The sequence below is a fragment of the Amycolatopsis minnesotensis genome, assembly GCF_039529815.1.
Classification (GTDB): Bacteria; Actinomycetota; Actinomycetes; order Mycobacteriales; family Pseudonocardiaceae; genus Amycolatopsis; species Amycolatopsis minnesotensis.
Genome location: NZ_BAAANN010000010.1, coordinates 171,007 through 226,207, shown reverse-complemented (window position 1 = coordinate 226,207; position 55,201 = coordinate 171,007). Strand labels below are relative to the sequence as shown.

52 protein-coding genes (2 of these 52 running past the window's edge) are annotated in these 55,201 nt (G+C 70.5%); 27 read left to right on the top strand and 25 right to left on the bottom strand.

Annotation, left to right across the window (positions count from 1 at the left end):
* The 4 genes from ABD256_RS15095 to ABD256_RS15080 form a co-directional block, all read left to right on the top strand.
* Positions 1-2,906, top strand: the 3' portion of a protein-coding gene (locus ABD256_RS15095; protein WP_344418078.1) for an AfsR/SARP family transcriptional regulator. The gene continues 52 nt to the left of window position 1, outside the view; 2,906 of the gene's 2,958 nt are visible here — the last part of the coding sequence; its start codon lies off the left edge, out of view; it ends in the stop codon at positions 2,904-2,906.
* A 267-nt stretch (positions 2,907-3,173) separates the two neighbouring features.
* Positions 3,174-3,563 carry a GntR family transcriptional regulator gene (locus ABD256_RS15090; protein WP_344418076.1) on the top strand — a complete coding sequence of 130 codons (390 nt, stop codon included), beginning with the start codon at positions 3,174-3,176 and terminating at the stop codon, positions 3,561-3,563.
* Positions 3,560-4,459 (top strand): ATP-binding cassette domain-containing protein, encoded by a 900-nt coding sequence (locus tag ABD256_RS15085; protein ID WP_344418074.1) that lies wholly within the window; start codon positions 3,560-3,562, stop codon positions 4,457-4,459. The genes ABD256_RS15090 and ABD256_RS15085 overlap by 4 nt, the downstream gene beginning before the upstream one ends.
* Positions 4,456-5,454, top strand: a complete 999-nt coding sequence (locus ABD256_RS15080; protein WP_344418072.1) for a hypothetical protein — start codon at positions 4,456-4,458, stop codon at positions 5,452-5,454. Before ABD256_RS15085 ends, ABD256_RS15080 begins: the two co-directional genes overlap by 4 nt.
* Positions 5,455-6,075: 621 nt before the next feature.
* On the opposite strand, the gene ABD256_RS15075 is transcribed toward ABD256_RS15080, so the two are convergent.
* The 3 genes from ABD256_RS15075 to ABD256_RS15065 form a co-directional block, all read right to left on the bottom strand.
* Entirely contained in the window at positions 6,076-6,513 is a 438-nt protein-coding gene (locus ABD256_RS15075; protein WP_344418070.1) for a response regulator, read from the bottom strand.
* On the bottom strand, positions 6,510-8,054 hold the full coding sequence (locus ABD256_RS15070) for a sensor histidine kinase (protein ID WP_344418068.1): 1,545 nt from the start codon (positions 8,052-8,054) through the stop codon (positions 6,510-6,512). The genes ABD256_RS15075 and ABD256_RS15070 overlap by 4 nt, the downstream gene beginning before the upstream one ends.
* A gap of 64 nt (positions 8,055-8,118) precedes the next feature.
* The gene (locus tag ABD256_RS15065; protein WP_344418066.1) at positions 8,119-9,282 is read right to left on the bottom strand and encodes a PP2C family protein-serine/threonine phosphatase; all 1,164 of its coding nucleotides are present in this window, start codon (positions 9,280-9,282) and stop codon (positions 8,119-8,121) included.
* Between the two features lie 288 nt (positions 9,283-9,570).
* Between ABD256_RS15065 and ABD256_RS15060 the strand changes: the two genes are divergently transcribed.
* From ABD256_RS15060 to ABD256_RS15045, 4 genes are all read left to right on the top strand, one after another.
* Complete coding sequence (locus ABD256_RS15060) at positions 9,571-10,407, top strand: aldo/keto reductase (protein ID WP_344418064.1); 837 nt, start codon at positions 9,571-9,573, stop codon at positions 10,405-10,407.
* Positions 10,408-10,416: 9 nt separating this feature from the next.
* Complete coding sequence (locus tag ABD256_RS15055; protein ID WP_344418062.1) at positions 10,417-10,977, top strand: hemerythrin domain-containing protein; 561 nt, start codon at positions 10,417-10,419, stop codon at positions 10,975-10,977.
* Between the two features lie 13 nt (positions 10,978-10,990).
* Entirely contained in the window at positions 10,991-11,794 is an 804-nt protein-coding gene (locus tag ABD256_RS15050; RefSeq protein WP_344418060.1) for a family 1 encapsulin nanocompartment shell protein, read from the top strand.
* Between the two features lie 61 nt (positions 11,795-11,855).
* Complete coding sequence (locus ABD256_RS15045) at positions 11,856-12,644, top strand: alpha/beta fold hydrolase (RefSeq protein WP_344418058.1); 789 nt, start codon at positions 11,856-11,858, stop codon at positions 12,642-12,644.
* Positions 12,645-12,951: 307 nt separating this feature from the next.
* Here the strand turns inward: ABD256_RS15045 and ABD256_RS15040 are convergent, their stop codons facing one another.
* Positions 12,952-13,788: a S41 family peptidase gene (locus ABD256_RS15040; protein ID WP_344418056.1), complete on the bottom strand. Its 837-nt coding sequence runs from the start codon at positions 13,786-13,788 to the stop codon at positions 12,952-12,954.
* A gap of 89 nt (positions 13,789-13,877) precedes the next feature.
* Here ABD256_RS15040 and ABD256_RS15035 point away from each other — a divergent pair, with 89 nt between their 5' ends.
* Positions 13,878-14,750 (top strand): winged helix-turn-helix transcriptional regulator, encoded by an 873-nt coding sequence (locus ABD256_RS15035; RefSeq protein WP_344418054.1) that lies wholly within the window; start codon positions 13,878-13,880, stop codon positions 14,748-14,750.
* Positions 14,751-14,945: 195 nt separating this feature from the next.
* Positions 14,946-15,830 carry a hypothetical protein gene (locus ABD256_RS15030; protein WP_344418052.1) on the top strand — a complete coding sequence of 295 codons (885 nt, stop codon included), beginning with the start codon at positions 14,946-14,948 and terminating at the stop codon, positions 15,828-15,830.
* A 10-nt stretch (positions 15,831-15,840) separates the two neighbouring features.
* On the opposite strand, the gene ABD256_RS15025 is transcribed toward ABD256_RS15030, so the two are convergent.
* Complete coding sequence (locus ABD256_RS15025; protein WP_344418050.1) at positions 15,841-16,395, bottom strand: TetR/AcrR family transcriptional regulator; 555 nt, start codon at positions 16,393-16,395, stop codon at positions 15,841-15,843.
* A gap of 92 nt (positions 16,396-16,487) precedes the next feature.
* Here ABD256_RS15025 and ABD256_RS15020 point away from each other — a divergent pair, with 92 nt between their 5' ends.
* From ABD256_RS15020 to ABD256_RS15010, 3 genes are all read left to right on the top strand, one after another.
* The gene (locus ABD256_RS15020; RefSeq protein ID WP_344418048.1) at positions 16,488-16,985 is read left to right on the top strand and encodes a DoxX family protein; all 498 of its coding nucleotides are present in this window, start codon (positions 16,488-16,490) and stop codon (positions 16,983-16,985) included.
* Positions 16,982-17,608: a 5,6-dimethylbenzimidazole synthase gene (gene bluB, locus ABD256_RS15015; RefSeq protein WP_344418046.1), complete on the top strand. Its 627-nt coding sequence runs from the start codon at positions 16,982-16,984 to the stop codon at positions 17,606-17,608. Before ABD256_RS15020 ends, bluB begins: the two co-directional genes overlap by 4 nt.
* Positions 17,609-17,791: 183 nt before the next feature.
* Positions 17,792-19,273, top strand: a complete 1,482-nt coding sequence (locus tag ABD256_RS15010) for a pyridoxal phosphate-dependent decarboxylase family protein (protein WP_344418044.1) — start codon at positions 17,792-17,794, stop codon at positions 19,271-19,273.
* Positions 19,274-19,572: 299 nt separating this feature from the next.
* Here ABD256_RS15010 and ABD256_RS15005 read toward each other — a convergent pair whose 3' ends face one another.
* Both ABD256_RS15005 and msrA read right to left on the bottom strand, forming a co-directional pair.
* On the bottom strand, positions 19,573-21,609 hold the full coding sequence (locus ABD256_RS15005) for a DHA2 family efflux MFS transporter permease subunit (protein ID WP_344418042.1): 2,037 nt from the start codon (positions 21,607-21,609) through the stop codon (positions 19,573-19,575).
* 186 nt (positions 21,610-21,795) lie between these two features.
* The gene (gene msrA / locus ABD256_RS15000) at positions 21,796-22,314 is read right to left on the bottom strand and encodes a peptide-methionine (S)-S-oxide reductase MsrA (RefSeq protein WP_344418040.1); all 519 of its coding nucleotides are present in this window, start codon (positions 22,312-22,314) and stop codon (positions 21,796-21,798) included.
* A 214-nt stretch (positions 22,315-22,528) separates the two neighbouring features.
* Here msrA and ABD256_RS14995 point away from each other — a divergent pair, with 214 nt between their 5' ends.
* Complete coding sequence (locus tag ABD256_RS14995) at positions 22,529-22,834, top strand: helix-turn-helix domain-containing protein (RefSeq protein WP_425546453.1); 306 nt, start codon at positions 22,529-22,531, stop codon at positions 22,832-22,834.
* Between the two features lie 37 nt (positions 22,835-22,871).
* Here ABD256_RS14995 and ABD256_RS14990 read toward each other — a convergent pair whose 3' ends face one another.
* The 3 genes from ABD256_RS14990 to ABD256_RS14980 all read right to left on the bottom strand — a co-directional run bounded on the left by ABD256_RS14990 (position 22,872) and on the right by ABD256_RS14980 (position 25,396).
* Complete coding sequence (locus tag ABD256_RS14990) at positions 22,872-23,933, bottom strand: 3-oxoacyl-[acyl-carrier-protein] synthase III C-terminal domain-containing protein (protein ID WP_344418038.1); 1,062 nt, start codon at positions 23,931-23,933, stop codon at positions 22,872-22,874.
* Positions 23,920-24,273 (bottom strand): hypothetical protein, encoded by a 354-nt coding sequence (locus ABD256_RS14985; protein ID WP_344418036.1) that lies wholly within the window; start codon positions 24,271-24,273, stop codon positions 23,920-23,922. Before ABD256_RS14985 ends, ABD256_RS14990 begins: the two co-directional genes overlap by 14 nt.
* Before the next feature lie 331 nt (positions 24,274-24,604).
* Complete coding sequence (locus ABD256_RS14980) at positions 24,605-25,396, bottom strand: HAMP domain-containing sensor histidine kinase (protein WP_344418034.1); 792 nt, start codon at positions 25,394-25,396, stop codon at positions 24,605-24,607.
* A 6-nt stretch (positions 25,397-25,402) separates the two neighbouring features.
* Here ABD256_RS14980 and ABD256_RS44620 point away from each other — a divergent pair, with 6 nt between their 5' ends.
* The 3 genes from ABD256_RS44620 to ABD256_RS14970 all read left to right on the top strand — a co-directional run bounded on the left by ABD256_RS44620 (position 25,403) and on the right by ABD256_RS14970 (position 27,758).
* The gene (locus ABD256_RS44620; protein WP_486303466.1) at positions 25,403-26,083 is read left to right on the top strand and encodes a mannosyltransferase YkcB-related protein; all 681 of its coding nucleotides are present in this window, start codon (positions 25,403-25,405) and stop codon (positions 26,081-26,083) included.
* 104 nt (positions 26,084-26,187) lie between these two features.
* Positions 26,188-27,393 carry an acyl-CoA dehydrogenase family protein gene (locus tag ABD256_RS14975; RefSeq protein ID WP_344418032.1) on the top strand — a complete coding sequence of 402 codons (1,206 nt, stop codon included), beginning with the start codon at positions 26,188-26,190 and terminating at the stop codon, positions 27,391-27,393.
* Positions 27,394-27,467: 74 nt separating this feature from the next.
* A complete protein-coding gene (locus tag ABD256_RS14970) occupies positions 27,468-27,758 on the top strand; it encodes a hypothetical protein (RefSeq protein WP_344418030.1) in 291 nt (96 codons plus the stop codon).
* 54 nt (positions 27,759-27,812) lie between these two features.
* On the opposite strand, the gene ABD256_RS14965 is transcribed toward ABD256_RS14970, so the two are convergent.
* From ABD256_RS14965 to ABD256_RS14955, 3 genes are all read right to left on the bottom strand, one after another.
* Entirely contained in the window at positions 27,813-28,826 is a 1,014-nt protein-coding gene (locus ABD256_RS14965) for a S1 family peptidase (RefSeq protein WP_344418028.1), read from the bottom strand.
* A 266-nt stretch (positions 28,827-29,092) separates the two neighbouring features.
* Positions 29,093-29,272, bottom strand: coding sequence for a DUF397 domain-containing protein (locus ABD256_RS14960; protein WP_344418026.1), 180 nt, complete (start codon positions 29,270-29,272; stop codon positions 29,093-29,095).
* Positions 29,269-30,135 (bottom strand): helix-turn-helix domain-containing protein, encoded by an 867-nt coding sequence (locus ABD256_RS14955; protein ID WP_344418024.1) that lies wholly within the window; start codon positions 30,133-30,135, stop codon positions 29,269-29,271. The genes ABD256_RS14960 and ABD256_RS14955 overlap by 4 nt, the downstream gene beginning before the upstream one ends.
* Before the next feature lie 214 nt (positions 30,136-30,349).
* On the opposite strand from ABD256_RS14955, the gene ABD256_RS14950 reads away from it, so the two are divergent.
* Positions 30,350-30,622 carry a hypothetical protein gene (locus ABD256_RS14950; protein WP_344418022.1) on the top strand — a complete coding sequence of 91 codons (273 nt, stop codon included), beginning with the start codon at positions 30,350-30,352 and terminating at the stop codon, positions 30,620-30,622.
* Between the two features lie 353 nt (positions 30,623-30,975).
* Here ABD256_RS14950 and ABD256_RS14945 read toward each other — a convergent pair whose 3' ends face one another.
* From ABD256_RS14945 to ABD256_RS14935, 3 genes are all read right to left on the bottom strand, one after another.
* On the bottom strand, positions 30,976-32,472 hold the full coding sequence (locus ABD256_RS14945) for a type 1 periplasmic-binding domain-containing protein (protein WP_344418020.1): 1,497 nt from the start codon (positions 32,470-32,472) through the stop codon (positions 30,976-30,978).
* On the bottom strand, positions 32,469-34,472 hold the full coding sequence (locus ABD256_RS14940; RefSeq protein WP_344418018.1) for a hypothetical protein: 2,004 nt from the start codon (positions 34,470-34,472) through the stop codon (positions 32,469-32,471). The genes ABD256_RS14945 and ABD256_RS14940 overlap by 4 nt, the downstream gene beginning before the upstream one ends.
* A gap of 1,028 nt (positions 34,473-35,500) precedes the next feature.
* On the bottom strand, positions 35,501-37,588 hold the full coding sequence (locus ABD256_RS14935) for a M28 family peptidase (RefSeq protein WP_344418016.1): 2,088 nt from the start codon (positions 37,586-37,588) through the stop codon (positions 35,501-35,503).
* Between the two features lie 274 nt (positions 37,589-37,862).
* Between ABD256_RS14935 and ABD256_RS14930 the strand changes: the two genes are divergently transcribed.
* From ABD256_RS14930 to ABD256_RS14910, 5 genes are all read left to right on the top strand, one after another.
* Complete coding sequence (locus ABD256_RS14930) at positions 37,863-39,620, top strand: glycosyl hydrolase family 18 protein (RefSeq protein ID WP_344418014.1); 1,758 nt, start codon at positions 37,863-37,865, stop codon at positions 39,618-39,620.
* Positions 39,621-39,717: 97 nt separating this feature from the next.
* Entirely contained in the window at positions 39,718-43,005 is a 3,288-nt protein-coding gene (locus tag ABD256_RS14925; protein WP_344418012.1) for a molybdopterin-dependent oxidoreductase, read from the top strand.
* Positions 43,006-43,680: 675 nt separating this feature from the next.
* On the top strand, positions 43,681-44,118 hold the full coding sequence (locus tag ABD256_RS14920; protein WP_344418010.1) for a DoxX family protein: 438 nt from the start codon (positions 43,681-43,683) through the stop codon (positions 44,116-44,118).
* A gap of 187 nt (positions 44,119-44,305) precedes the next feature.
* Positions 44,306-45,448, top strand: a complete 1,143-nt coding sequence (locus tag ABD256_RS14915) for a VanZ family protein (RefSeq protein WP_344418007.1) — start codon at positions 44,306-44,308, stop codon at positions 45,446-45,448.
* A gap of 135 nt (positions 45,449-45,583) precedes the next feature.
* Positions 45,584-46,234: a DUF998 domain-containing protein gene (locus tag ABD256_RS14910; protein ID WP_344418005.1), complete on the top strand. Its 651-nt coding sequence runs from the start codon at positions 45,584-45,586 to the stop codon at positions 46,232-46,234.
* A gap of 40 nt (positions 46,235-46,274) precedes the next feature.
* Here ABD256_RS14910 and ABD256_RS14905 read toward each other — a convergent pair whose 3' ends face one another.
* A complete protein-coding gene (locus ABD256_RS14905; RefSeq protein ID WP_344418003.1) occupies positions 46,275-47,117 on the bottom strand; it encodes an alpha/beta fold hydrolase in 843 nt (280 codons plus the stop codon).
* Positions 47,118-47,192: 75 nt separating this feature from the next.
* Here ABD256_RS14905 and ABD256_RS14900 point away from each other — a divergent pair, with 75 nt between their 5' ends.
* Positions 47,193-47,789 (top strand): TetR/AcrR family transcriptional regulator, encoded by a 597-nt coding sequence (locus tag ABD256_RS14900; RefSeq protein WP_344418002.1) that lies wholly within the window; start codon positions 47,193-47,195, stop codon positions 47,787-47,789.
* A gap of 60 nt (positions 47,790-47,849) precedes the next feature.
* On the opposite strand, the gene ABD256_RS14895 is transcribed toward ABD256_RS14900, so the two are convergent.
* Entirely contained in the window at positions 47,850-48,629 is a 780-nt protein-coding gene (locus ABD256_RS14895) for a BPL-N domain-containing protein (RefSeq protein WP_344418000.1), read from the bottom strand.
* A 214-nt stretch (positions 48,630-48,843) separates the two neighbouring features.
* Between ABD256_RS14895 and ABD256_RS14890 the strand changes: the two genes are divergently transcribed.
* The gene (locus ABD256_RS14890) at positions 48,844-49,167 is read left to right on the top strand and encodes a twin-arginine translocase TatA/TatE family subunit (protein ID WP_344417998.1); all 324 of its coding nucleotides are present in this window, start codon (positions 48,844-48,846) and stop codon (positions 49,165-49,167) included.
* Positions 49,168-49,194: 27 nt separating this feature from the next.
* Here ABD256_RS14890 and ABD256_RS14885 read toward each other — a convergent pair whose 3' ends face one another.
* The 6 genes from ABD256_RS14885 to ABD256_RS14860 form a co-directional block, all read right to left on the bottom strand.
* Positions 49,195-50,688, bottom strand: a complete 1,494-nt coding sequence (locus ABD256_RS14885) for an LCP family protein (RefSeq protein WP_344417996.1) — start codon at positions 50,686-50,688, stop codon at positions 49,195-49,197.
* Between the two features lie 121 nt (positions 50,689-50,809).
* Complete coding sequence (locus tag ABD256_RS44400) at positions 50,810-51,064, bottom strand: hypothetical protein (protein WP_425546452.1); 255 nt, start codon at positions 51,062-51,064, stop codon at positions 50,810-50,812.
* 156 nt (positions 51,065-51,220) lie between these two features.
* Positions 51,221-51,589: a fluoride efflux transporter CrcB gene (gene crcB / locus ABD256_RS14875; RefSeq protein WP_344417994.1), complete on the bottom strand. Its 369-nt coding sequence runs from the start codon at positions 51,587-51,589 to the stop codon at positions 51,221-51,223.
* The gene (gene crcB, locus ABD256_RS14870; RefSeq protein ID WP_344417992.1) at positions 51,586-52,008 is read right to left on the bottom strand and encodes a fluoride efflux transporter CrcB; all 423 of its coding nucleotides are present in this window, start codon (positions 52,006-52,008) and stop codon (positions 51,586-51,588) included. The genes crcB (ABD256_RS14875) and crcB (ABD256_RS14870) overlap by 4 nt, the downstream gene beginning before the upstream one ends.
* A gap of 128 nt (positions 52,009-52,136) precedes the next feature.
* Complete coding sequence (locus tag ABD256_RS14865) at positions 52,137-52,277, bottom strand: hypothetical protein (protein WP_344417991.1); 141 nt, start codon at positions 52,275-52,277, stop codon at positions 52,137-52,139.
* A gap of 87 nt (positions 52,278-52,364) precedes the next feature.
* A complete protein-coding gene (locus ABD256_RS14860) occupies positions 52,365-53,411 on the bottom strand; it encodes a fatty acid desaturase family protein (protein WP_344417989.1) in 1,047 nt (348 codons plus the stop codon).
* A gap of 414 nt (positions 53,412-53,825) precedes the next feature.
* Between ABD256_RS14860 and ABD256_RS14855 the strand changes: the two genes are divergently transcribed.
* Together ABD256_RS14855 and ABD256_RS14850 are read left to right on the top strand one after the other, a co-directional pair.
* Positions 53,826-54,506 carry a GNAT family N-acetyltransferase gene (locus ABD256_RS14855; RefSeq protein WP_344417987.1) on the top strand — a complete coding sequence of 227 codons (681 nt, stop codon included), beginning with the start codon at positions 53,826-53,828 and terminating at the stop codon, positions 54,504-54,506.
* A gap of 54 nt (positions 54,507-54,560) precedes the next feature.
* On the top strand, positions 54,561-54,971 hold the full coding sequence (locus tag ABD256_RS14850; protein WP_344417985.1) for a RidA family protein: 411 nt from the start codon (positions 54,561-54,563) through the stop codon (positions 54,969-54,971).
* A gap of 55 nt (positions 54,972-55,026) precedes the next feature.
* Here the strand turns inward: ABD256_RS14850 and ABD256_RS14845 are convergent, their stop codons facing one another.
* Positions 55,027-55,201 carry the end of a TetR/AcrR family transcriptional regulator gene (locus ABD256_RS14845; protein WP_344417983.1) on the bottom strand. It continues 569 nt past the right edge of the window, so only the last 175 of its 744 coding nucleotides appear in the window; its start codon lies off the right edge, out of view; the stop codon is at positions 55,027-55,029.

The window sequence follows — 55,201 nt, the reverse complement described above, 5'->3', positions numbered from 1 at the left end:
TGGTGGTGCCCGCGGGCCATCTGCGGGTGCTGCTGGCCGCGTTCCTGGTGTCGGGCGGCAGGCCGATGCGCATCGACGCGCTCGCCGAACGGCTGTGGACCGAGCAGCTGCCCGCCGACGCGAGGGGCACGCTGGCCACCTACGTGTCCCGCCTGCGGCGGCTGCTGGGCAACGACCGGATCCTGACGTGTTCGGGCATCGGCTACCGCATCGACCTGCCCACCGCCGCCGTCGACCTGTTCCGGTTCCGCGACGCACTCGACCGCGCGCGGAAGGCCGCGTCCGTCGACGAAGAGCTCGCGCTGCTGCGCGAAGCGCTCGGGCTCTGGCGCGGGCAGCCGTTCACCGGGGTGGACTCCACCTGGATCGATCGCGACGTCGTCCCGAAGCTGACCGAAGAGTGGTTCACCGCGACCGAACGCCGCGTCGACCTCGAACTGGCGCAGGGCCGCTCGGGCGCGCTGGTCGCCGAGCTGTGGGACCTGACGAACACCTACCCGCTGCGCGAATCGCTGTGGTTCCGGCTGATCACCGCGCTGCACCGGTCGGGCCGGCGCGCCGACGCGCTGGCCGCCTACCAGCGGGTGCGCACGCTGCTCGGGGACGAGCTCGGTATCGACCCCGGTGACGAGCTGCAGCGCCTCCACCACGCGGTACTGGTCGACGGCACGGTCTCGCAGCCTTCCCCGCCGAAGCGGGAGGCCAGGACGGGGCCGCACCAGCTACCGCACGACAACGCCAGGTTCACCGGCAGGGAAAGCGATCTCGAGGCACTGGACGCCCTGCTGCCCGGCAGGTCCACAGCGGACTCGCCGGACTCCGCGCAAGGGAGCGCGCCGACCGTGATCGTCGCGATCGACGGGGCGGCGGGCACCGGGAAGACCACGCTCGCACTGCACTGGGCGCACCGGGTGCGGGACCGCTTCCCCGACGTGCAGCTGTACCTGAACCTGCGCGGGTTCTCCTCCGGCGAGCCGGTCAAAGCCGCGGCGGCGCTGGAAAGCGTGCTGCGCGCGCTGGGCGTGTCGAACGAGCACATGCCTGCCGAGATCGACGAGCGCGCCGCCATGCTGCGGAGCAGCCTCGCGGGCAGGCGGGCGCTGATCGTGCTCGACAACGCCCGCGACGCGCAGCAGGTGCGCCCGCTGCTGCCCGGCTCCGGCAGCCTGGTCGTGGTCACCAGCAGGAACCAGCTCCGCCCACTGTCCATCCGGGACGGTGCGCACCGGGTGACGCTGCACCGGCTCGGGCACGACGAGGCACTGTCGCTGCTCGGCGTGGGGGTCGGTGCGGACCGGGTGCGCGCGGAGCCGGAGGCCTCGGCCCGGCTGGTGGACCTGTGCGACCGGCTGCCGCTGGCGCTGGCGATCGTCGCCGAGCGCGCGCAGCGCGCGGACAGCCTCGCCGAGGTCGTGCACGCGCTGGCCGACGAGGTGGCGAGGCTCGACAACTTCGGGGCAGGCGCGGACGATCCCTACACCGACCTGCGGGCCGCGCTGTCGTGGTCGTACCACACGCTCGACCCCGGTGCGGCCGCCGTGTTCCGCAAGCTGGGCCTGTACCCGGCGAACGACATCACGGTGGAGGCCGTCGCGGCGCTCGCCGACCTGCCGGTGGCGCGCGCGAAGCTGGCGCTCGACCAGCTCGTGGCCGCGCACATGGTCGAGCAGCGCCGCCCGGAGCGCTACGAGCTGCACGACCTGATCCGGTTGTACGCCACCGACGAGGCACGGCGGAACGAGAGCCTCGCGGAGAGCGAACCCGCGCTCAACCGCGTCTTCGACTGGTACCTGCACGCCGTGGTCAGCGCCGACACGGTGCTCATGCCGCACCGCCGCCGCGCTTTCGTCGAGCCGTACCAGGCGATGCGGCCGGTGCCCGAGTTCGCCGACCACGACGCCGCGATGCGGTGGTTCGAGCAGGAGTACGAGTGCCTGCGGTCCGTGGTCACCTGGGGCGCGACGCACGGCTGGGGCGCGTACGCATGGCGGATCGCGATCGCGATGACCAGCTTCCTCGAACGCCGCATCCCGTGGCCGGAGGGCCTGGAATTCCTGGAGATCGCCTGCCGCGCGGCGCGCTCCGCGAGCGACCGCGCCGGCGAGGCCTACACCCTCAACTCGCTGGGCTGCTTCCACCTCGACCAGGCCGAATGGGCCACCGCCCAGCACTACTTCCGCCTCGCGCACGCGTGCTTCCGCGATGTCGGCGACCGCAGGGGCCAGGGCATGGCGCTGGGCAACCTCGGGATGGCGCACACCTCGATGGGCGATCCCGAGAACGGGATCCGGTACGGCACCGAGGCGCTGGAGCGCTGCCGCGAGGTCGGCTACAAGCGCGGTATCGCGCTGAACCTCGACAGCGTCGGCATGGCGCACTGCGTCGCGGGTGATCTCGAACGCGCGATGGAGTGCCACCAGCAGGCGAGCGTGCTGTTCACCGAGCTCGGCGACCCCGACGAGGGCCCGCGGAACGACCACAACCTCGGCCGGGCCTACGCCGCGTCCGGGCGGTACGCGAGCGCGATCAGGGTGCTCGGGAAGGCGTTGCACGCGTTCCGGCGGATCGGCAACCGGCGCTGGGAGGCGATCGTCTACGTCGACCTGGCCAAGACGCTCAACGCCGCGGGGCACCCCGGCCTCGCCCGCGGCTGCTGGGAGTCCGCCGTGGTGGTGATGAAGCAGCTGGGCGATCCGCGGGCGCAGGACATCGAGGAGATCATCGAAACCGCGCCGCCCGAGGTGGCCGCCGCCGCCCTCGACGTGTTTTCCGGCCAGCCCTTCCCGGTGGGGCCGGCGGCGGGCAGGACGGGCACCGCGGGCAAGCCGTCCCGTCCCCGTAAGCCGAGGCTGGCCGCGGTACCCGCGACCGAGGACGACTACCAGGTGCGCGCCTTCCCCGCGTGAGGGCCCGCGCCCCGCTCGGCATCCTCCGCCGCCCTGGAGTGTCCGAAGTGGACATCGCGGCCGCACGGAATGATTTCTCTTGTGCACTGGGGTTTCGGCTGTCCTGATCCGTCCGATGTGGACGGGGTGAACCGGGTGGGGTGGCCCCCGATCGCCACCCCACCCGTCATGTCCGCTGCCCCGAACCGGCGAACGATCACACCTTGACACGACAGGTCCGATCCAGTCAACTAGTGTATTAGTTCAGTAGAACAATTTGGAGGTGCTGTGGTGGAGTTCCGAGTGGACCGTGCCGGCGGCCTCCCCGCGTACCTGCAGCTCGTGCGGCAGGTCAAGGAGGCTTTGCGGCTCGGCTGGCTGAGACCGGGGGACCGGCTGCCGACGGTGCGCGACGTCGTCGGCACCAGCGGCGTCAACGCCAACACCGTGTTGAAGGCCTACCGCGAACTCGAGTTCGCCGGGCTGGTCGAAGCCCGCCAGGGGGCTGGCACGTTCGTCAAGGCGGGGCTGGGCACGGTGGATCCCGAGGTGATGGCCGAGCTGCGCGCCGGCCTCGCCGACTGGGTCGCCAAGGCCAGGACCGCCGGGCTGGAAAACGAGGACGTGGACGCCCTGCTCCGGGTCGTCCTCGCCGAAGAAGGGGTGGAAATCGCATGACGACCGCTGTGGCCGATCAGGTCGACAGCGCGGCCGAGGTCGCGTTGCGGGCGGGTGGCCTGACGAAGCGATATCGCAGGCTGCTGCCGAAGCGGACCGAACACGAGGCACTGCGCGATTGTTCGTTCCAGCTGCCGAAGGGCAAGGTGGCCGCGCTCATCGGGGCGAACGGCGCCGGGAAGACCACGCTGCTGAGCGTGCTCGCCGGGCTGCTCACACCGGACGAAGGCTCGGTGGCCACCGAGGGCAGGGTCGCGTTCGTGGCGCAGGAGAAGCCGGTGTACCGCCATCTCAAGGCACCGGACCTGCTGCGGCTCGTGGCGAAGCTGAACACCGTGTGGGACGCCGAACGGGCGCACGACTGGCTGACCCGGTTCGAAGTCCCGCTCGACCGGCCGTGCGGCAAGCTCTCCGGTGGCCAGCAGGCCCAGGTCGCGTTCGCGGTCGCCGTCGGCTCCCGCCCGGACGTGCTGCTGCTCGACGAACCGCTGGCGAACCTCGACCCGCTCGTGCGCCGCGAGGTGATGGCCGAGCTGCTGACCGAGGTCGAAGCCAGCGGCATGACCGTCGTGCTCTCCACGCACGTGGTGGCGGAGCTCGGCGGCGTCGCCGATCACCTGCTGCTGCTCGCGCACGGCGGGCTCGTCGTCGACGGTGACATGGACGAGTTGCTCCAGTCGCACGTGCACTACGTGGGACCGGCCGCCGACGCGCCGCCGGGACCGGGCGAGGTGGTGGAAGCCCGGCACCGGGGCAAGCAGTCGACGTTCCTCGTCCGGCTGCCCGAAGACCAGGCCGCGCCCGTGGTCGCCGCACCGTGGACCGTGCGCCCGGTGACGCTGGAGGACTTCGTACTGGCGCAGCTCGCCAGGACCAGGAAGGGAGGACGGGCATGACGGCGACCGCTGTCGTGGCCGAACGGCCACCGCGCGCCACGGTCGGCTGGCGCGATCTGATCGGGGTCACCTGGCGCCAGCACCGCTTGATGCTGGTGGGCACCGGGGTGCTCGTGCTCGCCGCCATCGCGGCGATGCTGTGGGTTTCGGCCAATGTGGAAAAGGACGCGGACCTCATCGGATTGCCGGGGCTCCGGCAGATCTCCGATCTCGGGGAGCTCCTGCTGGCCGGGGTCCTCGGCTTCAGCGGGCTCATCGCGGTGTTCTGGGCCGCTCCGCTGCTGTCGAAGGAGTACGAGCAGCGGACGCATTTGCTGGTGTGGAGCCAGGACGTGTCCCCGCTGCGCTGGCTGGCGGTCAAGACGACCGTGCTCGCGGTCGTCGCGGTGGCCTTCAGCGTGGCGCTCGGGGTGACCGCGAGCTTCATGATGCACCGCATCCTCGAAGCGCCCGCGCAGTACCCGCCGGTGTTCAGCCTCTTCCGGTCGCCGTACTTCGACGACGTAGCGCTCACCCAGGCCGCCTACGCGCTGTTCGGGTTCGCGCTCGGGCTGGCGGTGAGCGCGATCTGCCGCCGGACCGTGACGTCGATGGGGGTCACGCTGGCGCTGTTCGTCGGGGTGCGCGCCGTCGTCGAGCGGTTCGTGCGCCCGTACTTCCAGACCCCGGTGCGGGAGACGAACCCGATCGGCGTGGACGGCCCCGCGACGAGCGTCATGCAGCCCAACTCGCTGTCCGTCGCCTCCGGGAACCTGGACGCCGCCGGTAACCCGATCGACTTCCCGCGCGTCTGCAACACGGGCAGCTCCGTGCACACCGCGCAGGACTACCACGCCTGCCTGCGGCAGAACGGGGTGGTCTCGAACTACCGCGACTTCCAGCCGGCGGACCGGCTCGGGTTCTTCCAGTTCGCCGAGTTCGGTGTCTTCGTGGTGCTGGCCGCGGTGCTGCTCCTGGTGGGGCTGCGGGTCGTGCGGCGGATGTCGCGGGTCTGAGTGCCCCGATGCCGATGGTCACCATGACGGCACTGGATGCCGTCATGGTGACCATCACGGGACATCCATCCGTGAACACGCCGTACAGCAAGGAAATGACGGCTTCCGCGTGCTCTGAAGGATGCTCCTGCAGAGGCTGGGGCGAGGCCCTCTGCCCTGAAGGTGCCCTTGAGGGAATCTGAGCCGCGAAGGGCACCTTCAGGGCTTCAGCATCACCATGCCGCGCGTCGCGAGGGTCGAGATCGCGGCGTCAGATTCCCCGAAGGCGACCTTCAGGGACCAAGCCCCGGGCGGCTCCACGCTTCCGCCACCCATCGCACCCGAATCGACGCGCACACATCATCACTGTGACCTTCGGGAACCCAGATGCCGTGAAGGGCACCTTCAGTCATCTGTGTCCCGGGCGGAGACGTCCTGCCAGGGGTGAAAATAGGGGCGCGCGCCTCCGGTGGAGGGGTGATCTTGCTGTGCCCGGCGAATCTGCTTATTTACGAGCCAGGGCATAAGCAGGCTCCGGCCGCATACCCGCGAAGGTGGGAAAAGTGGCGTCAGAGTCCCTGAAGGTCACCTTCGGGGCAGGCACGCGACCCAACCCGCTTCAGGGGAAACACCCCGCGCCGGTCAGCGGGGGAGCTTCACCACGGTGACGAAGAAGTCGTCGATCTGGCGGACCACCTCGACGAACCGGTCGAAGTCCACCGGCTTGGTGACGTAGGCGTTCGCGTGCAGGTCGTAGCTGCGCAGGATGTCCTCCTCCGCCTCGGAGGTGGTCAGCACCACGACCGGGATGGAGCGCAGTTCCGGCGACGCCTTGATCTCGCTCAGCACCTCGCGCCCGTCCATGCGGGGCAGGTTGAGGTCGAGCAGGACGAGCCCCGGCCTCGGGGCTTCTTCGTACGGCGCCTCCCGGCGGAGGAACTGCAACGCTTCCACGCCGTCCGCGACCACCGACAGGGTGTTCTTGATCTTGTGGTGCTCGAATGCCTCCTTCGTCATCAGGACGTCACCGGGGTCGTCCTCGACGAGCAGGATGTCGATCGGGTCCAGCGATTCGGTCATTCTTCCTCACTTTTCACGGGGTCCGCGTGCGCTGCGTTCTCGGTAGCCTCCGGCTCCTCGAGCGCGGGCAGGGTGAAGCGGAAGCGGGTGCCTTCGGTAGTGGTGGTGTCGAGCCAGATCCGCCCGCCGTGGTACTCGACGATCTTGCGGCACATCGCGAGCCCGATCCCGGTGCCCGGGTAGGCGCTCTTGGCGTGCAGCCGCTGGAAGATCACGAAGATCCGTTCGGCGTACTCCTCGTTGATGCCGATCCCGTTGTCGGTCACCGAGAACACCCAATCGCCGCCGTCGCGCTCCGCGTCGACGCGCACCTCCGGCGGCGCCTCGTCCCGGAACTTCAGCGCGTTGTTGACGAGGTTCTGCAGCACCGCGGTCAGCAGGGTCGCCTCACCGCGCACCTCGGGCAGCGCGCCTCGGGTGATGACGGCGCCGGTCTCCTCGACCACCGGGTCCAGGTTGGCCAGCGCCTGGTCGAGCAGCTCACCGGTGTCGACGACGACGTGGTCGCCCGCGCGCCTGCCCACCCTGGAGAACGACAGCAGGTCGTTGATCAGGCTCTGCATCCGCTTCGCGCCGTCGACGGCGAACTCGATGTACTGCTCGCCCCGCTCGTCGAGCTGGCCGGAATAGCGGCGCTGCAGGAGCTGGCAGAAGCTCGCCACCTTGCGCAGCGGCTCCTGCAGGTCGTGCGAGGCGACGTAGGCGAACTGCTCCAGGTCGGAGTTGGACCGCTCCAGCTCGTGCGTGCGCGTGTCGAGCAGTTCGTGCGCGTGCTTCAGCTCGGCGACCTCGTCGAGGATGCGCCGCCGCATGGCGTCCACGTCCTCGCCGAGCTGCACCACCTCGCGCGGCCCTTCGCCGCGCACCTCCCGGCGCAGGTCCTCCGCGTACACCGCCCTGACCTGCTCGGCCAGCCGGATGACCGGCCGGGTGATCGAGCGCCGGAATCCGAGGTAGACGAACACGAACAGGATCAGCACCAGTGCCGCGATGACGGCGAGCATGGTGGTGAGGAAGGTGGTCGCGGCGGCGAGGCTCTCGCGGGCGGCGTCCCTGGCCGCGGTGAGGTGGCGCTGCTGGGCGTCCAGCGCGGTGCGCACCGCGTCGAAGAGGTCCTTGCCGCGGTCGACCTGCGGCGGTGGCGTGTCGGGACGCGCTTCGGCCTGCCAGGCCGCGGCGGCTCGCTGGACCGCGTCCAGGTCGGCACCGGCTTCGGTGCCCGGCGTCGCGCCGAGGCGCCGCAGCTCGGCGACCGCGGCCGCCTCCTGCCGCTTGCCCTGTTCGTACGGGGTCAGGAAGTCGGTCTGCTTGGTGAGCAGGTAACCGCGCAGGCCGGTCTCCTGGTTCAGCAGGCCGGTCGAGAGCGCGGTGGCCTGCAACAGCTCAGGGCCGCTCTGATCGACGAGGCGGGTGCGCGCGTCGCTGAAGGTGTTGAGCGCGATCCCGCCGCCCACCAGCGCGGCGAGCAGGAGCACCGCCTCGGCGAACCCGAGCAGCGCCGCCCACCGCCGCAGCGACCAGCGCCGGATGTGATCGCTCATGCGATCGCCCCGCTTCGCGAGACGGCGTCCGATCCCTTTTGGCGCATCCGCCCGCGAGCGCCGCTCATCGGCCGCCCCGGTGCGTCAGCATCGCCAGCGCGACGTCGTCGTCGAGGGGGCCGCGGTTGAGGCCTTCCACGGTGGCGATCAGCTCGTCGAGCACCTTGCCGTGGTCTGGCTCCCGCCCGGCTATCCCGAGCACCAGCTTCGCCATCTCCTCGTGACCGAGCCGCTCGACCGCCTCCTCGACGCGGCCTTCGAACACGCCGTCGGTGTAGAGCAGCAGCGACCACTCCGGCGGCAGCGGAACCTCGAGCGGCTCCCACCGCGCGTCGTCGACCACCCCGAGCGGCACGCCGAGCCGGTCGTTCGGCAGCAGCTCGCCGTCGTCCCCGGTGATCAGCAACGGCGGCGGGTGCCCGGCGAGGCTCATCCGCAGCGACGCGCGGTCCGCCGCCACCGTCACCATGCACACGGTGGCGAACACCGAGCGGATCCGCTCGTGCCGCAGCACCCGTTCCACCATGGTCAGCACCTCGCCGGAGGGGAGCCCGGCCAGCACCAGCGCCCGCCACGCGATCCGCAGCGCCACGCCGAGCGCGGCCTCGTCCGGCCCGTGCCCGCAGACGTCCCCGATGATCACGTTGACCGTGCCGTCGGCGAGTTCGACGGCGTCGTAGAAGTCGCCGCCGAGCAGCGACCCGTCGCGGCCGGGGCGGTACCGGGTGGTCAGGTCCAGGTGCGGGTCCGCGAGCAGCGGCGTCGGCAGCAGCCCGCGCTCGAGCCGCGAATTCTCGCTCGCCAGCAGCTGCTGCTCGAGTAGCTGCTGTTCGACCTGCTCGGCCCGTCTGCGCTCGTGCGCGTACCGCAGCGCCTTGATCAGCAGCAGCCCGTCGACCTGGTCCTTGATCAGGTAGTCCTGGGCACCGGCGGCGACCGCGGCGATCCCGGTCTCCTCGTCGTTGTGCCCGGTGAGCACGACCACCGCGGTGCCGGGGGCGTGCCTGCGCACCTTCGTCACACCGGTGATGCCGACCGCGTCCGGCAGGTTCAGGTCGAGCAGCACGCAGTCCGCCGTCACCGGGGCGCCGAGGGCGTCGGCCATGGTGGTGACCCGGTCCAGGGTGATCGGCGCAGCGCTGTCGGCGAGGAACTCCTCGACGAGCAGGGCGTCACCGTCGTCGTCTTCGACCAGGAGGACGTGCAGGGGCGCGGCTTCGTCCGGCATCACCGGAACCCCCGCTCGCAGTGCGTTCGACAGGACATCCAGCCTTTCCCCTGAGGAGTCCGTTGCCCGGGCGTGCCGGGCCGGATGAAGAAAGCCCGCGCGTTGCCCCGCGCGGACTGGATGGCTGTTGGCGTCAACCGGCTTTCACCTTAGCGCCGCGCCCGTCGCGGGCCTACGCCCGGATCTCCGACATGCCGGGCGGGGTGCGGCGGCGGACGGGCCTCACCGGTTCGAGGGGTCCCGGTGCCCTGCCGGTTTCGCTCGCGGCGAGGTGGGTAGGCGGAGGGCATGACTTCCACCACGACGGTGCCCACGGTCCGGTTGACCGGTGGCGTGACCATCCCGCAGTTCGGTTTCGGCGTGTTCCAGATCGAGCCGGACCGGACGGCCGACGCGGTCGCGCTCGCGCTCGACGCGGGCTACCGGCACATCGACACCGCGCAGATGTACCGCAACGAACAGGGCGTCGGGGCGGGCGTCAAGAAGTCGGGCGTGCCCCGCGAGGACGTGTTCGTCACGACCAAGCTCGCCAACGACGCGCAGGGCCACGACGACGCCATCACCGCGCTCGAAGGCAGCTTGCGGCGGCTGGGGATGGACTACGTCGACCTGTACCTGATCCACTGGCCGCTGCCGATGAAGGACCGCTACGTCAAGACGTGGCAGGCGTTCGACGAGATCCTCAAGGCCGGCAAGGCGCGCGCGATCGGCGTCTCGAACTTCCAGCCCGCGCACCTCGACCGGCTCGCCGAGGAGACCGGCACGGTGCCCGCGGTCAACCAGATCGAGCTGCACCCGTACCTGCAGCAGGCGGAACTGCGCCGATACCACGACGAGCACGGGATCGCGACCGAGGCGTGGAGCCCGATCGCGCAGGGTGCGGTGCTCGGCGACGAGGTGGTCACCGGCCTCGCCGCCAAGCACGGTAAGACGGCGGCGCAGATCGTGCTCCGCTGGCACCTCGCCCTCGGCAACATCGTCTTCCCGAAGTCCGCCTCACCGGAGCGGATCCGCGAGAACATCGACGTGTTCGGGTTCGAACTGTCCGATGAGGACCTCCGCGCGCTCGGCGAACTGGACCGCGGGCAGCGCACCGGGCCCGATCCCGACACCTTCGCGGGCTGAGCGGCGCCGATGACCGACATCACGAGCCTCATCCTCGACGACCACGACTGGTTCCGGCGGCAGTTCGCGCGCCTGGACGACCTCACCGATCCCGCCGGGCTGGCGAAGGTGTGGCAGCCGCTGGCGGATCTCCTCGACGTGCACGCGGCCGCGGAGGAGGAGATCTTCTACCCGGAGCTGATCCAGCGCGGCGACGACGCCGAGGAGGAGACGCTCGACGCCGTCGGCGACCACAACGACATCCGCGACGCCGTGCGCGACGCGGCGACGCATCCACCCGGCAGCACCGCGTGGCTCGAAGCCGTCCGGCGCGCACGCGTGGCGAACAGCGAGCACATGGCCGAAGAGGAGGACGACGGCCTCGCCGACTTCCGGCGGCACGCCGACCCCGGCCTCCGCGAGGAACTGGGGCGGCGGTTCGTCGAGTTCAAGGCGGCGCACGAGGGCACGAAGGGCCTCGACACCAGTGACGTCGACCCGGAGCGCTACGTCCGCGAACTCGAGGAAGAACAGGGGAGCGGTCCGGCGGACCATTCACTCGGTATCGGCAGCCTGAAGGGACAGGACTGAGATGCACCACCTGATGCGCGAGCTCGCGCCGATTTCCGGCGCGGGCTGGAAGCAGGTCGACGACGAGGCGCGGGAGCGGTTGTCCACGCACCTCGCCGCCCGTCGGCTCGTCGACGTCGTCGGCCCGCACGGGTGGGACCACTCGGCGACCGATCTCGGCCGCGTGCGCGGGCTTGGGGCGCCGCCGGGGGTCAAGGACGGCGAAGTGCTGGTGCGCCAGCGGAAAGTGCTCCCGCTCGTCGAGTTCCGCGTGCCGTTCACGGTGTCCAGGGCCGAACTCGACGATGCGGAGCGCGGAGCCGACGACCTCGACTTCGACGATCTCGACCGGGCCGCGCACCAGGCGGCGCTGCTGGAGAACCGCGCGGTCTTCCACGGCTGGGACGAGGCGGGCATGACCGGGATCGCCGGAAGCAGCCCGTACCCGGCCGCTGCGCTGGGGCAGGCCCCGGCGGAATACCCGGGCGTCGTGGCCAAGGCGGTGGACGCGCTGCGGCAGAACGGGATCGGCGGTCCGTTCGGGCTCGCCGTCGGACCGGCCTGCTACACCAGGATCGTGGAGAGCACCGAGCACGGCGGGCTGCTCGTGTTCGACCACCTCCGCCGCGTGCTGGGCGGGGGCAAGGTCGTGCGCGCACCGGGGCTCGACGGCGCGGTCGTGCTGAGCCTCGGCGGCGGGGACTTCCGGCTCGACCTCGGCCAGGACCTCGCCGTCGGCTACAGCCACCACGACGGCGAGACGGTTTCCCTTTACCTGGAAGAAAGTTTCAGCTTCCGGGTCGCCGAACCGGACGCCGCCACCGTGCTCACGGACTGACTCGCGGTGAAACTGTCGGCCCCCTCTGTTAGACCTGGTCGGAGACCTGAGGGGGAAGGCATTGTTCTTCGAAGAGTTCGGCACCGGGGTTCCCGTGCTGGCGCTGCACGGCTGGACACCGGATCACCGGCTGATGTCCGGCTGCCTCGAACCGGTGTTCGCCGGGCGGCCCGGCTACCGGCGGCTCTACCCCGACCTGCCGGGGATGGGGAGGTCGCCCGGTGGCGCGGCGCGCGGCTCGGACGACATGGCGGCCGCGGTGTCGTCGTTCGTCGACGAGCACATCGGCACCGCGCCGTTCCTGCTCGTCGGCGAGTCCTACGGCGGCTACCTCGCCCGTGCGCTGGTGCGCGAACGGCCGGGCCAGGTGCGGGGGATGGCGCTGATCTGCCCGATCGGCACCGAGGTCGAACACGCGCGGCGCACCGTGCCGCCTCCGGTCGTGCTCAAGGAGGATCCCGCGCTCGTGGCGTCGATGACTCCCGAGGAGGCCGCCGATTTCACCGGGATCGCGGTCGTGCAGTCGCCGGAGATCCTGGCCAGGTACCGGGCGGAGATCGCGGCCGGGCTCGCCCTCGCCGACGCGGCCGCGATGGCGCGGGTGCGGGAGAACTGGACGCTTTCGGTCGTGCCCGAGACGGGTCCCGCCTACGCGCGCCCTGTCCTGGTGCTGACCGGGCGGCAGGATTCGGTTACCGGTTATGAAGATCAGTATGCGTTGCTCGGTCATTATCCCAGGGCTTCTTTCGTGGTACTGGATGGGGCGGGGCACAATCTTCAGCTTGAGCAGCCCGGGTTGTTCGGGGCTCTTTTCGGTGAGTGGCTCGATCGGGTTGCTGAAAGTGGTTAGTTCGCGTGTTTTGGCGGCTCGGTGAGAGTTTCCAGCGCGGCGTGCCGTTCCCGGCGCATTGTCGGTCCCGTTCGTCCGGCGCTGCACCGGCAGCAGGCGGCCGGCATCCTCGATGCCAGTTCGTCCATTGTGGAGTGGAGGGGTCGGTGCGCCGTCGGCGAGCGCGCGCCCGAGGAGGAGGAGGAAGAGGACGCTTCGACGAGGGCGGTCACCGCGCGCGGGCTATCGGGGTCGAACGGGGGCGCGGCACGCAGAACGTCCACATCGGACACCTGCGTCCAGTGCCTGCCGGGTTAGTGCGACGCCGTCATGTCAGATTCGCTTCAAGCCAGGCGGCGGCGGTCGCCTCGGTACCGCCGGGGTCGTCCGGGGGCAGCGGGCCGTCATAGGACCGGCCGAGGCGATCGGTCGCCAGCGAGGTGGTGATGGCCAGCGTGGAGCCGTCGGGCAGGAGGTGGCTGACGTTGCCGGTCGGCACGCCCGCGGTCGGCGCGCCGAAGACGCGGACACCGGCGGCGCGGCCGAGGCAGGCGACGAGCACGCCTTCGGCCGAGCTGGCGGTGCGGGCGTCGGTGAGGACGGCCAGCGGCGCGTCGGGGAGGTCTGATGGCGGTCGGCGGACCGAGAGGAGACGGCGGTCGTCGGCGTAGACCGTGCCGCGCGCGTAGCGGTAGGTCAGGCGGTTTCCGCCGCGTTTCAGGTACGCCAGCCTGGCGTCGGCGCCGAGCAGAGGCCCGGCCGCGGCGAGCATCGGGAACAGGTTCCCGCCGCGGTTGCCGCGCAGGTCGAGCACCCAGCCGCGCGGGCACGGCGGCCGCAGCAGCGCCCACGCCGCCTTGACGTACCGCTTCGCGGCCGAGGACCGGTGGTCGCCGGTGAATCCCGGCAGGCGCAGGTAGCCCGTGCGCCCCTGGTGCCCGTCCGGGAGTGCGCTCGCGGCGGTGTGCGTGCCGCCCTCCGCCTGCCGGAGTGAGCTGTGCCGGTCGCCGAGCGCGGCGAACACCGGCTTCAGCGCTTCGTCAAGGGAAAGGCCACGGGCGAGTGCCTCGGCGACCCCGGTGGCCGCTGCCGTCCAGTCGACCCGATCCGCGTAGAAGGCGTGCGCCTCCAGCAGTCGCAGCACGTGTTCGGCCGGGGCGGGCATGTGACCATCTTGCCCGGCGGCCGAGGCGAAGTGAGTTCGCAATCGGAACTCGGCCTAGGGTGGAGGCGCCACCGACGGAAAGAGCAGCCGTGAAGTACCGCGAACTCGCCGACGCCGACTGCGCGATCGCCCAGGCGCTCAGCGTGGTCGGCGACTGGTGGACGCTGCTCGTCGTCCGCGAGATCGCCGGTGGCCACACCCGGTTCGACGCCCTGCGGCAGGAGCTGGACATCAGCCGGAAGACGCTCACCGAGCGGCTCAAGGCGCTGGTGGCGGACGGAGTCGTGGCGAAGGTGCACTATTCGGAGCACCCGCCGCGGTTCGAGTACCACCTGACCGACGCCGGCCGCGGGCTGCTGCCGGTGCTCATCGCGTTGCAGGACTGGGGAACCCGCTTCGTCGCGGGCGACGGCTCGCTCACCGCGACGAGTTCGCCGACCTCGGCCGAAGCGAGCCGGGTGCACGGGCTGGTGGGCGCCCGGATGCCCGAGGCGCCCCTGGTCTCCGACGCGGGCGAGCGGGTGCGGCCGTCCGGCCCCGGCTGGTCGGTGCTCTACGCCTTTCCCGGCGCGTTCGCCCCGCAGGGGAATCCGCTGCCGCCTGGCTGGGCCGACATCCCCGGCGCACCGGGGTGCACCCTCGAATCGACGACCTACCGCGATCGCTTCGGCGAGTTCGACGGCAGGGGAGTCACCGTGCGCGGGGTCAGTACGCAGCGCCCCGACCAGCTACGGGCGTTCTCCGAGCACGCCGCGCTCCCGTTCGCGCTGCTCTCCGACGAAGACCTCGAACTCACCGCCGCGCTGCGCCTGCCCACGTTCCGCGCGGGCGGGGTCGACCGGCTGAAACGGCTGACGGTGCTGGTCGATCCCTGGCACGTGATCAGGGCGGTCCAGTTCCCGGTCACCGACCCGGCGGGCTCGGTCGGCGAGGTGCTGACCCGGCTCGCCGAACTGGCGTAGCCCGGGATCACCGTGCTCCAGCGGGCGGAGCTGGGCGTTTGATCCCAACCAGCTACCGCTTCCCTCCGTTAGCGGGTTTCCGAACCGGAATCGCACCGGTAGCGTTCGGCACGAAACGATCACTGGAATGCGGGACAGGGGCGCCGGCCGCCAGTCGTCCGCCCGCGAAGGCAGTTCGGCCCGAATGGAGTGTCCGTGACCAAGGCGTACCTTGCCCTCGCCGCCGTGTGCGGCCTGTGTGGACTGGTGGCGAGCCCGGCGGCGCAGGCCGATCCCGCGTGGCAGCGGGTCGGCAGCGGCATCACCGGCGGAGTCAGCGGGATGGCGGTGACGACGTCGAGCGCCGCCGAGACCGATGCGGTGATCGTGCGGGACAACAAGGAGGACGGCGAGAACCGGGTCGCGGTCGTGCGCGTGCCGGCATCCGGGCCCGCGACCTCGACCGATCTCGCGTGGTCCGGTGAGCTGCCATCCGATCTCGAGGCGATCGACGCCGTACCGGGGAAGGCGGGCGAGTTCGTCGCGCTGGCCAGTTCCGGCACCGCGTACCTGATCACTGTGGACAGTGCGAAGGCGACGGTCGTGCGGTCGTTCTCCCTGCCGGATGTGGACGACAAGGCCAACTACGAGGGATTCGCGCTGGCCACGATCGGCGGGAAGACCGTCGCGGTGTGGGCCGATCGCGGCAAGGACAAGGACCCTGGCGTGGTTTCGGCCGCGGCGGTCGACCTCGGGCAGGGCACGTTCTCGGACCCGGTTTCGGCGAAGTTCACCGCGCCCTACCCCGAAAAGCACGTGCGGCACGTGTCGGACGTGAAGGTGCGGGCCGACGGCGGGCTGCTGATCTCCTCGGCCTCGGACAACGGCGACGACGGCCCGTTCGACTCGGCGCTCTACCGCGGTGGCACCGTGAAGCTCGACGGTGACCGCGTCGCGCTCGACACCGTCAAAGACGCCACCCCGGTCGCGAAGTACCAGGGGCACAAGATCGAGGCGCTCGCCTGCGGTTCCGCTTCGGGCGTCCTCGGCACCGACGACGAAAACCTCGGCGGTTTCGTGCGGCTCGCGAACTTCTGCTGACCGGTGCCCGTCAGGATCCGGTGAGGATTCTGGCGATCGCCCGCGCTGACCGCTCGGGGTCGTCGGCGGCCCCGGGCGGCAGCGCGCCGGTCAGCCACAGCGTCGCGAACCCGTGCACGAGCGACCACGCGGCGATTTCGGCGATCCCCGGTTCGCCGCGGACCGCGCGGGCACCGCTGACGAGGAGGTCGTAGGTCCTTTCCCGCGCCGAAGACACCGCGGGGTCGTCGGCGTGGAAGAGGTCGGGGGAGAACATGACGGCGAAGTGCGCGCGGTGGCCGAGCGCGAACCGCACATACGTGACACCGGCCTCGACGAAGTCGCCGGTGCGTTCCCGTGTTTCGGTGAGCGCCGCCGCCAGCATCTCGTAGCCCTCGGCGGCGAGCGCGGTGAGCAGGCCCGCCTTGTCGCCGAAGTGGTGCACCGGCGCGGCGTGGGACACCCCCGCGCGGCGCGCCAGGTCGCGCAGGCTGATCCCGGCGGCACCGTGTTCGGTGATGGCCGCGACGGCGGCGTCGAGCACGGCACGCCGGAGGTCTCCGTGGTGGTACGGGCGGCTCGGCACGCCCTCACCCTAATCCAAATCTAGTCATTGACAAGATGTCATCGGCCCAGCAATCTTGTCAGTGTCTAGATTCGCTGGTGAAAGGGTTCCCGATGGCTCCTCTCGTGATTGTCGTGGTGGTCACCCTCGTTCTGCTCGGTGCGGGCGCGGCGGGCGTCCGCGTGCTGAGACCGTGGCCGGTCCCGGTGCGCGGCGGGCTCGCCGCGATGTTCACCGCCACCGGTGTCGCGCATTTCACCGGTATGCGCGAGGAACTCGTCAACATGGTCCCGGCGGGGCTGCCCGCACCCGGTTTCCTCGTCGCGCTGACCGGGGTGCTGGAGCTGGCGGGCGCGGCGGGCCTGGTGTGGCAGCGGACCGCGCCGTGGGCGGCGGGCTGCCTCGGCGCGCTGCTGGTGGTGATGTTCCCCGCGAACGTCACCGCGGCGCTGGACGGGCGGTGGACGGCGTTCGAGGACCAGCTCGTGCCGAGGACCGCGATGCAGGTGGTGTTCCTCACCGCCACGCTCGCTGTGGTTTTCCACCACTGGCTGGCGCGCCCCGGCCGGGTCCGCGCCGGGCGGAGGGGCACGGGAGAATCCCCGGCATGACGGCTGCGGAGTTCCTGTACGAGGTCGTGGGCAGGCGCCGCGACGTCCGGTCCGAGTTCACCGGCGAGCCGGTGGATCCCGAGGTGCTGCGGCGGGTCCTCACCGCGGCGCACCAGGCGCCCAGTGTGGGGCTGAGTCAGCCGTGGGACTTCGTGCTCGTCGAGGACGAGGAGACGCGGCGCGCCTTCCACGGTCACGTGCGAGCCGAACGCGCCCGGTTCGCCGGATCGCTGACCGGGCCCGCGGCGAAGGTGTTCGACGGCATCAAGGTCGAGGGCGTGCTCGACGCCCCACTGTCCATTGTGGTCACCTACGATCCGGCTCGCGGCGCGCCCGCGGTGCTCGGCAGGCACGCGATCGCCGACGCCGGGCTGTATTCGGTGTGCCTGGCGATCCAGAACCTGTGGCTCACCGCCACCGCGGAAGGCCTCGGCGTTGGCTGGGTCAGCTTCTACCGCGAGGAGTTCGTGCGCGAGCTGCTCGGCATCCCGGAGCACGTGCGGCCGGTGGCGTGGCTGTGCGTCGGGCCGGTCGAGCGGCTGGCTGACGTGCCGGACCTGGAGCGTGCGGGCTGGCGGTCCAGGATCGCCCTCGACGAAGTGCTCCACACCGAACGCTGGTGATCCGGTCACGACGGTCTACACCGGACCAAGGGTGCGGACAACGCGCAGGGGACACCGGCTTCTGTTGTTGTCGAAGCCTTTTCGCTCAGCCGCGTGTCCTTGACGCCGTCTTTTCGCGCCGGGCTCCCGCGCTCCCGTAGCGTCGGTGTTGATCACGGCGTCTCGAGCGGGAGGTAGGTGGAAATGGATCCCATCTTCGCGGGCACGACCAGGGGCAGGACCGCGCTGGCAGGCTATCTGACGACTGCGCTCGACGCCGTCGGGGCGGGCGTGCGCACGCGGGGCGGGCCGATCCCGGCCGGCGAGCCGGACGCGCTGGCACGCGCGTGGGCGGCGGAATTCGGCGCGCTGCTGCCGGAAAACGGGGCAGGGCCGGAGACCGCGCTGACCGAGGTCGTCACGAAACTGGCCGAGGGCGCGGCCGATCCGGCCGACCCGGCGTGCGCGGCGCACCTGCACTGCCCGCCGCTCGCGGTCGCGGTCGCCGCCGACACCGCGGTTTCCGCGTTGAACCCTTCACTGGACTCGTGGGACCAGGCGCCGGTGGCGAGCGTGCTGGAAGACCGGCTGGTGGCGACCCTGGCCGGGCTCACCGGGTACGACGGCGACACCGCGGGCGGGGCCGTGACGACCGGTGGCACCGAGTCGAACCTCATGGGGCTGCTCCTGGCCCGTGACCGGATCGTGCGCGGGCTGACCGGGACCGAGGCGCCCCAGACGGGGATCCCGGCCGAGCTGGTGGGAAAACTGCGCATCCTGTGCTCTTCGGTCGCGCACTTTTCGGTCGCGCGGTCGGCGGGGCTGCTCGGGCTGGGGGAGCGCGCGGTGGTGCCGATCGCGGTCGACGAAGCCGACCGGATGCGTCCGGACGCGTTGTGCGTCGAGCTGATGCGGGTGCGCGAGCGCGGGGAGGTCCCGCTCGCCGTGGTGGCCACCGCGGGCACCACCGATCTCGGCGCGATCGACCCGCTGGAGGCGATCGCCGAACTGACCTACGCGCACCGGGTGTGGTTCCACGTCGATGCGGCTTACGGTGGTGGCGCACTGTTTTCGGACCGGCTCGCGCCGCTGCTCGCCGGGATCGGCCGCTCCGATTCGGTCGGGCTGGACCTGCACAAGCTGGGCTGGCAGCCGATCGCGGCCGGGGTGTTCCTCAGCCGCGACCGCACCGGATTCCGCACGCTCGACCGCACGGTCGCTTACCTCAACCCCGCCGACGACGAGGCGGCGGGCTACCGCAGCAGGCTCGGTCTGTCCCTGCGGACGACCAGGCGCGCCGACGCCGTCAAGATCGCGGTGACGCTGCGGGCCTTCGGCAGGCGGGGCCTCGGCGAACTGGTGGACCGCTGCCACGACCTCGCGCGGTACGCGGCGGACGCGATCGGCGCCGACCCCAGGCTGGAGCTGCGCGCCGAACCGACCTTGAGCACCGTGGTGTTCCGCTACCGCCCGCCCGCGGGCGGGGACCCCGACCAGGCCAACGCGCGGTTGCGGCGCGCGTTGCTGGCATCGGGGAAGGGAGTGGTCGGGCGCACCACCATGCCCGACCGGTCCGGGACGGCGGCGACCTACCTCAAGCTCACGCTGCTCAACCCGGCGACCACGCAGGCGGACCTCGACAAGCTCCTGCTCGACCTCCTCGGCGAGGCCGAGCTGGCCAGATGACCCGCTAGGAAGTGGTTGAACGTGGTTTGCGCGGCGGTGCGGGTAGCCCGAAGCTGACGCGGGTCGCGGTGACCGGATCGAACCGCCGTGCGCGTTCGCCCGCGACGGCAGTACCACCTGCCTCGCGACGGCGACGGCGGGAAGACCGACACCATACCAGTCCACTGTGGACGGCTGGGCGACGCGGCCCGCCCTGCCGTCCAGCCCGGCATCCGGTTCCAGGACGACCGCGTCGGCCACGGTGCTCGCGGCACGTCTTCACCAGCGAAGCCGTCCGCGACCGGAGTGCCTGACCACGTCTACAGCAGCGCGTGGCGACCGACGCCGAGCGAGCGGCCGGTGTCGGTGATCCGCCTCGCCATCGCGTCGACGGCTTCGGTGAACTCGTGCTGGCGCGGCTCCTGCCAGTCTTCGAGCTGGTCGAGCAGCCAGTCGCGCCAGCCGGCGACGAGCTGCGCGAAGACCTCGCTGCCCTGGGTCGTGAAGCGGTAGTGGCCGTCGGTCTCGACGAGGAGGCCGAGGCCGACGAGCTGCTGCGCGGTCGGTTCGAAGATCCCGGCCGGCACGCCGGTCAGGTCGGCGATCTCCCGCATGGTCGCGTCGCCGTCGTCGACCGAGGTGCGGTAGACGTGCTGGAGCAGCCACGCCTGCGCGATGGTGATCGTCAGCCCGGTCCTGGCCAGTATCCCGTCGGCGGGATCGGACTTGAGCCGTCCCATCACGGTCGCGATGAGCTTTTCCAGCTCCTGCGAGGAATCGCTCGACGCGGGCACGGCGAAGCTTTCCCCGACCCCGCTGTTGCCCGCGGCCGCCGCGCGCGAGGTGTCCCGCAGCGGAACCTCCTTGAGGAACAACGCGACCACGAGCGCCAGCACGCCGACGGGCGCGGCGAACAGGAACATCAGGTGGAGAGTGTCCACATAGGCCCCGATGATCGGGGTGCGCAGCGGCGCGGGCAGCGAGTGCAGCGCCTGCGGGCTCTGCGCCACGCGCGGGTCGACACCCGGCGGCAGCGGGTGGCCGGCCAGTGCCGCGGCGAGCTTGTCCGGCAGGTTCCCCGAATAGATCGTGCCGAACAGGGCCACCCCGAACGAACTTCCCAGCGTGCGCAGGAAGCTCACCCCCGAGGTGGCGACGCCGAGATCGGCGTAGTCGGCCGTGCTCTGCACGACGATCACCGGCACCTGCATGATGAGCCCGACCCCGGCGCCGAGCACGATCATGTAGAGGCTCATCAGCCAGTAGCTGGTACCGGCGTCGAGCAGCGACATGAGCAGGAGCCCCGCCACCATCAGCACCGAGCCGAAGATCGGGAAGAGCCGGTAGCGCCCGGTCCTGCTGATCACGGTGCCGGTGACCAGCGCGGCGGCCATCAGCCCCGCCACCAGCGGCAGCATCCACAGCCCCGACAGCGTCGCGCTTTCGCCCCGGACGTACTGCAGGTAGGTCGGCAGGTAGGTGATCCCGCCGAGCATGGCGAACCCGACGAGGAAGCTGAGGACGCCGGACACGCTGAACACCCGCCCGCGGAACAGCCGCATCGGCAGCATCGGCTCCGCGGCGCGCTGCTCCACCAGCACGAACGCGACGAGCAGCACCACCGAGACGGCGGCCATCAGCAGGATCGTCGGCGAACCCCACGGGTATTCGGTCCCGCCCCAGCTCGTGACCAGGGTGAGCCCGCTGGCGGCCAGCGCGATCAGGATGATGCCGAGGTAGTCGATGCGGGGCTTCGCGGTCGAAACCACCCGGGGGAGCGCGATCGCGGCGATCACGAGCACGAGGATTCCCAGCGGGATGTTGACGTAGAACGCCCACCGCCAGCTGAGGTGGTCGACGAAGAGACCGCCGAGCAACGGGCCCACCACGGTCGAAATGCCGAACACCGCGCCGATGAAACCCTGGTACTTGCCGCGTTCCCGCAGCGGTACCACGTCGGCGATCACGGCGGCCGCGGTGACCATCAGCCCGCCACCGCCGAGACCCTGCACCGCGCGGAACGCGATGAGGGTGCCCATCTGGTCGGCCCACCCCGCGAAGAACGAGCCGACGAGGAACAGCGCCACGCTCGCGATGAACGCCTTCTTGCGGCCGAACAGATCGCCGAACTTCCCGATCAGCGCGGTCATGATGGTCTCGGCGAGCAGGTACGCGGTGACCACCCAGGACAGGTGCGAGCCGCCGCCGAGATCGCCGACGATCGTCGGCAGCGCCGTGGCCACGATCGTCTGGTCGAGCGCGGACAGCAGCATCCCGAGCATGATCGCGGCGACGACCAGGTTGCGCGCGCCCCTGCTCAGCTCGCGCGGTCGCGCGGTCGATTCGCCTTCTGCCATGGCGCATCCTCACGTCGAAGTCGACGCGAGATTAGGCCGTGCTGGCGCTTTCGCGCTCTCCGCGTCACCCGACCGTGGCAGGTCCGTCAAAATACGGACCTTCGCGCGGAATCGCGGGCGGCGCACTGACCACAGTGGACGACGGCTGCCGCTCCGTGACCGTGCACTCCTGACCCGGCGAACCGGTCAGTGGCGGGCGGGCAGCTTCCAGTCCGGGCGGGGGAAGTGGCACGTGTAGCCGTTCGGGATGCGCAGCAGGTAGTCCTGGTGCTCCGGCTCCGCCTCCCAGAAGTCGCCGGCGGGGACGACCTCGGTGACCGCCTTGCCCGGCCACAGGCCGGAGGCGTCCACCTCGGAGATGGTCTCCTCGGCGACCTTCTTCTGCTCGTCGGTGGTGTAGAAGATCGCCGACCGGTAGCTCGTGCCGATGTCGTTGCCCTGGCGGTTCTTCGTGCTCGGGTCGTGCACCTGGAAGAAGAACTCGAGCAGCGCCCTGAAATCGGTCTTCGCCGGGTCGTAGACCACTTCGATGGCCTCGGCGTGGCCATCGTGGTTGCGGTACGTCGCGTTGGCGACGGTGCCGCCCGTGTAGCCGACGCGTGTCGCGACGACTCCCGGCTGGCGGCGGAACAGATCCTGCATCCCCCAGAAGCAGCCGCCGGCGAGGACTGCGGTCTCGGCGGGCTTCCCGGCTGGGGTGGACATACCGCGGCTCCTTTGCAACAGACCTCGGATGGGCTCTTGACACCACGATATCCCCCGGTGCCGCCGTCTTCCACCGGATGGGATGTTGCCATCGTCTTACGGCGTCCGGGTGCCGATGCTGCCGATGGCGTAGTGCGAACGGGTTGTTCGGTGCCCTTCGCTGGACGCCGACCAGCGAACTCTGCACAATCGGCGCGAGCCGAGGGGGTTCGCGATGGGGCGCCGGGAACGTCCGCTTGCCGAGGACGGCGGGGTGGTGACGCGATTCGCGGCGGGGTTGCGGAAGCTGCGCGCCGACGCGGGGAAGCCGACCTTCCGCGAACTCGCGCGGCGCGCGCACTACGCCGCGGGCACGTTGTCCGAAGCCACGGGTGGCAAGAAGCTGCCGACGCTGGCCGTGACGACGGCGTTCGTCCGCGCCTGCGGTGGTGACGTGCGCGCGTGGGAAGCACACTGGCGTGCCGCCGACGCCGCGCTCGCCACCGAACGGGACGAAGAACAGGCCGCGCCCGGAGACTGACCCCGCCCGGCTCGTGGGGCCGGGCGGGGCCGCGAGGTCAGGGGCGCCCGCCGGGTCCGCCAGGGGGCGGGGTTTCCCGTTCGACGCGCAGGACGGCCGCGGTCCAGGTCATCCCGACACCGACGCCGAGCAGGAGCACGTGGTCGCCTTGGCGCGCTTCACCGGTGCGCATCAGGTGGTGCAGCGCGACGATCTGGTCGCTGGCGCCGAGATGCCCGAGCCGCAGGCCGAGCCCGGTCATGGTCTGCCCCTCGGTGATGCCGAGCGGGCGGAGGATCTGGCTGCGCACCAGGTGGCGCCCGTAGTGCGGCGCGCAGATCTTGGCCACGTCCGGCAGGTCGAGGTCCGCGTCGCTCAGCGCGGTCTTCACCACGGTGGTCACCGCGTCGCTGTTGCGCGCGTGCACGTAGTCGCTGCCCCGGTCTTCGAGCCATTGGCGTTTGCGGAGGCGGATGTCGATCGGGGTACTGGCCGCCGCGCTGGCGGACCGGAACGGCTCGGCGCCGCGTTGCAGGCCCTCCAGTGACGGGTCGGAGAAGGACGCCACGGACACCAGCCGTGCGAATCCTGGCCGCCGCGAGAGCACGAACGCGCTGCCCGCGTCACCGTAGACGATGCCGATATCGGTGCTCCAGTGCGGAAAACCGGGGTTGCCGAAGCGATCGCCCGCGGTGAGCAGGACGTCTTCGTGGTCGGGTCGGCCGCGGAGCACGCTGGCGGCGAGGTCGAGCCCGGCGACCATGCTGTTGCTCATCGCGCCGATTTCCAGCGCCAGCCCCGCCCACGGCCCGATGCCGAGCTGGTCCCGTACGTAGGAGGCGGCGTGCCAGAAGTCGATACCGGCGTAGTAGATGCCCGCGTGCAGGGAAAGCGACGGCCGGACGGCCTCGCCGCAGACGGCATCGGCGTGGCGCAGCGCTTCCCGTGCCGCGCTCACCGCGAGATCGGGGCCGTGCCGGTCGGCGACCGAGGTCGAGAGCTGGCCCGTCTTCGCGGCTTCTTCCGGTGTGTAGGCTCCCGCGGCGACCGGTGCCGAGACCGGGGTCAAGGACCCGAGGTGGCAGCCGATCCCGGTGAAGTAGAGGTCATCGAACTTCATCGCGGCACTCCCGATCGTGCACGGGGCGGGCCTGGACGCCGAGCATGCCGTCGCCGAGTTCGGCGGCGCGCCCCACGTCCCAGCCCGCTTCGGTGAGCGTGGCCAGCACGGAACCGGTGTCACCGTTGGGAAAGCGGTGGAACCCGGCGAATCGCGGGTTGGCGCCGTCCGGTTCCGCCACCGCGAGGTGCGCCCATCCGGTTTCCCGGTCCCAGTGCACGAGCAACCGCTGGGGGAGCGCGGCGTTCCGGGGTGCGCGCGACGGGTTTCGTGCCTTCGGCTGCGGCGGCACAGCGAATGCGGCCGGTACCGCGAATGCCGTCGGTGTCGTGTCGTTCAAGCAGATCTCTCCATGGCGCCAGCGCGCGAACAGGCGCCGCTGACCGTTTCGGGGGGTGAGAAGACAGCGGGCCCGGATGACCGGTCCCGCCGGGCGGCCGCGTCGTTGGGGCTCGCGGGGACGTGCCGAAACGTACCCCGACGATCTTGGAACGCCCTACCGCACCCGCTACGCACAGTGACAGATCCGGTCTGATATGTCGCGGCCGTTGTGAAATTTCCCGAATATAACTCGGATTCCTTCGTGTCGGTCGAGGAGTACACAGTGGACTAGTGCGGCCCGCGACTACCCACAGTGGTGTTACCCCGGTGGTGCGATTGCGTACCGGATCTCACTGATCGTGTTCACCTGGCCGGTTCCCGTTCATCGAAGGGGCGGACTCCGTCGGCAGTTCCACTCGGGCGCACGCGCCGGACCCGCCCGGCGGGTCGACGAAGCGGGCGGAGCCGCCGTGGGCCGCCACGGTGCTCGCCACGATCGCCAGGCCGAGCCCGGATCCCGGCAGCGCGCGGGCGCCCGGCGCGCGCCAGAACCGTTCGAACACCTGCCCGCGCTGGTGCTCCGGGATCCGGGCCCGCGGTCGGTGACGGTGAGCCGGCCCGGACTGGAGCGCAGGCCGATCGCGGACCGCTGCGCCGCGCACGGCTTTGTCGATGACCGTCCGCATCTCCACCTGCTCGCGGGCGAGCCCGGTCCCGTCCCTGGCCAGCTCGACGAGTTCGCCGACGAGATCGCTGAACTCCCCCGCCTGCGCCTGGAGCCGGTCGAGAACCCGTTCCCGGCGGGCCGCGGGGAGCGCGCGCCCGGTCCGCTCGACGCGGACCAGCAGGTCGACGTTCGTGCGCAGGCTGGTGAGCGGGGTGCGCAGCTCGTGGGCGGCGCCGGTGACGAGCCGGTGCTGCCGGTGCCGGGACTCCCGCAGCGCGGCGGTCATCGACGCGACCGCACTGCCGAGACGGCCGACCTCGTCGCGCCCGGAAACCTCGACCCTGGTCCGCAGGTCCTCGGTGCGCGCGATGTGCCCCGCGGTCTTCGTCAGCCGGTCCATCGGCGCCGGCGAGCGCCGGGCGAGCAGCAGCCCGGCGGGGAGCCGAAGGGCGCGGGCGAACTGAGTGCGCGGCAACGGCGAATGCTCGACTGCGCGGTGCGGAACGGCGACGGGGCGGCGATCGCGCTGGCTGTCGAGGGCGCCAACGCGGCGGCCGGGTACATCATGAACTCCGACGCGGTGGTACCCGCCATGGGCGGGTTCATGGGCTCGGACAACGCGCCCACCATCGACCAGCTCCGAACTGGGTCGACGACGGCACGGGGCGGGGCGTGCTCGCCGAGAGCGGTGGGATCGCGCAGCGGCAACGCCAGGAGTGGGGCGAGTCGCATTGTTCCGTGGTGGATCCGGGGCTCTACGGGGAGGTCCCGGGGACTGCGAAAGGGCCCTCCCCGGAACAGGGGACGAGGGAAGTCCTTATCGGTGCCTACCCGGGTGAGAAACCGTTTCCTCAGGTACGGAACACCAGCTCTGGTGCACCAAGGGGAAGCGGATACCGGATCAGCGGGCCGTGGACAAGATCCGCCCCACCTCGTGCGAGACCCCTGCTGTGGGCGGCCGAGAACCAGCCCCAACGGACCGCGAACGCGTTTCGTACCCGGCTCGCCGAACAGTCCTGAATGGACGGTTATCCCAGCGCGCGGACGTCCGTTGACACTGCGTGGGACCGCTGCTCTACTCGGACGCATGGACGGCACCCCGCTGACTCGCCGCCGCCACGTGGACCCCGTCCGCGTGGCCGGTTGTCGTTGTACCGCTTGATCCTTCCTCCTTTCCAGTTCCCGAAACCGTTCCCCGCACCGCGAAAACGGGGGGCGGTGAACCATGCCCGCGCACCTCCGGCCCGAGTAGATCGGAAGCCAGCCATGACCACGATCGAGAACCCCGTCCGCACCGAGGCCGAATGGCTCGCGACCGCGCGCGACGTGGCCGCCAAGCTCGCCGTCGACGCCGTCGAACGCGACCGCGCGAACCAGACACCGCACCGCGAGGTGCGGCTGCTCAAGGACTCCGGGCTCGTCACGCTGCTCGGCCCGCCCGAACACGGCGGTGGCGGGCAGAGCTGGGAGACGGCCTACCGCGTCACCCGCGAGGTCGCCCGTGCGGACGGCTCGATCGGCCAGCTGCTCGGGTACCACTACCTGTGGGCGTGGGCGGCGCGGCTGGTGGCCACCGACGAGCAGATCGCGGCGGTCGAGGAGCTGTACACGACCAACAAGCTCTTCTTCGGCGGCGCGGTCAACCCCCGCGACTCCGACCTGACGATCACCGACGAGGGCGACGAGATCGTCTACAACGGACACAAGTCCTTCTCGACCGGCAGCAAGGTCTCCGACCTGACCGTGCTGGAGGGCGTGCTTTCCGGTACCGAGGACCACATCTTCGCGATCGTTCCGTCCGAACAGGACGGTATCGTGTTCCGCGACGACTGGGACAACATCGGCCAGCGGCTCACCGAGTCCGGCGGCGTGAGCATCACCGGTGTGCGGGTGCCGTGGGCGAGCGCGGCGGGGTACGTCGGCAAGGTGTTCCGCCCGCTGACCTACAACACCCTCAACGTGCCTGCCATCCAGCTCGTCTTCACGAACTTCTACCTCGGCATCGCACAGGGCGCACTGGAAACCGCGCTGGCCTACACCCGCGAACGGACCAGGCCGTGGCCCTACGGCGGCGACGACAAGGCGTCCGCCGCCGAGGAGTGGTACATCCTCGACGCCTACGGCGACCTGCAGGCGAAGCTGTGGGCCGTCGAGGCGCTCACGGACAAGGCGGGTGCGGCGATCTCGGCGGTCCTGCACGCGCCGAGGGAGGACCTGACCCCCGCCGTGCGCGGTGAGATCGCGGTGCTCATCGCCGCGGCGAAACAGCGGGCGATCGACGTCGGGCTCGAGGTCAGCACGAAGATCTTCGAGCTGACCGGTGCCCGTGCCAGCGCTTCGCAGTACGGCTTCGACCGGTTCTGGCGCAACCTGCGGACGCATTCGCTGCACGACCCGGTGGCCTACAAGCGCCGGGAGGTGGGCGCGTACGCGCTGCTCAACGAGGTGCCGGAGCCCACCTGGTACACCTAGCGGGCGTCGCGGCTCCCGGCGCACCGCTATGGTCGGAGGTGAGCCGGAACCGGCCGATACGGACGGAGCAGACGATGAGTGAAACCGAAGACCCGAAACCGGCCAGCGCCGAGCCCGCCGCACCGGCGCCGTCCGCGTTCACACCGCCGGCCCCGGAGTTCGACTACACCGACGGCGGCGTGCCGACGTTCGACTTCGTGAAGGACCGGATCGAAAAGCGGGCCGCCACCGCGGAGGGGACCACCGAACTCGCCGGGCTCGGTACCGGGCAGGACATGGCCGCACTCGACAAGAAGCTGGCCGACCGCGACGAGGCCGCGAAGGGCAAGCTGGCCGAGATCCGCAAGGCGATGCGCGGCGAATAACGCGGCGTCCGGCCGGGATGTCGCCATCCCGGCCGGACGCCGTGCTCAGAATGTTCAGGCCAGGGTCAGGCCGTACGCGGACAGCTCACGGGTGAGCGGGTAGAAGTAGCTGGTGGTGCTGTTGCCGCCGGACAGGGTGCCGAGACCGGTCGAGCCGTCGTAGGCCGGGCCGCCGGAGTCGCCGTGGTCGGTGTGCGCACTGGTGCCGAACTCGTGGTTGAGCACGCCGACGTCGAAGTTCACCGACTGGTCGACCGATTTGACGGTGCCACCGCCGCCACCGGTGGTCGAGCCCTGCTTCTGGATCCGCTCGCCGACGGTCGGCGTGCCGGCCCTGGTGATCACCTGGCCGGTGTTGATCTTGCCGGGGCCGGTGCCGTTCGGGCGGGTCAGCAGGCCGGAGTCGGCGCCGGGGCAGTCGCTTTCCACGATCCTGGCGCCGGTGACGTCGCCGCCGGACCAGGTGCCACCGAGGTTGGTGCAGTGGCCGGCGGTGAGCAGGTACGGCGTGCTGCCCTTCTTCACGTTGAAGCCGAGCGAGCAGCGGCCCGAACTGTTCCTGATCGCGTCGCCGTCGGAGATGTGCAGTTCGAGCTTGCCGGTCTCGTGCTCGATCCTGGCCCGGTCACCGAGCCGGTTCGCCGCCGCGGTGACCTTCTGCGCCGTCGCCGGGGTGGCCGCCGAATAGATCGTCACCACGACCTGGTTGGCGCGGGTGTCGATGCCCCATGCGGTCTGGGGGACGTCGTGCACCTGGTCGAGTGAGTCCTTGGCCGCGGTCAGCGCCGCGAAGCTGTGCGCGACCTTCTTGGCGGTCAGTCCCGCCGCGTCGACGGTCTGCGCCGCCGCGTCGTCGAGCACGGTGACCACGGCTTTGCCCTGGTCGAGGTAGAAGCCGCCGGACGAGGCGCCGAGCGAGTCCGTGACCTGGGTGGCCTGGTCGATCGAGGACTGCTGCAACTGCGCGAACGCCATGGGGTCGGCGGAGGCGGTCTGCGCGCAGACGCCGGTCGCCATCGCCGCGGCGGAGAAGACGGCGAAGAGGGAAAGGGATTTCCTGGACGGCATGTTTTCTCCAGAATTCCGGTGGAGCACGGGGTAACACCGCACACTTTCGAGCCGGGGAAAACCGCCCGCTACCGACCAAGGTTGTAAACAAACCGACCACGATCCGGGAAACAGGGCGAACCGGATGTTCCGGTGACAAAACGGTCTCGACGGCGACACCTATTTAAAGGGCGGGAATACCCCGGAAGCGTGCCGGGTTTCGCCCCGCCACCCGCGGGCGCGAAGCACCCCCGGCACTCAACAGGTCTGCCGGGGGTGCTCGGTGTTCAGCGGAGTCGCGTGAGGAACGCGTTCCATGTGGACGGGCGGAGGGTCAGGTCTCCACCGGTTCGGTCTTTGGTGTCTCGTACTCCGATGATCGTGTCGAGTTTGACTTCGACGCAATCGCCTTGCTCACCGCTGTGACTCGACGTGCGCCACCTTTCTGATGGCGTTTGGTGCTTCATGTGGTGTTCTCCCGTTTCCTGAGTTCTTCCTTGATCAGCTCCCGGGTTTCGTCCGGGCCGTACGCCAGTCGGCGCAGGTCCTTGACCAGGTTGTCCTGGTAGGCGTGGACATCGCTTGGATCCGAGATGAACGCGCCGGTGCGATGGTGCTCGACGTGCAGCACGGTCGGCCCGTCACCCGACGACTCGTACAGCGAGAAGGGGCCCATGAGGCCGCCGTTCCATTCGCCGTCGACCGGAAGGGCGCGAAGGTCGATGTTTTCGAACTTCGACGCTTTCACCAGGTAGCGCAACTGCCCGCACATCACGTCAGGGCCGCCGATACCGCCCTTGATCGCGGGCACGCCGAGGAACGACGTCATCTTGAGCGGATCGTCGTCGCGCAGGATCGCGTGCTGGCGGCCCAGTCGGACGGTCACGAGGTGATCGATCTCGCTGTCGGTGATCCTCGCCGAGCGTGCGATGATCGCCCTCGCATAGGCCTGTGTTTGCAGCATTCCTGGTACGAACAGCGGCGACCAGTTAGTGAGCCGCACAGCATTGCGTTCGAGGTTCATCACCCCGGCGAGCTGGCTCGGGACCCCGCCGGGGCCGACGGTCAGCCAGTCGCCGCCGTCCGGCGCGCTCGCGACTTCGAGGATCCGGTCGCGTTCCTCGCCGACGACACCGAGGTGCGCCAGGAAGGTCGCGACGGTGACATCGTCGGGCGTCGCCTCGCCGCGCGTCCAGCGGCCCACGGTCACATGGCTGTAGCCCATGAGCTTGGCGATGCTGCGCTGCGAGTGCTCTGACTTCTCGAGAACGGAGTTCAGCATGTCCGCCAGCGCTCGCGCCCGCGGGGTACTGGCATTGGTACTACCCATGTACCAAATTCTATCGGAGTGGTACCACTTGCGCGCCAGTACTCGATCAGGTCATTGTGGCCAGCGGTAATGTCGGTACATAGTGGAAGTACCATCTTTTGTCGGCGTGCCAGGCTTCGCGTGTTCGCGTTCGCGTGCGAGGGCCGGGCCCCGGCGTTCAACAGGGCGCCGGGATCCGGTGGCCGCCGCACGGCACGGCACGAAGGAGACCACTGTGGACACGACGACCGAGCTGCTCTCGAAGGACGATGTCCTGGAACGAACGGGTTTCCTGCGCTCGATGTTCGCGAACGAGCGACACTCGCTGGGTGAAGCGCTCGACAACCTGCTCGCGAACCTGGACGACTTCGTCACCCTCATCGAGCACCATTCCTATGAGGCCGACCGCGACCGGTGCACCGCGGTCACCAGCGCGCGGCGGTTCCGGGACGCGACACTGCACCAGCTCACCGCCGCCTACGAACGCCACCCGGACTGCCCGTGGTGATTGTCCCCGCGGCGGTACGCCTCGAAGGGCGCGGTAACGCGGAGGAGGGCGCGGCAGGGCGATGGCGTATGCCCCGAAGTACGCCTTGGGGGCGTCTGATGCCGCGGTCTCGCCCTTCGCGGCATCCGGCACGGCGACCCCCATTCCCTGAAGGACGCCTTCGCGGCGTTGGATTCCCTCAAGGCTCCCTTCAGCGCATACCGACACCAACCCGCACCGTCGCGAAGGGCGAGTTAGCGGCGTCAGATTCCCCGAAGGTGCCCTTGAGGGCGTACCAGGGGCTTGCATCGAGACTCGAGCGTCTCAAGTCGGCGCCCCTCCCGGCGAGCTGCTCGCGCGGTCGGGCTGGTGCGTCAGCCGCCCGGCGTGGAAAGCTGCAGGAATTCGGGTGTGTCGTCGAGGCGCACCCGCAGGATCGGCACCGCCTTGTTCACCGGGTCGCCGCGGTCGTCGAACGAGATCATGCCGCTGGCGCCGGGGACCGCGAACCGGTCGTGCAGGCGGTTTTTCGCCTGCAACACGTCTTCGGCGGTCACCTGCGCCGGCGAAACCCTCGGGATGCCGCGGATGGCCCACACGACGGTGAGCACGGCGTCGTGCGCGAGGATCGCGATGCCGTCGTCGAGCCGCTCCTTCGGGAAGACGGCTTCGAAGCAGTCCGTGCAGGCCGTCTCGTGGAAGCTCGCGACGGCGGCGGGGTTGAACGCCTTGGGCTCGGCCGTCCATGCCTGGGGATGCGCGAGACCCGGCGCGATCACGGTGACGTTGGCCTGCAGGCCGCGCCGCATCTCCTGACCCGGCGGCCCGACCAGCGCGAGGTCCCCGGTCAGCACGGTGATGTGCCTGTCGAGGCACGGCCGCTGCGCGAGCTGGGCGACGAAGGACACCAGGTGGTCCTCGCGCCCGGCGAAGTACACCACGTCCGGTGCGGCGCCGCAGATGTTCGGCATCATCTGCAGGAAGGTGTTCTCGATCCCCGGAAGGCTGGAGTCGTAGGCCTCGGTCCTGCCGACGATCCGGTGCGCGTCGTCGGCGAACTTCGACGTGAACCCGCTCGCCAGCGTCTTCGGGTACAGGTCGCCCGCGTTCTGGTCCTGCACGATCGTCGCCGTGCGCGCCGCCGGCTTCACGAAGTTCGCGGTCGCCATGCCGTAGGTGGAGCTGGTGGGCGAGACCCGCAGGAACCCGGGTATCTCGGAGAACTCCTCCGCCGCGAGGTGGGAGGCGACCACCGGGATCTTGTGGTCGGAGAGCTTGCGGATCGCGTCGCGCGCGGTGTCGAGGCTCAGCCCGATCCCGGTGACCGCGACCAGGTGCTCGGTGGCCACCCTGCCGAGCAGGTCGTCCACCACCGGCTCCCACTGCTTGAGCTGGCTGCCCGGGTTCGCCAGCAGCAGCCGCACCTGCGGCAGGCTGCCCCAGGACTGGGTGGTGTTCGCGCGGTGCTGTGCGATGTAGGCGCCTTCGAGCTGGTGGCGTACCCATTCGCGGGACAGGATGTCGTGCTCGGTCAGCGTCATCGGGAGGAAGACGGCGATGGTGACGAACGGCTTTCCCGAAGCGGCCACCGCGTCGTTTTCGGCGTGGATGCGCTGTTCCACGTTCGCGAGATCGGGCGAGAACACGAAGGAACCGTCCGTCGGACCCGTGCATTCGGAGTGCTCGCCGCGCTCGCGCACCGCGCCGTCGCAGGTGAGCCTCGCCTCGCTGATCGCGGGGACGACCACGAAGGCCGCCACCAGCGCCACCGACACCGACAGTATGCCGCCGGAGAGCCACAGCCATTTCGACCAGGTGGGACGCGGCGGGGTGATCCTGCCGTCCTCGCCCTTCCGGTCCTTGCCGATCATCGGTACCGCTCCGCGCGTTCGTGCAACAGCATCGACCCTCGTCCTCTGCCCTGCGCCAGGTGGTGGAATGTGCTTTCGATGGTGGAGTCCAGCGTCTTCCCCGGATCGCCGAGCGGGTCGCGCGAGATCCACAGCGCGACGACCAGCCAGGCCAGGGTGGTCTCCAGCTCGTCGTCGAACTCGTGGACGAGGTGCTGGACCTGGTGGTACGGGTCGGCGTCCTTGTCCAGCCGGTTCGGGGCCGCGGTGATCACGTCGAGCTCGGCCAGCCACGCTTCGGCGGCGGGCACGTCGAACTCGGCGTGCCTGGCGTCGAAGGGCCTGCGCAGGTGCACGATCGTCTCCCCCACGTTCTCCAGCGCGAGGTCGTGATAGCGGGCGGCGACGATCCGCCCGTTCTTCTCGTAGAAGTCCCGGCACCGGGTGTGCACCTCGACCCAGCTCAGCGGGTGGTCCTCGGCGCGGGAAGCCAGTTCCTGCAACAGAACCCGGCGCAGCCACGGGTGCAGCACGTACTGCGGCGACTCGCCCGGTTCGGCGCGCAGCCACAGGTGTTCGCCGAGCGCCTTGAACAGCGCGCCCTCGCCCATCGGGTTGCGGAGGTCGAGGATCTCCTTGTGGAACAGCATTTCCACGTCGATCGCCGCGCTCGCGGTGACCAGGTCCTGCCGGTTCGCCTCGGAGAAGTCCTGCAGCAGGTAGTCGTGGATCTCGGCGAGCAGCGTCGTTTCGCGCCCGTCGCCGCCGGGCACCCCGGTCTGCAGCGCACCTCGGAGCAGCGCGGGATTCGCGGAGTCGTAGCGGTGGGCGACCTTGGCCACCACCTCGGTGATCGCCCGGGGGTGACCGTCGGTGAGGCGGTGCAGGAACCGCGGCAGCCGGGACGCCGGGTGGATGTCGTACCCGGCCGCGATGTCCATAGTGTCCTCTTTGGACAGCGTGCCCAGCTCGACCAGGTACCAGGGATACCAGCGGTTTTCCAGCGGCCCCGGGGTTTCGGACCAGTCCTCCTCCACATCGGACGGCCGGCGGGGCGCCGGCCGGTCGAGTCCGTTCGTCCGGTGGGTGGTGGGCCTTGTCGGCTCCCGGTCGCCGGTGTGGTGCGCGGTGAGCAGCGTCCAGCTCTCGTTCCAGTCCGGGTTCCAGGTCCGGCTGGTCGCGACGACGGCGAGCGGATCCGCCTCGTCGGGACAGCGGCGGCGCGCTTCGTCCAGCGCGCGCAGGAACGACCTGCCGCCGGGGGTGTGCGCGTTGTCCAGCAGTACCAAGCTGTTCAGCGTCCGGCGCGCGCGGTTGATCCCGGAGTAATCGCGCCGGAGATCGGCGAGGAAGGCGTCGCAGAAAGTGGCGTCGACCCCCGCGCGGTCCTCCTCGTCGCCCTGCGCGTGCTTGGCGATCTCGATCAGGAAGTCCTCGTGGTTGCCCGCCCCGGACGGGATCGTCTTGATCTTTCCGATGAGGCGGCGGCGGTCGTACCAGCTGAGCCCGCGCAGCAGCAGATCCGTCGCCTCGTTCCAGCCGGGCAGGCTCCGTCCTGATGCGACTCCGCCGGCGAGCTTGACGACGTCGACGATGGCTTCGCGGTTGTGCTCCAGCGGCTGGTTCTGCGCCAGCAGTTCGCGCAGTCTTCGCAGCGCGGCCCGCCGGTCGCCGACCTCCACCGGCGCGCCCAGCACGAGCATGCACAACCAGAGGCGGGGGAAGGCGAGCCTGCCGAATTGCCGCCAGTGCCTGCCGAGATCGAAGGCGAGGTGGCCGAGCAGTTCTCTCGGCTGGACGTTTTCCCAGTCGTGCCTTTCGAAATCCACGTGCGCGTGCGGGATGTCCTCGCAGCGGGTGGCCAGTTCGGTGAGCAGTGCCGTCTTGCCGGTGCCCCGTGCGCCGAGTGCGACCACGACGGGCAGTGCCCGGTTTTCCCCGCCGGGACGGGAAAGGAGTTCTTCGACGAGTCCGCCGGTGATGGCGCGCAGACCGGACAGCGGATGCGCATCGATGGGCATCGTCCCCCTTCGTCCGTGCGGCGCTGAGCCCCCTGCCGCGGTGATTTCGGTGCGCCAACTATAGACAGCCGATCGCGCGGGACGCACCGAACGCCGTGGCACATAGCGCTAAATGGCCGCTAACGGCCAGCACGGCACGACGGTTTCCGGCCTGCGCGGGGCAGGGGAGCGTTCCCGTTCGAGCGGGCGAAGGTAACCGATATGGCCCCTTGTTTCCGGGCGAATCGGCGACCGGGAGCGCCGATCATCCCTCGCCCGGCGGCCGGGGTACCGCCGAACGGGTCAGCTCTCGGCCTTCTGCGTGCCTTATCCGCGGTGGCCCGAAATCAGGGCCGGGCGCGGAAAGTGGGCCACTGTCTCAATAGGGCCACGAATTCCCCCGGCGCGCCGATCCGCGGATTCCCGGGGGTGGCGGGCGCGGGTGCGCGCGTGCCCCGAAGTCGGCTTTCGGGGACTCTGACGCCGCGATCTCGCTCTTCGCGGCAGTTCTCGGCGTGGGTGCACCTGCTGCGTTGCCGTGCTCATGCCCTGAAGGACGCCTTCGCGGCATCAGATTCCCCGAAGGCTCCCTTCGGGGCATGAGTTCGGGAAGGGGAGAGAGGTGTGAGCTTGGGGAGTCGGGTGCGTTTCCTGGGGGTGCCTTCGCGGACATCCGACACGGCGACGCTGAGCTCTGAAGGACGCCTTGGGGGAATGTGATGCCGTGAAGGGCGCCTTCAGGGCATCGGCTTCGGCATGTTCCGCGCCGTGAGGGGCGAGAATGTGGCGTCAGAGCCCCCCAAGGTGCCCTTCATGGACCACGCGGGCGAGCCCGGCGCACTCGCACCTCGGCCACCCACCTCACCGGAATCGACGCGCGGATGCCCTGAAGGTGACCTTCGGGGGCCTACTTGCCCCCGAAGGTCACCTTCGGGGCACAAGCATCGCCATGGTGCGCGTCGCGAGGGCCGGGAACGCGGCGTTGGATTCCCTGAAGGCGCCCTTCAGGGAATCCAACGCGAGGCGATCCGACGCGAGGCAGCCCAGGGTCACCAGCCGGCGGCGGAGACGACGGCGGCCGCCTTGCGCAGTGACGCGTCGAACGAGGCGGCGGCTGTCGCCGCCTCGGCCGGGTTGTGCCGTTCCAGCACGGCGTCGTGCAGTCCTGGCAGGAGCTGCGTGCCGTACCCCGCGTTGATCCCCGGCGCGTAGACCTGGTGCCGGTACCACGGGCGGCCCGGGAGCCCGGCGTCGGTGAGCAACTGCCGTTCGGTGGCCGAGTAGAGCCTGCTGGCGATGGCGTACCGGATCCCGTCGATCGGGCCGCCGCCCTTCGCGAGCAGCTTGGCCACCCTGTCCTCGGCCGCCTTGGCCGCGCGCTGCCACTGCGCCGCACTGCCCTTCAGTCCCGAAACGTCCACAGTGGACTGCTGCTTGCCGAACGCGGTCAGGTACTGGCCGGTTTCCGCGGCGTAGTCGCTGTAGTACATGGGCAGCACGTCCGCGTTCGCGAGCCGGAGCGTGGTCAGCCCGACCGCCTGCGCGGTGGCCACGTGGTACTGCCACGTCGGGTCGATGTAGTGGTCCTCCATCCAGAAGTTGTCGCACGAGCAGTGGTAGTTGCCGCTGTCGGTACCGGACCCGATGTTCGCCGACGGCACGCCGAAGCGGTCGAAGAACGCCGTGTAGTCCGATCCGCTGCCGAGCCGGGAAATCGGCGGGACACCGCCGCCGTGGTCGGCGGCCCACGCGTCGTACGCGGAGCCCTTCGTGCCCGGCCACGGCACGTCCTTGGCGACCTGGCGGATGGTCCGGTCCAGCGAGGGCGTGCCCGCGGCGCCGAACTGCTTGCCGCCGGCGCCGTCCATGTTCAGGTAGGTCACCGCGCCCTGGAGCCGTTCACCCAGCTGTTCGGCGTATTCGGTGGACCCGAACAGCCCGTACTCCTCGCCGTCCCAGCTGGCGAGCGTGATCGACCGTTCGGGCCGCCAGCCGGTCTTGAGCAGCGCGCCGATGCCACGGCCGATCTGCAGCATCGCTTCGGTGCCCGAGAGATTGTCGTCGCTGCCGTAGGTCCACGAGTCGCGGTGCGCGCCGACGTAGACGGTCTGGTCGGGCTGGCTGCGGCCCGGCACGGTCGCGGTGACGTCCCACAGCGGCTTCGTCTCGTAGGCGATGTCGAGGTTGACGCGCACGGTCGTCGGCCCCGGCCCGAAGTGGTACGGGAACGGCAGCCCGCCCTGGAAGTTCGCCGGTACCTGCGGCCCGCCGAGCGCTTTGAGCAGCGGTTCGGCGGCCGCGTAGGAGATCGGCGTGGTCGGGATCGGGGCGATGTTCGAATCCTTGGGGTCGATCCTTGGCGCGTCCTTCGTCGACGCCCAGCCGGGGGTCAGCGGGTCGCCGCCGTACTGCATGAGCTGCTGGACGCTGCCGCGCTGGATGCCGTCGGGGTTGCGCCACGGCCCGTTCGGGTAGACCGGCCCGTTGGTGTTGCCGTCGTCCTTCGGATCGGAGTAGATGAGCACGGCCTTCGCGCCGTGCTCGGCGGCCAGCTTGCTCTTCACCCCGCGGAAGTTCGCGCCGTAGCGGGTGAGCACCACCTTGCCCTCGACGCTGATGCCGCGCTTGGCCAGCTCGGCGAAGTCCTCGGGCGTGCCGTAGTTCGCGTAGACGACCGGCGCGGTGACGTCGCCGGACGGGGACAGCGCGTTGTAGCCGACGACCACGTTGCCGCAGTCCGTTTCGACCGCGAGGCAGGGTTCCTTGTTGGGCAGGGTGATTCGCTGCGGCGAGGTCATCGTGACCTCGATGCGCCGGGGTACCGACTGGTAGACGTGGTAGGTGTGCACCTGCGGCCGCAGGCCGTAGGACCGCAGGTAGTCGACCACCTTCCGCATCCGCTTGTAGCCGCCCGGTGTCGAGACGAGCCCTGTCTCGTGCGCGAGGTCGCGGTCGAGCTCACGGGCGACGGCAGGGGAGAGGACCCCGGAGAACTTCTGTTCGGCCGCCCGCTGTTCGGCCGAATGCTTCGGCGTGAATCCGAGAATCGTTTCCGGCGCCGCGTCCGCGGTCGCGGCAGCGAACGAAACCGACAGGGCAACGGTGGCGAGCACCGCGCCGATTCCCTTGGCGCGCATCACAGTCGCTCTTCGATAAGCTGGTCTTGGGCCGACATTGCCACATCAAACGACATTCCCATATTAGACGACGCGAATCGATTGCGCGCAATGGCAACTATGCGTGCACGAATTTCGTCACGATGCGCGCATGGCGGACCGGCCCGACTTTGGTCGTCGGCCGGTTGGCCGCATCCCTTGACACGGCAGTGGTCTAGTCCAATTCTGGATCCGCACGGCGCCGTGGCCGGTCGAGGCCCCGGCGCGTTCTCCCTCTTTTGGTCCTGGAGCGCACATGCGTGGGTACAGACCGACCCGGAAACCCCTCAGATTGCTGACCGCCGCCGCCGTCACCGCCGTCACCGCCGTCACGGCCGGGCTCGCCGTCACCGGCGCCGGGCAGGCGCAGGCGGCCACCGCACTTCCACCGCACGTCTTCGCGCCGTACTTCGAGGCGTGGACCGGCGACAGCCCGGCCGCGCTCGCGCAGCAGTCGGGCGCCAAGCACCTCACCATGGCCTTCCTGCAGGCCGCGACGAAGGGCTCCTGCACCGCGTACTGGAACGGCGACTCGGGCATGCCGATCGGGCAGGGCACCTTCGGCGCCGACATCGACACCATCCAGGCGCGCGGCGGCGACGTCATCCCGTCCTTCGGCGGCTACACCGCGACCAACACCGGCACCGAGATCGCGGACAGCTGCACCAATGTGGACTCGATCGCGTCGGTGTTCGAAAACGTGATCACCACCTACGACATCCCTCGGATCGATCTGGACATCGAGGACAATTCGCTGACGAACACGGCGGGGATCGACCGCCGGAACAAGGCGATCAAGAAGGTGCAGGACTGGGCGGCGTCGAACGGCCGCTCGGTGCAGTTCTCCTACACCCTGCCCACGACGACGCACGGGCTCGGCGACTCCGGGCTGGCCGTGCTGCGCAACGCGGTGTCCAACGGCGCGCGCGTCGACGTGGTCAACCTGATGACCTTCGACTACTACGACGACGCCGCGCACAACATGGCCGAGGACACCAAGACCGCGGCCACCGGGCTGGTCTCGCAGCTCGCCGCGCTGTACCCGGGCAAGACGCAGGCGCAGCTGTGGGCGATGGTCGGGGTCACCGAGATGATCGGCATCGACGACTACGGCCCCGCGGAGACCTTCACCACCGCCGACGGGCCCGTGGTCTACGACTGGGCGGTGTCGAAGGGGATCAACACGCTGTCGTTCTGGGCGTTGCAGCGCGACAACGGCGGCTGCCCCGGTACCAAGGGCTCCGACAGCTGCTCGGGAATCCAGCAGGACACCTGGCAGTTCAGCAAGACCTTCGCCCCGTTCACCGGCGGTGGGGGCCAGCCCGCCGACGACTTCTCGGTCGCGGTGAACCCGTCGTCGGGGGCGGTGGATCCCGGCGGCTCGGTCACCCCGACCGTCGCCACCGCGCTGACCAACGGCGCGGCCCAGCAGGTGACGTTCAGCGTCAGCGGGGCCCCGGCAGGGGTGAGCGCCTCGGTGAACCCCGCGACGGTCACCACGGGCGCGAAGGCGACGCTGTCGGTCTCGACCACAACGGCCGCGGCACCGGGCACCTACCCGATCACGGTGACCGGCACGGGCAAGGGCACCACCCACACCGCCACCTACCTGCTCACCGTCAACGGCGCGAACCCCGGTGGCTCCGTGGTCAACGGCGGGCTGGAAACCGGCGCGCTGACCCCGTGGGTCGGTGAGGCCGCGGTGGTCGGCAGCCCGGCGCACTCGGGCACGCACGCGCTGCAGCTCTCCGCGACCGGTTCGCAGACCGGTGAAGTCCGCCAGAACGTGGCGTTGCAGCCGAACCACGCGTACACGCTCAAGGCGTGGGTGCAGGGCAACTACGCCTACCTCGGCGTGACGGGCGGCGCCAGCGCGAGCACGTGGACGTCGTCGAGCGGCTGGACCCAGCTGACCGTGCCGTTCACCACCGGCGCCTCGGGCGCGGTCACCGTGTTCGCGCACGGCTGGTACGGCCAGGGCTCGGTCTACGCCGACGACTTCACCATCACCTGAACCACCCTCCGGCGCGGGCGTGGTTTCCGGGCGGGGTGCGCGCACCCCGCCCGGAAACCCGTGTTCGGGGCAAGAGCCGGTAGGTACCGTGGCAGGTATGGGTGTTCAGCGGGTTCCCGGCTACTGCACGCTTTGCAAGTCGCACTGCGGTTCCGTTTCGGTGGTCGACGGCGCCCGCCTGCTGGCGGTCGAGCCGCTCGACGGGCATCCGAGCGGCGGCGCGCTGTGCGCGAAGGGCAGGGCGATGCCCGAGCTGGTCGCCAGCCAGAAGCGGCTGCTGCACCCGCTGAAGCGGACGAACCCGAAGGACGCCGACGACCCCGGCTGGGCGCCGGTGAGCTGGGACGAGGCGCTCGACGAGATCGCGGCCAGGCTCGCGGAGATCCGCGCGGAGAGCGGGCCGGAGTCGGTCGCGTTCGCGGTGACGACGCCGAGCGGCACGCCGATGGTCGACGGCAGCGACTGGGTGAACCGGTTCGTGCACTCCTTCGGCAGCCCCAACATCGTCTACGCCACCGAGATCTGCGGGTGGCACAAGAACTTCGCGCACGCGTTCACCTTCGGCAAGGGCATCGGGACGCCGGACTACCGCGCCGCCGAGCTGATCATCCTGTGGGGCCACAACCCCGCGCGCACCTGGCTCGCCCAGGCCAGCGCGATCGCCGAGGCCCGTCGTGACGGCGCGAAGGTGGTGGTCGTCGACCCGAAGCGCGGCGGGAGCGGGCAGCAGGCCGACCAGTGGCTGCGCATCCGGCCCGGTGCCGACGCGGCGCTCGCGCTCGGCGCGGTGAATCACCTGATCGGCGGCGAATCCTACGACGCGGACTTCGTCCGGTCCTGGACCAACGGGCCGCTCCTCGTCGACGAGGAGAACGGGGAGGTGGTGCGGGAGGGCGGCGATTTCCTGGTGTGGGACAACGCTTCCGGGGCACCACGGCGCTACGACACGAGCCGGGCGCTGAGCGCGCCGGGCGAGGCCGCGCTGCACGGCCGGTTCCGGCTGCCCGACGGCAGGGCGGTGCGGCCCGCCTTCGACCTGCTCGCCGCGCACGTGGCCGAATGGACGCCCGCCAAGGTCGCCGAGACCACCTGGATCGATCTCGCCGAGGTCAATGCCTTCTACGCGATGCTCGCGAAGTACCGGCGGGTCGCCTACTACTCGTGGACCGGGGTCGGCCAGCACACCAACGCCACGCAGACCGAACGCGCGATGAGCGTGCTGTACGCGCTGCTCGGCAGCTACGACCGCGCCGGTGGCATCCGCTGGCTGGACAAGCACCGGCCGAACCCGCTCTCGGACTTCACCGCGCTGCCCGCCGGACTGCGGGAGAGGGCGCTCGGCAAGCGGGAAATGCCGCTCGGCCCGCCGGCGCAGGGGCACGTGACCGCGCGGGACTTCCGCCGCGCCGTGCTGGACGGCGAGCCGTACCGGGTGCGCGCGATGATCGGGTTCGGCGCGAACATGGTGGTCTCGCAGGGTTCAGCCGGCGAGAACCGCAGGGCGTTGCGGGCACTGGAGTTCCAGGTGCAGTGCGACCTGTTCGAGAACCCCACCGCGGCGACCGCGGACTTCCTGCTGCCGGTGTGCGCCCCGCCGGAGCGGGACGGCCTGATGATCGGCTTCGACCACAGCGCGGACGGTGAGGAACTGGTCCAGCTCCGGCCGCGGATGATCCCGCCGGCCGGAGAGTCCCGTTCGGACCACGACATCGTCGCCGGGCTCGCCGCACGGCTCGGCATGGACTTCTTCGGCGGCGACCTGGACGCGGGCCGGAACCACCAGCTCGCCCCGCTCGGCCTCACGGTGGAGCGGCTCCGGGCGAACCCCGGCGGGATCCGGGTGCCGATCACCCAGCGGGAGCGGAAGTACGCGACCGAGCGGCCCGACGGCACGGTGACCGGGTTCGACACCGAAACCCGCCGCGTCGAGCTGTACTCGGGCCTGCTGCTGCGGCACGGCCAGCCCGCGCTGCCCACCTTCGTCGAACCGGATCGCATCGCGCCCGGTGACGAAGCGTTCCCGTACGTGCTGACCACCGCGAAGAACGGCCACTTCACGCACTCGTCGCTGCGCTCGCTCGCTTCGCTGCGGCGCCGTTCGCCCGATCCCGGTATCGACATCAGCCCGGTGCTCGCGGCCGAGCGCGGTCTCGCGGAAGGGGACTGGGCGGTCGTCCGCACGCCGGACGGGGAGGCGCGGCTGCGCGTGCGGCTGGACGACACGCTCGACCACAGGGTGGTGATCGCCGAGCACGGCTGGTGGGACGACCAGGCCCCGCTCGCCACGCCCGGCCTCGCCGCGCTGGGGCGGCGGACCAGCAACATCAACGCCGCGCTGTCCGACCGCAGGCGCGATCCGATCAGCGGGTCGGTGCCGTTGCGGGCGGTCGCGTGCGACCTGGCCAGGGACCCCGAGGCCTCGGCGGGCAACTGGGCGGGCTGGCGGGCGTTCGTGGTCACCGGGCGGACCCCGGTGGAGAACGGCGCGCTGTCGCTGACCCTGCGGCCTGCCGACGGCGGCGCGCTGCCCGAGTTCCGGCCCGGTCAGAACGTGCCGGTCAGGGCGCCGGAGCTCGGCACCCAGCGCGCGTACTCGTTGACGAACGGGTCCGGTGACCTCCGCATCGCGGTGAAGAACATCGGCGGCCGGATGTCGGCGCACCTGCACACGGCGGGGGAGGCGGTGCTGGAGCTGAAGGCGCCGACCGGCACGTTCACCCCGCCCGTCGGCGGGAACCGCACCGTGCTCTGCGTCGGCGGCGGGATCGGGATCACGCCGTTCCTCGGGTACCTGGAGACCCTTGCCGAGGGCAGGCCGGTGCCGCCGGCGGTACGCGTGGTCTACACCCATCGCGCCGAGCAGGGGGACACCCCGATCGCGGACCGCCTCGCCGAACTGGCCGGTCGCCTGCCCGGCGTCGAGCTGACCCGGCACGTGACCGGCGCGCGCACCGGCCGGTTCACCGCCGCCGCGCTCGACGGCGAGTTCCTCGCCACCAGGCCGCTGGTCTACCTGTGCGGGCCCGCGGCGATGATGGCGGAGCTGACCGACCAGCTCGCCGAGCGCGGCATCGACCGGTTCGACGTCTTCGGCGAGGAGTTCTTCACCGAGGTGGAAGTGCCGGAAACCCTGGCGCCCGCCACCGTGCGATTCGCCCGCTCCGGCAGGGAGATCGTGTGGACCCCCGAGTCCGGCACCCTGCTCGACGCGGCCGAGTCCGCGGGCATCCGGCTCGGCAGCGGCTGCCGCACCGGGGTGTGCGAATCCTGCCGCGTCGAAGTGCGGCGCGGTGAGATCACCCACCTGTCCGCGGTGGACAACGTGGCGGGCAGTTGCCTGACCTGCCAGGCGATCCCGCTGTCCGATGTGGACCTGGACGCCTAGGCGCGCCTTCTCCGGTTCGGTGCCTGGCGCGGTGCCGAGGTAGCCCCGTCCCGGGATGACCGCGCGGCTTCGCCGGGGTGCGGTGGTGAATTCCCAATCCGGGGGACCGCTTGCGCGGCAACAGATTTTATGCCGTGTCGCGATTGTATCGTATTATCATTCATTTTCCGGTGATCGGGCTGCGTGGTTCGTTCCGCGGAAACCGGCGTTGGTTACCAACGACGTGGCGCGCGCCAAGGGCTGGCAGTTTCCCACGATGCGCCGGATGGCCGCAGGAAACGTTCCTTGCATATCGAAACTATTTGGGCGACTGTGCCGCCCGGCCCCGCACCAGCGGGTTTGGTGCTCTCGTGCGGTGGCGAGCTTTTCGAACACGGCGGTAATCCACCGGTAACACCCCGGCAAGACGGGACGGTCAGTGAGCACCCTCCGTAGCGAAATCTCAATAATCCGACGAGAATTTCAAGGAGTCACCCGAAATCGGCGGGTACCCACCTTCGAAGGTGGTACTGTCGCCGCAATCCCGGTATAAAGGTCCGCACCGGTCGACTGGTCTGGACCACTACGCTCTCTGGTTCACCCGGTCGGCTCGGCGGAGAAGTCACGTGCTCACCGCTCCTGCTCGGTGTCTCGTCGTGCCGCCCGGCGGGACACAGCGTCCTTTGTGGAGGAATCATGTACCGGCTCGACTCGGCCCGCGATCACGTGCTCGGACTCTTTCGCATCGTCGTCGGCTTCCTGTTCGCCTGTCATGGCCTGAAGACGCTGTTCGGGGTTCTCGGCGCCAAGGCCCCCGCGGTCGTCGGCACCTGGCCGGGCTGGTGGGCGGCGCTCATCCAGCTCGTGGGCGGTGCGCTCGTCCTGCTCGGCATCGGGACGCGGGTCGCCGCGCTGATCTGCTCCGGTTCCATGGCCTACGCCTACTTCAGCGCCCACCTCCCCGACGGGTGGCTGCCCATCGGCAACGGCGGCGAGCCCGCGGTCCTGTTCTGCTGGGCGTTCCTGCTCATCGTGTTCACCGGGCCGGGGCGGTTCGCGCTGAGTTCGCTGGTGGTCCCGTCGCGGGCGCGGGCCGAGACGCCGCCGGTGTCCGCGACGCACTCAGTCGAGTGACGGCGCTCCCGGCGGCGGAGCCCTTCGAGTAGCCGGCTGATCCAGGACGGCGAAAATGAATTCCCGGCGAACGGGCTGCCCGTCGGCGGCCCGTTCGCCGCGCGCTTTTCCCAGTTCACACCGCATTGCGGGGGGAAAACCGCTCCGGTGCCGATCACCCGTCGCAGGCGCGGTAGGCTCGGACAACATGATCGACCGGGAAACCCCTGCCATAATCGCCTTTCTCGGTGGTGGCGTACTCGCCCTGCTGCTGGCCGTCCCGTACATCGCCTGGAGCTACCGGCGCCGCGGGGAATTCGGTCTCGGGCACATGGTGCTCGCGCTCGGGTGCCTGGTGTACGCGCTGGCGCTGTGGACCTACACCTTGCTGCCGGTACCCGACACCACGCCCGAGTGGTGCGCGCGGCACGCCACCGAGCCGCAGTTGCGGCCGTTCCAGTTCCTTGCCGACATCGGCAAGGAAGCGGACGGTGCGCGCTCGCTGCTCGACAACAGCGCGCTGCAGCAGGTGGTGCTCAACATCGCGCTGTTCGTGCCGCTCGGGATGTTCGGCAGGCACCTGTTCCGGGGAAAGCCGCTGGTCGTGGTGGCGGCGGGGTTCGCCATGTCCCTGTTCATCGAATGCACCCAGCTCACCGGGGTCTGGGGGCTCTTCGGCTGCTCGTACCGGTTGTTCGACGTGGACGACCTGCTGGTGAACACCACCGGCGCGGTCGTCGGCGTGGTGATGGCGCCGATACTCCGCCTCGTGCCGGGGCAGCGGGTCCGGCTCGCCCCCACCGAGCCGCGCCCGGTCACGATGCGGCGGCGGTTGCTGGGATCCTTCCTCGACCTGCTCTTCGTGACCCTGTTCGCGGGCGTGCTGATGGCCGTGCGCGTTCTCGTGACCCTGATCGACCACCCCGAGGTCCATGCCGATCCGGATCTCGACTGGCTGCTGGGCTACGCGATCCCGATCGCCACGCTCCTGCTGTTCGTGCCGCTGGCCGGTCGCGGCGCGACCATGGGGCAGCGGATCGTGATGCTCGCCCCGGTCGGCCCCGACGGCGGCCCGCCGAGTTCGTGGCGGCTGCTGCTGCGGTTCGCCGGTGGCACCGGGGGATACTTCACGCTCGTGATGTGCGGCTGGAACTACGCCGCGGCCTTGCTCATCTTCGCCAGTTTCGTGCTGATGTGGCGTCCCCGCGATCACCGCGGCCTGAGCGGGCTGGTCTCCGGCTTGCGGGTGATCGACGCCCGCGCTCGCCGCTCCCCGGCGGACGAGAGCGCCGACGCCCCCGAAGAGGACGCCCCCGAAGAGGACGCGCGCGAGGGTCTCGTCCGCGACTGATCGAGGCGACCGGATGGCCGTCAGCTCACGAGAACCTCACGATGTGCTTTCGTTTTCCTGAAGGGACTTCAGCACCGGGAGGCCACCTGCCGATGGATACGGAGACGGTCCCCCCGCGCTGCCCCGGAGGTGGTCATGACCCAGGCGACCGCACGCCCGCACGACACCCTCGTCCACTCGTACCTCTTCCTCCGCAGGGCGATCGGCGTCATCGGCGTCGCGCTGCCGTTCGTGCTCGTGCTCGGGAAGGTTCTCGTCGACGGTGGCGGGCTGCTCAATTCGATCAGCGGCTACTACCACACGGACATGCGGGACGTCTTCGTCGGCGCCATGGTGGCGACCGGGGTGTTCCTCCTGTCCTACCGCGGCTACGACCGGCTCGACGAGATCACCGGTGACATCGCGGCCGTCGCGGCCGTCGGCCTCGCCGTGTGCCCGGTCGCGCCCGCGGACCCCACCGGCACGGACCGGCTGCTCGGCACGCTGCACCTGGTGTTCGCCGCGACCTTCTTCCTGGCGCTGGCCTTCTTCTGCCTGGTCCTGTTCACCAGGACGGACAAGACGGATCCGACCGCGCGCAAGGCGCAGCGCAACTTCGTCTACGTCTTCACCGGGTGGACGATCGTCATCTGCCTCGTGCTCATCGTGGTGTGCGGCGCGTTCCTCTCCGCGGAGGTCGCGTCCCTGCACCCGGCGCTGTGGCTGGAAGCGATCGCGGTACTGGCGTTCGGGTTCGCCTGGCTGACCAAGGGTGAGGCGATCCTGCGCGACCTGCCGCAAGACTGACCGCTCGCCGGTTAGAAAACCCTTGGCGGACAAGGGTTTCCTAACCGGCGGGGGAGTCGGCTCCGGTGTCGGCGAGGAATTTCACCAGTGCGTCGGCGAGGTTTCGCGGCTGGTCCTCCGGGATCAGCGTCGAGGTGTCGGCGATCTCGACAAGCCTGCCCAGTGGCAGCAGCTCCGCCAGCCTGCGGCCGTGCTCGGCCGGCATCATCCGGTCGTCGGCCGCCCACACGACGAGCGCGGGCCGGTCGAACTCGCGCAGGCGTTCGCTCCAGTCGAGCAGCACCGCGCGAGAAGGGGCCGAGGTCGCGAACTTGGCCAGGTCGCGGCGGATCTCCTTGCTGCGCGTAGCCGGGGCGAACCAGTCGTCGAGCACGTCGCCGGGGATGCCGTGCTTGCTCAGCTCGCCGTACTTGTGGCGGAACGGCTTCGTGCCAAGGAGCTTGGTCAACAGCCAGGGGCCGCCGGGGACCCGGCACAGCGCCGCCAACGGCCTCGCCGGTTTCGGCGGGAAGTTGTCGAAGGCCTCGCAGGCCACCATGACGAGCCTGCCGACCCGCTGCGCCCTGCCTTCGGAGATCAGGAACTGCGGCCCGCCCCAGTCGTTCATGATCAGCGTGACGTCGGTCAGGCCGAGGCGTTCCAGCAGTTCCGCGAGCAGGAGCGCCTGCCCGCGCTGGGAAAGGTCGGCGTCGGCCTTCATCGGCTGCCGGTGGGCGCCGAGCGGCAGCGTCGGCAGCACGCAGCGGTAGCCGGGGAGCAGCGGCAGCACCTTGCGCCACTGCGACTCGTTCATCGGGAAGCCGTGCGTGAACACCAGCACCGGTCCGGTGCCCCCGGTGTCGACGTAGTCGATCGGTCCCGCGGACAGTTCGATCCTCGGCATCACGCCTCCACTGGATAGATCGTTCTACTGAATTAGGGTAGGGTGCCGGCAGGGCGTTGTCGAGGAGGCGAACACGTGGCGAGCGGGCAGGCCGGTGGCCAGGACACCAGGACGAGGGTGCTGGAGGCCGCGGGGCAGCTCTTCCGCCGCCAGGGGTACACCGGCACGGGGCTCAAGCAGATCGCCGCCGAATCCCGTGCGCCGTTCGGCTCGATCTACCACTTCTTCCCCGGCGGTAAGGAACAGCTCGCCGACGACGTCATCCGCGTTTCCGGCCCCGAGTACGGACAGCTTGTGCTGTCGCTGCTGAACGGCGTCCCCGACCCGCTCGAGGCGCTCGACTCCGCGTTCCGGATGGCCGCCGAGCGACTGGCGGCCACCGATTACGCGGACGCCTGCCCGATCGCCACCATCGCGCTGGAAGTGGCGAGTACCAACGAAACACTGCGCACCGCCACCGCGGACGTCTTCGCAGGCTGGATCGCCGGGGCGACGGCGTGGTTCGGCCGCTTCGTTCCCGACGAGGAGCGGGCGAAGACGTTGGCGTACGCCATGATCAGCATGCTCGAAGGCGCGTTCGTGCTCGCCAGGGCGGCGAGGAGCGGGGAGCCGCTGCTCGCCGCGGGGCGGTCGATCGCCGATCTCGCGCGTGCCGCGATGAACGAGGGGTAGGCCCTGCCGGCGCTCGGATCAGTCCACTTCGGACGGTAGCCCGCGCCTTCTTCCGTTGTGTCAGGCCCGCATCAGAGCGTCGACGAGATCGTGACCGGGACCGGGGTCGACACCGGCCGGATTGCGCAGACCGGCGTCGGCGTACCAGTCGGCGGTGGCTTCCGGGTGCGGGCCCACCACGGCCACCCGTCCGGCGCCGTGCGGCGCGACCACCGCGGCGGTCAGCGCGTTCGGGTACTTCGCGAGCACGGTGCCGCCGGGGGAGCCGGTGAAGTACGGCCCGTCCTGGAAGTACAGGTAGCGGGTGCGGCCACGCCAGTCGACGGGGACCACCGTGTCGTCCTCGGATTCGACCGTGGCGCCGGGGGAGTCGATGTAGCGCGCGGCGTCTCCGGTCAGCAGGCCGAAACCGGGGCTCTTCCCCGCCAGGTAGCCGCCGAGGCAGAACCCGAGGTAGCGCCCGCCGCCGGCCACGTACCGCCGGATGTCGCCGGCGTACCCGCGCACGTGCCGGTACGCCTCGGCGAGCCCGCCGCCGCCGGGCTGCGCGTAGAGCGCCGCACCGCGCAGCGTTTCCGCGGTGACCTCGATCGGCTCACGCGGGCCCGCGAAGCGGACCTCGAAGGACCACGACGATTCGCGGAGCAGCTTCGCGACGGACTCGGCGCAGTCCCGGTTCGTCGCGGGCCCGCGGTAGACCACCGCCACCGGGGCAGGCGGCTCGGCGGCACCGGCGCTCGCGGAACCGCCCGGGCCCGGCTCGCCCGAGCACCCCAGCAGCGCGCCGCCGGCCAGCGCTCCCGCGCTGCCGAGCAGCCACCGACGCGAAACAGCCCGCATAGCCCGCTTTCCCGGAATCGGAACGGTCGTGCACGACCCGCTCGACGGTACGCGAGATGAGCCGCCGCGTTGGTCCGCTTCGGGCGTCGTGCGGGGAATCGTCCGCTGTTTTTCGCTCGTTCGGGGTGCCCCCGCGTGACGTTGATCGCGTGCACGGACCGTCGCCGGGCGGAGTCCTTACGATGAACGCATCGGGCTCATCGGGAGGGGTGGCATGTTCGGCCTCAGCGTGGAGCATCTGCTGATCCTCCTGGTCGCCGCGTTGTTCATCCTCGGGCCGGAACGGCTGCCCGAAGCGGCGCACTGGCTGGCGCAGGCGGTGCGCAGGACGCGCGAGTTCGCCACCGGTGCGCGCGAGCAGGTCCGCGCCGAGCTGGCCACGGAACTGGGGGAGCTGCGCAAACCGCTGGAAGACCTGCGGGCGCTGCGGGACCTGGACCCGAAGGCGGCGCTGGGCCGGTACCTGATGGCCGAGGCACCCGGCCCCGTCAGCGAAGTCCGGAGTGGACGGTCACCGATCGACCCGGACGCCACCTGAACTTCCTTGCGGTGAACGGAAACGCGATCAGTTGACGCAGGGGATGCCGCCGCCGTCGACGGTTCCGCCCGGCGCGCCTGCCGATGGTGGTGACGGCGGTGCGGGGGAGCCAGCGGGTGCGCCGGGCGGGGTGTCCGCGCCGTGCGGCCCGAGCGCGGCGGGGAGGGTGAACCCGGTGCCGAGCGTGATCTGGACGCGGCCCCGGGGCAGGTGGCTGTCCTGGCCGACCGGGAGGCCGCCGAGCAGTGACGCGGCCGTGCCCGCGTCGTCCTTGGCGCCGGGCCCGTAGGCGATCGACGAGGTGCCGGCGGCGAGGTTCCGCACGTCGCCGGTGCGGAAGCCGAAGGGTGCGAGCGCCTGTGCCACGTCCGCCGCGAGCCCGGTCCGTCCCGTCGTGTTGCGGACGTCGATCGTCGAGGACGCCCGCACCTCCGGGATCGGCGGTGCGGGCGGGGTCAGCCCGAACGCGGTGCGCGCCGCGGCCCTGACCTTCGCCACGTCGACCTTGTTGACCTCCTGGCCGTTCACCTTCTCGAAGCCCTCGACGGGCAGCGTGGAGAATTCCAGGTTGCCGCCGGTCAGGCTCTGCGCCTGCTGGGCGAAGGACAGCACGTCCCAGCCTGCCGACACCACGACGTCCTTGCGCGCGGTGTCGATGAGGTCCTGCAGCTTGCCGAGATCGGTGAACGTGCCCGCGTCGCGCAGCTTGTGCGTGGCCGAGGCGAGGAACGCCTGCTGCCGGTGGGTGCGGTCGAGGTCGCCGTTGTCCAGGCCGTGCCGCTGCCGCACGAACGACAGCGCCTGCGACCCGTCCAGCGTCTGGTGCCCGGCGGGGAAGTCGGCACCGGAGTAGTCGTCGTGCACGGGGTGGTTCAGGCACACCTCGACCCCGCCGAGCGCCGTCGCCAGGTCGTAGAACCCGGCCAGGTTGACCTCGGCGAACCGGTCGATCGGCAGGTCGAGGAAGTCGCGGACGGTGTCCAGCGTTTCCTTCCGGCCCGCTTCGCGGCCCTTCGTCTCCAGCTCGGCGCCGGTGATGCCCTGTTTCGCGAGTCCCTGTTCGGCGAAGTACTTCGCCAGCCCGTACGCCTCTTTGATCTTGGCGCGGGTGTAGCCGGGGATGCCCTTGACCGCGACGTAGTCGTCCCTCGGGATGGACACCGCGCTCGCCCTGCCGCCGCCCGCCGGGAGGTGGATCAGGATCAGCGTGTTCGTGTTGTAGCCGCCCTCGGTGCCGTTCCCGGCGTGGAGCTGGTCGAGGATCTCCTTCGGCAGCTGGTTGCCGTCCTGGTCCTTGCGGGAGTCGAGCCCGATCAGCAGGATGTTCAGCGCGCCGTCCGCCGACTTCGGGCCGCCTGCGTCCAGTGCGTCCGAGGTGTGCAGGCCGGTGAGCAGGCTCGTCATCATCGTCGACGCGATCCCGGTGGCCGTGAGCACCAGCAGGGACACCAGGCCGACCGCGACCCGGCCCGCCGTCCTCGCCCGGCGGCGTGCGGGTGGGCTGTTCGGCTGGCGGTGCACGTCGACCCCAATCACCCGGCAGCGGCCGCTGTCGGGTGGCAGAGGCCTTTTCCGTGGTAGACGTGCGGCGGCGCGCCGGGTTGATCATGGCCGGTGGTGAGGCGGGCCACACGATGGCGGATCAGGCGTCCGCGCCGAGCCAGTCCAGTGCCTCCGCGCCGTGGCCGAACACCGAAATGTGCCCCTCACCGGGGGTAGGTCCGCAGCTCCGCCGACGGGTACCGTGCCGCGCGGGCGCCGGGAAGAGGGGCTCCGGTGGCGCGCCGGTGTTCGGCGTGCCGTGGTGCCAGAAGATCGCGGGCCCGCCGTCACCCCCGGTGTCGTAGACGTGCGGTGTCCGCCCGCCGGGCAGGGAAAGATCGGTTTCGACCCCCATCGCGCGAGCTTATGAGGACGGTGACCGGGCGCCGACCCTGCGCTGCTGAAGGCGGGGCTACCACCGCGCAAGCCACCTAGCGGTCGGTACCCGGCGTAGCCTGCCGTGCCGATCGCTCACCTGGCATACCCGGCGGCGGTGCGGTTCACACCCTTCTCAGCCGACGAGCGCGTGGACGGCGGCGTAGCCGAGCAACGCGGCGCCGAGGCACGCGACGACGGTGGTGACGACGTTCAACGCGGCGTAGCGGTAGGCGCGCCGCTCGAAGAGCTGAAGCGTCTCGTAGCTGAACGTGCTGTAGGTGGTGAGCGCACCGCAGAACCCGGTGCCGAGCAGTGCGGAAAGCGGCGCGGGTACCGCCATGCCCGCACCGGCCAGCCCGCCGAGGATCAGGCACCCGATCAGGTTGACGCTGAAGGTGCCCCAGGGGAACAGGGCGTCGTGGCGGTTTCGCACGGCGCGGTCGGTGAGGTAGCGCAGCGGCGCGCCGGCCATCGCGCCCGCGAAGACGAGCGCGACCGTCATGAGCGCGCTCCCTCTTGGCGGCGCACGGCTTCCCGCCCGCCCGTCACCGTCCTGGTGAGCCAGACCCCGCCGATGACCGCGAACATCGCGCACACCAGGGTGCCCGCCAGGTAGCCGACGGCGAGGCCGGGACCGCCGGATGCCAGCAGCCCGCGCGTTTCGACGGCGTAGGTGGAGAAAGTGGTGAAACCGCCGAGGAAGCCGACTCCGAGGAACGGGCGCACGAGGGGGTGCGCCGAGAAGGTCTCGGTGATCAGGACCATCAGGACGCCGATCAGGAAGCAGCCCGCGACATTGGTGAGGAAGGTGGCCACCGGGAACTGCCCCGGCCCGGCGGGGAGCAGCTCGGCGAGACCGTAGCGGGCGATCGCGCCCAGCCCGCCGCCGAGCGCGATCACGAGCAGTACAACGCCGCGCACAGGTACCTCCTACTTGGACCCGGGACGATACTGGTCAAGCAGGGACCGTTGGCGGCGCAAGGCTGCGGTTCTCCCGGTTCTCCCGGTTCTCCCGGTTTCCCGGAGCGGCGAGCCCCACCGCCGCGTCCTCACGAGTGTAACCGAGGCGCGCGCGGCCGTACCAGGTCCACAGTGGACTTCCGGCCGGGGTCAGCGAGTTCGGGCGGGGTGCGCCAGCGGCCGCCGTGGGTCAGGTGCGCCAGCGCGCCGTCGTGGGTGCGCGGCGTCATCCAAAATGACGTGATAGTCCGGAAGGACCGGGCCGCACGGCCTCGGAAAGACAATACGGCCGATCGTATGTATTTGCAGGTGCGCGCTCAGGGAACCGCCGGTTCCCGGCTCGCGGCGCGCAGGGGGGCGCCGATCGCGTGCAGGTGCTGCAGGACGTACCCGTAGGTGCGCAGCCAGCCGCACTGGGTGTACTCGATGTCGTGCCGTGCGCAGAACTCCCGCACGATCGGCTGCGCGCGGCGCAGGTTCGGCCTCGGCATGCTGGGGAACAGGTGGTGCTCGATCTGGTAGTTGAGCCCGCCGAGCGTGAAGTCCACCCAGGTGCCCCCGCGGACGTTGCGGGAGGTCAGCACCTGCTTGCGCAGGAAGTCGAGGGACTGCCCGGTCATCGTCGGCATGCCCTTGTGGCCCGGCGCGAAGGAACATCCCATGTAGACGCCCCAGAGGCACTGGTGCGCCAGGATGAACACCACGGCGGTGAGCGGTGAGAGCACCAGGAACACCGCGGTGAGGTACACCGCGAAGTGCGCGACGAGCAGCAGGGCCTCGGTCTTGCGCGCCCGCAGCCCGGTGCGCCGCAGGGTCTGCACGCTCGCCACGTGCAGGCTGAACCCCTCCAGCAGGAGCAGGGGGAAGAACAGGAACGCCTGGTACTTGGCCATCCAGCGCAGGAAACCGCGTTTCGCGTCACCCTGCGCGCCGGTGAAGGCCAGCGCGGGGATGTCCAGGTCCGGATCGTCCTGTTCGTGGTTCGGGTTGGCGTGGTGCCGCGTGTGCTGGTCGATCCACCAGCCGTAGCTGAGCCCGACCATCCCGCCGTGCCAGAAGCCGATCACGTCGTTGGCCCTGCCGGTGCGGAAGATCTGCCGGTGACCCGCGTCGTGGCCGATGAAGGCCAGCTGGGCGAACATGAACGCGAAGAAGGCCGCGAGGAAGAGCTGCCACCACGAGTCGCCGATGAAGGCGAAGCCGACCCAGCCGCCGGCGAAGGCCAGGACGTTGAGCGTGATCTTGACCGCGTAGTAGCGGTGTCGGCGGCGCAGCAGGCCCGAGGCCCGGACGAGCCGGGACAGCTCCGCGTAGTCGTGGTCGGGGGTGACGGGTTTCGGAGGGGAAACACCGAACGAAGTCATGCGGGGCCACTGCTTTCCCGGTTGTGTCGGACAGGGCACCGGGGTCTCGGGTGTCACCGCTTTGCTGACCCCAGCGTCCCACGTGGTGGCGTGATCGGCAACAGGGCGAGCCGGGACGCCCGTTCCCGTCCGGCGAGGTCAGCGGTCATGACGCCGGCGTAGTCCGCCGATTTCGGTCGCGTTTGGACAGTCCATATCGGACTTCGCGGGAGCCGGTCCCCGGCCCGGCGGGACGCGCGGTCGTCCCGGTGCGTGGCCGGGCCGGGCTGGCGTGGTGCGGCGGACGGTGAAGCCCGCCGCGGAGGCGCGGACGCCGGGGTGTCGTCACGCCGAGCGCACCGGGACGCCCGTTCGGCGGACGGAAGGGCCATACCTCTGCACAGGCGGGTGCCCGGCCCGATATCGTCGCTGGCGATGATGACTCAGCCGCTCCGCCCAGTACTGACGGGTCTCCCCGGTCCGGTTCCGGCGAATTCGCCGGGCTGGGCGGGCCGGAAGGTCCGGTTGCGCGAGGTCGAGCCGGTCGACCACCGGACGCTGACCGGCTTCGACCGCGACGCGGCGCGCGAGGAGACTCCCCAGGTGGGCGGCTACCGGCACTGGGCGGCGCACCGCTCGGGCGCGGACTCGGGGGACACCCGCCAGTTCGCGATCGAGACGCTGCGCGGCGGCCGGATGCTGGTCGGGTCGCTGTGCGTCACCGAGGCGGACCAGTCCGCCGACGTGTTCAGCTACGGCGTCGGGATCGGGGCGCGGCACCGGCGGTGCGGGTACGCGGGCGACGCCATCATCGTGCTGCTCTCGTTCATGTTCGCCGAGCGCCGCTACCGCAAGTGCGAGGTCAGCATCTACGGCGGCAATCTAGCGTCGCTGTCGCTGCACGGCGGGCTCGGCTTCCGCGAAGAAGGCCGCCTGCGCGACACCGAACTGCTGCTCGGGGGAATCAAGTACCTGGTGACGATGGGCATCACCGCCTACGAGTTCGCCGAACTCCATCCCAACCTCACCCCGGACGGCGGATCCGAGCGGTCGCGGCGCGGCAGGCACTCGCGGGCCACCCGCGGACGCCACCGCAACTCCGAGCGCGTGCGCTGACCCGGTGCCCCGTAATCAGGGGCGCGCCGAGGCGATCTTTGCCAGGATGGCGCCATGGCCCGTGGCATCACGCTGATCCGCTCCTCCGCCCTGTCCGACGTCGCCGAGTACGCCTACGCGGCCACGGTCCCTCCCGGCGCGCGGCTGATCTTCCTCGCCGGTTCCTGCCCGTTGAACGCGGACGGGTCCACGGCGGCGATCGGGGACTACCCCGGCCAGGCCGCGAAAGCCGTCGAGAACCTGCGGATCGCGTTGTCCGAGGCCGGTGCCGCGCTGCCGGACGTCATCAGTACGAGGGTGCTCGTCGCGTCGGCCAGCCAGGCCGACCTGGTGGCCGCGTGGGAGGTGGTCCGCGACGCCTTCGGCGACCACGACGTCCCGAGCACGTTGCTGGGCGTCACCGTGCTCGGCTACGACGATCAGCTCGTGGAGATCGAAGCCGTCGCCGCCGTCGTCGATTCCTGAACGCGGACCCGGCAGGCGCCGGCAGTCCACTGAGGACATACCGCGGGCGAGTCGCTCAGTTCGCCGTGCCGCCTGGGACGTCTCCCGTTCCGGTGTCGGGCGGCGGGACGGGGGACGGCGCCTGGTCGGTGAGGCGGATGTGCGGGTCGAGTTCGACGCCGCCGGCGCGGAGGGTGTCGTCGAGGATCCGCCAGATCCAGTGCGCGAGCAGTCCGGCGAGTTCGGCGCGG

Excerpts from the sequence above, each read along its gene's own strand:
- ABD256_RS15085 (WP_344418074.1), top strand. The coding sequence starts at position 3,560 with ATGACGACCGCTGTGGCCGATCAGGTCGACAGCGCGGCCGAGGTCGCG.
- ABD256_RS15080 (WP_344418072.1), top strand. The coding sequence starts at position 4,456 with ATGACGGCGACCGCTGTCGTGGCCGAACGGCCACCGCGCGCCACGGTC.
- ABD256_RS15075 (WP_344418070.1), bottom strand. The coding sequence starts at position 6,513 with ATGACCGAATCGCTGGACCCGATCGACATCCTGCTCGTCGAGGACGAC.
- ABD256_RS15070 (WP_344418068.1), bottom strand. The coding sequence starts at position 8,054 with ATGAGCGATCACATCCGGCGCTGGTCGCTGCGGCGGTGGGCGGCGCTG.
- ABD256_RS15065 (WP_344418066.1), bottom strand. The coding sequence starts at position 9,282 with ATGCCGGACGAAGCCGCGCCCCTGCACGTCCTCCTGGTCGAAGACGAC.
- ABD256_RS15060 (WP_344418064.1), top strand. The coding sequence starts at position 9,571 with ATGACTTCCACCACGACGGTGCCCACGGTCCGGTTGACCGGTGGCGTG.
- ABD256_RS15055 (WP_344418062.1), top strand. The coding sequence starts at position 10,417 with ATGACCGACATCACGAGCCTCATCCTCGACGACCACGACTGGTTCCGG.
- ABD256_RS15050 (WP_344418060.1), top strand. The coding sequence starts at position 10,991 with ATGCGCGAGCTCGCGCCGATTTCCGGCGCGGGCTGGAAGCAGGTCGAC.
- ABD256_RS15040 (WP_344418056.1), bottom strand. The coding sequence starts at position 13,788 with ATGCCCGCCCCGGCCGAACACGTGCTGCGACTGCTGGAGGCGCACGCC.
- ABD256_RS15020 (WP_344418048.1), top strand. The coding sequence starts at position 16,488 with ATGGCTCCTCTCGTGATTGTCGTGGTGGTCACCCTCGTTCTGCTCGGT.
- bluB (WP_344418046.1), top strand. The coding sequence starts at position 16,982 with ATGACGGCTGCGGAGTTCCTGTACGAGGTCGTGGGCAGGCGCCGCGAC.
- ABD256_RS15010 (WP_344418044.1), top strand. The coding sequence starts at position 17,792 with ATGGATCCCATCTTCGCGGGCACGACCAGGGGCAGGACCGCGCTGGCA.
- ABD256_RS15005 (WP_344418042.1), bottom strand. The coding sequence starts at position 21,609 with ATGGCAGAAGGCGAATCGACCGCGCGACCGCGCGAGCTGAGCAGGGGC.
- msrA (WP_344418040.1), bottom strand. The coding sequence starts at position 22,314 with ATGTCCACCCCAGCCGGGAAGCCCGCCGAGACCGCAGTCCTCGCCGGC.
- ABD256_RS14995 (WP_425546453.1), top strand. The coding sequence starts at position 22,529 with ATGGGGCGCCGGGAACGTCCGCTTGCCGAGGACGGCGGGGTGGTGACG.
- ABD256_RS14990 (WP_344418038.1), bottom strand. The coding sequence starts at position 23,933 with ATGAAGTTCGATGACCTCTACTTCACCGGGATCGGCTGCCACCTCGGG.
- ABD256_RS44620 (WP_486303466.1), top strand. The coding sequence starts at position 25,403 with ATGCTCGACTGCGCGGTGCGGAACGGCGACGGGGCGGCGATCGCGCTG.
- ABD256_RS14975 (WP_344418032.1), top strand. The coding sequence starts at position 26,188 with ATGACCACGATCGAGAACCCCGTCCGCACCGAGGCCGAATGGCTCGCG.
- ABD256_RS14970 (WP_344418030.1), top strand. The coding sequence starts at position 27,468 with ATGAGTGAAACCGAAGACCCGAAACCGGCCAGCGCCGAGCCCGCCGCA.
- ABD256_RS14965 (WP_344418028.1), bottom strand. The coding sequence starts at position 28,826 with ATGCCGTCCAGGAAATCCCTTTCCCTCTTCGCCGTCTTCTCCGCCGCG.
- ABD256_RS14960 (WP_344418026.1), bottom strand. The coding sequence starts at position 29,272 with ATGAAGCACCAAACGCCATCAGAAAGGTGGCGCACGTCGAGTCACAGC.
- ABD256_RS14955 (WP_344418024.1), bottom strand. The coding sequence starts at position 30,135 with ATGGGTAGTACCAATGCCAGTACCCCGCGGGCGCGAGCGCTGGCGGAC.
- ABD256_RS14945 (WP_344418020.1), bottom strand. The coding sequence starts at position 32,472 with ATGATCGGCAAGGACCGGAAGGGCGAGGACGGCAGGATCACCCCGCCG.
- ABD256_RS14940 (WP_344418018.1), bottom strand. The coding sequence starts at position 34,472 with ATGCCCATCGATGCGCATCCGCTGTCCGGTCTGCGCGCCATCACCGGC.
- ABD256_RS14935 (WP_344418016.1), bottom strand. The coding sequence starts at position 37,588 with ATGCGCGCCAAGGGAATCGGCGCGGTGCTCGCCACCGTTGCCCTGTCG.
- ABD256_RS14930 (WP_344418014.1), top strand. The coding sequence starts at position 37,863 with ATGCGTGGGTACAGACCGACCCGGAAACCCCTCAGATTGCTGACCGCC.
- ABD256_RS14925 (WP_344418012.1), top strand. The coding sequence starts at position 39,718 with ATGGGTGTTCAGCGGGTTCCCGGCTACTGCACGCTTTGCAAGTCGCAC.
- ABD256_RS14920 (WP_344418010.1), top strand. The coding sequence starts at position 43,681 with ATGTACCGGCTCGACTCGGCCCGCGATCACGTGCTCGGACTCTTTCGC.
- ABD256_RS14915 (WP_344418007.1), top strand. The coding sequence starts at position 44,306 with ATGATCGACCGGGAAACCCCTGCCATAATCGCCTTTCTCGGTGGTGGC.
- ABD256_RS14910 (WP_344418005.1), top strand. The coding sequence starts at position 45,584 with ATGACCCAGGCGACCGCACGCCCGCACGACACCCTCGTCCACTCGTAC.
- ABD256_RS14905 (WP_344418003.1), bottom strand. The coding sequence starts at position 47,117 with ATGCCGAGGATCGAACTGTCCGCGGGACCGATCGACTACGTCGACACC.
- ABD256_RS14895 (WP_344418000.1), bottom strand. The coding sequence starts at position 48,629 with ATGCGGGCTGTTTCGCGTCGGTGGCTGCTCGGCAGCGCGGGAGCGCTG.
- ABD256_RS14890 (WP_344417998.1), top strand. The coding sequence starts at position 48,844 with ATGTTCGGCCTCAGCGTGGAGCATCTGCTGATCCTCCTGGTCGCCGCG.
- ABD256_RS44400 (WP_425546452.1), bottom strand. The coding sequence starts at position 51,064 with ATGGGGGTCGAAACCGATCTTTCCCTGCCCGGCGGGCGGACACCGCAC.
- crcB (WP_344417994.1), bottom strand. The coding sequence starts at position 51,589 with ATGACGGTCGCGCTCGTCTTCGCGGGCGCGATGGCCGGCGCGCCGCTG.
- ABD256_RS14865 (WP_344417991.1), bottom strand. The coding sequence starts at position 52,277 with ATGACGCCGCGCACCCACGACGGCGCGCTGGCGCACCTGACCCACGGC.
- ABD256_RS14860 (WP_344417989.1), bottom strand. The coding sequence starts at position 53,411 with ATGACTTCGTTCGGTGTTTCCCCTCCGAAACCCGTCACCCCCGACCAC.
- ABD256_RS14855 (WP_344417987.1), top strand. The coding sequence starts at position 53,826 with ATGATGACTCAGCCGCTCCGCCCAGTACTGACGGGTCTCCCCGGTCCG.
- ABD256_RS14850 (WP_344417985.1), top strand. The coding sequence starts at position 54,561 with ATGGCCCGTGGCATCACGCTGATCCGCTCCTCCGCCCTGTCCGACGTC.